The 55211-nt window shown below is 71.5% G+C and carries 56 protein-coding genes, 4 pseudogenes and 1 riboswitch (2 of these 61 cut by a window edge); of the genes and pseudogenes, 24 read left to right on the forward strand and 36 right to left on the reverse strand.

Going from position 1 to position 55211, the window contains the following annotated elements; genetic code table 11:
* Positions 1-437, reverse strand: partial view of a biotin synthase BioB gene (gene bioB, locus GTY58_RS36815; protein WP_010988488.1) — the start only. Its footprint begins 730 nt before the window's first position; 437 of the gene's 1167 nt are visible here — the first part of the coding sequence; the start codon lies at positions 435-437; the stop codon falls past the left edge of the window.
* Between the two features lie 160 nt (positions 438-597).
* On the opposite strand from bioB, the gene GTY58_RS36820 reads away from it, so the two are divergent.
* Complete coding sequence (locus tag GTY58_RS36820) at positions 598-1755, forward strand: 8-amino-7-oxononanoate synthase (RefSeq protein WP_010988489.1); 1158 nt, start codon at positions 598-600, stop codon at positions 1753-1755.
* A gap of 21 nt (positions 1756-1776) precedes the next feature.
* Here GTY58_RS36820 and GTY58_RS36825 read toward each other — a convergent pair.
* Together GTY58_RS36825 and GTY58_RS36830 are read right to left on the reverse strand one after the other, a co-directional pair.
* A pseudogene (locus tag GTY58_RS36825) lies at positions 1777-2002 on the reverse strand (DUF397 domain-containing protein).
* A 9-nt stretch (positions 2003-2011) separates the two neighbouring features.
* Positions 2012-2873: pseudogene (locus tag GTY58_RS36830) on the reverse strand (helix-turn-helix transcriptional regulator).
* Positions 2874-3120: 247 nt separating this feature from the next.
* Here GTY58_RS36830 and GTY58_RS36835 point away from each other — a divergent pair.
* Positions 3121-3579, forward strand: a complete 459-nt coding sequence (locus tag GTY58_RS36835) for an ATP-binding protein (protein WP_010988492.1) — start codon at positions 3121-3123, stop codon at positions 3577-3579.
* A 39-nt stretch (positions 3580-3618) separates the two neighbouring features.
* Here GTY58_RS36835 and GTY58_RS41090 read toward each other — a convergent pair.
* The 5 genes and pseudogenes from GTY58_RS41090 to GTY58_RS36855 all read right to left on the reverse strand — a co-directional run.
* A pseudogene (locus GTY58_RS41090) lies at positions 3619-3726 on the reverse strand (LysR family transcriptional regulator); the annotation flags it as partial.
* 111 nt (positions 3727-3837) lie between these two features.
* Complete coding sequence (locus tag GTY58_RS36840; RefSeq protein WP_037647032.1) at positions 3838-4359, reverse strand: DUF6328 family protein; 522 nt, start codon at positions 4357-4359, stop codon at positions 3838-3840.
* An 81-nt stretch (positions 4360-4440) separates the two neighbouring features.
* On the reverse strand, positions 4441-4914 hold the full coding sequence (locus GTY58_RS36845; protein WP_010988494.1) for a C40 family peptidase: 474 nt from the start codon (positions 4912-4914) through the stop codon (positions 4441-4443).
* Between the two features lie 3 nt (positions 4915-4917).
* Positions 4918-5114, reverse strand: a riboswitch (cyclic di-AMP (ydaO/yuaA leader).
* 335 nt (positions 5115-5449) lie between these two features.
* On the reverse strand, positions 5450-5758 hold the full coding sequence (locus GTY58_RS36850) for a hypothetical protein (protein WP_010988495.1): 309 nt from the start codon (positions 5756-5758) through the stop codon (positions 5450-5452).
* Between the two features lie 7 nt (positions 5759-5765).
* On the reverse strand, positions 5766-6401 hold the full coding sequence (locus GTY58_RS36855) for an ATP-dependent Clp protease proteolytic subunit (RefSeq protein WP_010988496.1): 636 nt from the start codon (positions 6399-6401) through the stop codon (positions 5766-5768).
* 234 nt (positions 6402-6635) lie between these two features.
* Here GTY58_RS36855 and GTY58_RS36860 point away from each other — a divergent pair, with 234 nt between their 5' ends.
* The 8 genes from GTY58_RS36860 (at position 6636) to GTY58_RS36895 (ending at position 14028) form a co-directional block, all read left to right on the forward strand.
* Positions 6636-6911 carry a type II toxin-antitoxin system Phd/YefM family antitoxin gene (locus GTY58_RS36860; RefSeq protein WP_010988497.1) on the forward strand — a complete coding sequence of 92 codons (276 nt, stop codon included), beginning with the start codon at positions 6636-6638 and terminating at the stop codon, positions 6909-6911.
* Positions 6912-7817: 906 nt separating this feature from the next.
* Positions 7818-8120: an urease subunit gamma gene (locus GTY58_RS36865; protein ID WP_010988499.1), complete on the forward strand. Its 303-nt coding sequence runs from the start codon at positions 7818-7820 to the stop codon at positions 8118-8120.
* Between the two features lie 17 nt (positions 8121-8137).
* Positions 8138-8449 carry an urease subunit beta gene (locus GTY58_RS36870; protein ID WP_010988500.1) on the forward strand — a complete coding sequence of 104 codons (312 nt, stop codon included), beginning with the start codon at positions 8138-8140 and terminating at the stop codon, positions 8447-8449.
* Positions 8442-10163, forward strand: coding sequence for an urease subunit alpha (locus GTY58_RS36875; protein WP_010988501.1), 1722 nt, complete (start codon positions 8442-8444; stop codon positions 10161-10163). Before GTY58_RS36870 ends, GTY58_RS36875 begins: the two co-directional genes overlap by 8 nt.
* On the forward strand, positions 10163-10837 hold the full coding sequence (locus GTY58_RS36880) for an urease accessory UreF family protein (protein WP_010988502.1): 675 nt from the start codon (positions 10163-10165) through the stop codon (positions 10835-10837). Before GTY58_RS36875 ends, GTY58_RS36880 begins: the two co-directional genes overlap by 1 nt.
* An 18-nt stretch (positions 10838-10855) precedes the next feature.
* Complete coding sequence (gene ureG / locus GTY58_RS36885; protein ID WP_010988503.1) at positions 10856-11539, forward strand: urease accessory protein UreG; 684 nt, start codon at positions 10856-10858, stop codon at positions 11537-11539.
* Positions 11536-12294, forward strand: coding sequence for an urease accessory protein UreD (locus tag GTY58_RS36890; protein ID WP_010988504.1), 759 nt, complete (start codon positions 11536-11538; stop codon positions 12292-12294). The genes ureG and GTY58_RS36890 overlap by 4 nt, the downstream gene beginning before the upstream one ends.
* 138 nt (positions 12295-12432) lie before the next feature.
* On the forward strand, positions 12433-14028 hold the full coding sequence (locus GTY58_RS36895) for an alpha/beta fold hydrolase (protein ID WP_010988505.1): 1596 nt from the start codon (positions 12433-12435) through the stop codon (positions 14026-14028).
* 70 nt (positions 14029-14098) lie between these two features.
* Here GTY58_RS36895 and GTY58_RS36900 read toward each other — a convergent pair whose 3' ends face one another.
* The 4 genes from GTY58_RS36900 to GTY58_RS36915 all read right to left on the reverse strand — a co-directional run bounded on the left by GTY58_RS36900 (position 14099) and on the right by GTY58_RS36915 (position 17597).
* A complete protein-coding gene (locus GTY58_RS36900; RefSeq protein ID WP_010988506.1) occupies positions 14099-14824 on the reverse strand; it encodes a lysophospholipid acyltransferase family protein in 726 nt (241 codons plus the stop codon).
* Between the two features lie 100 nt (positions 14825-14924).
* On the reverse strand, positions 14925-16151 hold the full coding sequence (gene rocD / locus GTY58_RS36905; RefSeq protein WP_010988507.1) for an ornithine--oxo-acid transaminase: 1227 nt from the start codon (positions 16149-16151) through the stop codon (positions 14925-14927).
* On the reverse strand, positions 16148-16969 hold the full coding sequence (ddaH, locus tag GTY58_RS36910) for a dimethylargininase (protein WP_037647037.1): 822 nt from the start codon (positions 16967-16969) through the stop codon (positions 16148-16150). Before ddaH ends, rocD begins: the two co-directional genes overlap by 4 nt.
* 124 nt (positions 16970-17093) lie before the next feature.
* Positions 17094-17597: an Lrp/AsnC family transcriptional regulator gene (locus tag GTY58_RS36915; RefSeq protein WP_010988509.1), complete on the reverse strand. Its 504-nt coding sequence runs from the start codon at positions 17595-17597 to the stop codon at positions 17094-17096.
* Between the two features lie 77 nt (positions 17598-17674).
* Between GTY58_RS36915 and GTY58_RS36920 the strand changes: the two genes are divergently transcribed.
* The 4 genes from GTY58_RS36920 to GTY58_RS36935 are packed head-to-tail and all read left to right on the forward strand — an operon-like array spanning position 17675 to position 21737.
* Positions 17675-18430, forward strand: a complete 756-nt coding sequence (locus GTY58_RS36920; RefSeq protein WP_010988510.1) for a LytTR family DNA-binding domain-containing protein — start codon at positions 17675-17677, stop codon at positions 18428-18430.
* 13 nt (positions 18431-18443) lie between these two features.
* Positions 18444-18803: a hypothetical protein gene (locus GTY58_RS36925; RefSeq protein WP_010988511.1), complete on the forward strand. Its 360-nt coding sequence runs from the start codon at positions 18444-18446 to the stop codon at positions 18801-18803.
* Between the two features lie 4 nt (positions 18804-18807).
* Positions 18808-20535: a cation acetate symporter gene (locus GTY58_RS36930; RefSeq protein WP_010988512.1), complete on the forward strand. Its 1728-nt coding sequence runs from the start codon at positions 18808-18810 to the stop codon at positions 20533-20535.
* Positions 20532-21737, forward strand: a complete 1206-nt coding sequence (locus GTY58_RS36935) for a histidine kinase (protein WP_010988513.1) — start codon at positions 20532-20534, stop codon at positions 21735-21737. Before GTY58_RS36930 ends, GTY58_RS36935 begins: the two co-directional genes overlap by 4 nt.
* Positions 21738-21758: 21 nt before the next feature.
* Here GTY58_RS36935 and GTY58_RS39910 read toward each other — a convergent pair whose 3' ends face one another.
* The 8 genes and pseudogenes from GTY58_RS39910 to GTY58_RS36970 form a co-directional block, all read right to left on the reverse strand.
* The gene (locus GTY58_RS39910) at positions 21759-21917 is read right to left on the reverse strand and encodes a hypothetical protein (RefSeq protein ID WP_037647039.1); all 159 of its coding nucleotides are present in this window, start codon (positions 21915-21917) and stop codon (positions 21759-21761) included.
* Positions 21918-21930: 13 nt separating this feature from the next.
* Positions 21931-22668 (reverse strand): septum formation family protein, encoded by a 738-nt coding sequence (locus tag GTY58_RS41745; protein WP_010988514.1) that lies wholly within the window; start codon positions 22666-22668, stop codon positions 21931-21933.
* A gap of 610 nt (positions 22669-23278) precedes the next feature.
* Positions 23279-24196 (reverse strand): annotated as a pseudogene (locus GTY58_RS41750) (serine/threonine-protein kinase); the annotation flags it as partial.
* Between the two features lie 13 nt (positions 24197-24209).
* Positions 24210-25670, reverse strand: a complete 1461-nt coding sequence (locus GTY58_RS41435; protein WP_010988516.1) for a PASTA domain-containing protein — start codon at positions 25668-25670, stop codon at positions 24210-24212.
* A 110-nt stretch (positions 25671-25780) separates the two neighbouring features.
* On the reverse strand, positions 25781-26734 hold the full coding sequence (locus tag GTY58_RS36955; protein WP_010988517.1) for a cytochrome c oxidase assembly protein: 954 nt from the start codon (positions 26732-26734) through the stop codon (positions 25781-25783).
* Between the two features lie 102 nt (positions 26735-26836).
* Entirely contained in the window at positions 26837-27862 is a 1026-nt protein-coding gene (locus GTY58_RS36960) for a 6-phosphofructokinase (protein WP_010988518.1), read from the reverse strand.
* A 189-nt stretch (positions 27863-28051) separates the two neighbouring features.
* Positions 28052-28780 carry a glutamine amidotransferase gene (locus GTY58_RS36965; RefSeq protein ID WP_010988519.1) on the reverse strand — a complete coding sequence of 243 codons (729 nt, stop codon included), beginning with the start codon at positions 28778-28780 and terminating at the stop codon, positions 28052-28054.
* Between the two features lie 22 nt (positions 28781-28802).
* A complete protein-coding gene (locus tag GTY58_RS36970) occupies positions 28803-30041 on the reverse strand; it encodes a MurT ligase domain-containing protein (protein ID WP_010988520.1) in 1239 nt (412 codons plus the stop codon).
* Between the two features lie 142 nt (positions 30042-30183).
* Between GTY58_RS36970 and def the strand changes: the two genes are divergently transcribed.
* The gene (gene def / locus GTY58_RS36975) at positions 30184-30744 is read left to right on the forward strand and encodes a peptide deformylase (protein WP_010988521.1); all 561 of its coding nucleotides are present in this window, start codon (positions 30184-30186) and stop codon (positions 30742-30744) included.
* A 127-nt stretch (positions 30745-30871) separates the two neighbouring features.
* Here def and GTY58_RS36980 read toward each other — a convergent pair whose 3' ends face one another.
* Positions 30872-31519, reverse strand: a complete 648-nt coding sequence (locus tag GTY58_RS36980) for a TetR family transcriptional regulator (protein WP_037647044.1) — start codon at positions 31517-31519, stop codon at positions 30872-30874.
* Between the two features lie 171 nt (positions 31520-31690).
* Here GTY58_RS36980 and GTY58_RS36985 point away from each other — a divergent pair, with 171 nt between their 5' ends.
* Complete coding sequence (locus tag GTY58_RS36985) at positions 31691-32920, forward strand: acyl-CoA dehydrogenase family protein (protein WP_010988523.1); 1230 nt, start codon at positions 31691-31693, stop codon at positions 32918-32920.
* Positions 32921-32956: 36 nt separating this feature from the next.
* On the opposite strand, the gene GTY58_RS36990 is transcribed toward GTY58_RS36985, so the two are convergent.
* The 3 genes from GTY58_RS36990 to GTY58_RS37000 are packed head-to-tail and all read right to left on the reverse strand — an operon-like array spanning position 32957 to position 35770.
* Entirely contained in the window at positions 32957-33484 is a 528-nt protein-coding gene (locus GTY58_RS36990) for a cupin domain-containing protein (RefSeq protein WP_010988524.1), read from the reverse strand.
* Between the two features lie 8 nt (positions 33485-33492).
* The gene (locus GTY58_RS36995) at positions 33493-34707 is read right to left on the reverse strand and encodes a cytochrome P450 (protein ID WP_010988525.1); all 1215 of its coding nucleotides are present in this window, start codon (positions 34705-34707) and stop codon (positions 33493-33495) included.
* Positions 34708-34711: 4 nt separating this feature from the next.
* Positions 34712-35770 (reverse strand): type III polyketide synthase, encoded by a 1059-nt coding sequence (locus GTY58_RS37000; protein ID WP_010988526.1) that lies wholly within the window; start codon positions 35768-35770, stop codon positions 34712-34714.
* Positions 35771-35970: 200 nt separating this feature from the next.
* On the opposite strand from GTY58_RS37000, the gene GTY58_RS37005 reads away from it, so the two are divergent.
* Positions 35971-36645, forward strand: a complete 675-nt coding sequence (locus tag GTY58_RS37005; protein ID WP_037647046.1) for a hypothetical protein — start codon at positions 35971-35973, stop codon at positions 36643-36645.
* 15 nt (positions 36646-36660) lie between these two features.
* Here the strand turns inward: GTY58_RS37005 and GTY58_RS37010 are convergent, their stop codons facing one another.
* The 5 genes from GTY58_RS37010 to GTY58_RS37030 form a co-directional block, all read right to left on the reverse strand.
* A complete protein-coding gene (locus GTY58_RS37010; protein WP_010988528.1) occupies positions 36661-36900 on the reverse strand; it encodes a DUF6213 family protein in 240 nt (79 codons plus the stop codon).
* A 25-nt stretch (positions 36901-36925) separates the two neighbouring features.
* A complete protein-coding gene (locus tag GTY58_RS37015) occupies positions 36926-38320 on the reverse strand; it encodes an NADP-dependent succinic semialdehyde dehydrogenase (RefSeq protein ID WP_010988529.1) in 1395 nt (464 codons plus the stop codon).
* A 73-nt stretch (positions 38321-38393) separates the two neighbouring features.
* Complete coding sequence (locus GTY58_RS37020; protein WP_010988530.1) at positions 38394-38858, reverse strand: NUDIX domain-containing protein; 465 nt, start codon at positions 38856-38858, stop codon at positions 38394-38396.
* Positions 38855-40393 carry an ATP-dependent DNA ligase gene (locus GTY58_RS37025; RefSeq protein WP_010988531.1) on the reverse strand — a complete coding sequence of 513 codons (1539 nt, stop codon included), beginning with the start codon at positions 40391-40393 and terminating at the stop codon, positions 38855-38857. The genes GTY58_RS37020 and GTY58_RS37025 overlap by 4 nt, the downstream gene beginning before the upstream one ends.
* 29 nt (positions 40394-40422) lie before the next feature.
* Positions 40423-41397, reverse strand: coding sequence for an NAD(P)/FAD-dependent oxidoreductase (locus GTY58_RS37030; protein ID WP_037647047.1), 975 nt, complete (start codon positions 41395-41397; stop codon positions 40423-40425).
* Positions 41398-41474: 77 nt separating this feature from the next.
* Here GTY58_RS37030 and GTY58_RS37035 point away from each other — a divergent pair, with 77 nt between their 5' ends.
* From GTY58_RS37035 to GTY58_RS37060, 6 genes are all read left to right on the forward strand, one after another.
* Positions 41475-42089, forward strand: coding sequence for an XRE family transcriptional regulator (locus tag GTY58_RS37035; protein WP_042494639.1), 615 nt, complete (start codon positions 41475-41477; stop codon positions 42087-42089).
* Between the two features lie 85 nt (positions 42090-42174).
* Complete coding sequence (locus tag GTY58_RS37040) at positions 42175-43152, forward strand: NADPH:quinone oxidoreductase family protein (RefSeq protein ID WP_037647048.1); 978 nt, start codon at positions 42175-42177, stop codon at positions 43150-43152.
* Positions 43149-44330: an acyl-CoA dehydrogenase family protein gene (locus tag GTY58_RS37045; protein ID WP_010988535.1), complete on the forward strand. Its 1182-nt coding sequence runs from the start codon at positions 43149-43151 to the stop codon at positions 44328-44330. The genes GTY58_RS37040 and GTY58_RS37045 overlap by 4 nt, the downstream gene beginning before the upstream one ends.
* Positions 44327-45439 (forward strand): acyl-CoA dehydrogenase family protein, encoded by a 1113-nt coding sequence (locus GTY58_RS37050; protein ID WP_037647049.1) that lies wholly within the window; start codon positions 44327-44329, stop codon positions 45437-45439. The genes GTY58_RS37045 and GTY58_RS37050 overlap by 4 nt, the downstream gene beginning before the upstream one ends.
* Before the next feature lie 174 nt (positions 45440-45613).
* Positions 45614-46474, forward strand: coding sequence for a phosphatidylinositol-specific phospholipase C/glycerophosphodiester phosphodiesterase family protein (locus tag GTY58_RS37055; RefSeq protein ID WP_010988537.1), 861 nt, complete (start codon positions 45614-45616; stop codon positions 46472-46474).
* 102 nt (positions 46475-46576) lie between these two features.
* Entirely contained in the window at positions 46577-46771 is a 195-nt protein-coding gene (locus GTY58_RS37060) for a hypothetical protein (RefSeq protein WP_010988538.1), read from the forward strand.
* A 39-nt stretch (positions 46772-46810) separates the two neighbouring features.
* Here GTY58_RS37060 and GTY58_RS37065 read toward each other — a convergent pair whose 3' ends face one another.
* From GTY58_RS37065 to iolC, 7 genes are all read right to left on the reverse strand, one after another.
* Positions 46811-48040, reverse strand: coding sequence for a phosphodiester glycosidase family protein (locus GTY58_RS37065; protein WP_010988539.1), 1230 nt, complete (start codon positions 48038-48040; stop codon positions 46811-46813).
* Positions 48041-48115: 75 nt separating this feature from the next.
* Positions 48116-48484 carry a DUF779 domain-containing protein gene (locus tag GTY58_RS37070; protein ID WP_010988540.1) on the reverse strand — a complete coding sequence of 123 codons (369 nt, stop codon included), beginning with the start codon at positions 48482-48484 and terminating at the stop codon, positions 48116-48118.
* Positions 48485-48543: 59 nt separating this feature from the next.
* Positions 48544-49311 (reverse strand): GntR family transcriptional regulator, encoded by a 768-nt coding sequence (locus GTY58_RS37075; RefSeq protein WP_010988541.1) that lies wholly within the window; start codon positions 49309-49311, stop codon positions 48544-48546.
* 73 nt (positions 49312-49384) lie between these two features.
* Entirely contained in the window at positions 49385-51259 is a 1875-nt protein-coding gene (iolD, locus tag GTY58_RS37080) for a 3D-(3,5/4)-trihydroxycyclohexane-1,2-dione acylhydrolase (decyclizing) (RefSeq protein ID WP_037647050.1), read from the reverse strand.
* A 22-nt stretch (positions 51260-51281) separates the two neighbouring features.
* Positions 51282-52187, reverse strand: a complete 906-nt coding sequence (gene iolB, locus GTY58_RS37085) for a 5-deoxy-glucuronate isomerase (RefSeq protein ID WP_010988543.1) — start codon at positions 52185-52187, stop codon at positions 51282-51284.
* Positions 52188-52216: 29 nt separating this feature from the next.
* Positions 52217-53095, reverse strand: a complete 879-nt coding sequence (locus tag GTY58_RS37090; protein ID WP_010988544.1) for a hypothetical protein — start codon at positions 53093-53095, stop codon at positions 52217-52219.
* A 25-nt stretch (positions 53096-53120) separates the two neighbouring features.
* Positions 53121-54077, reverse strand: a complete 957-nt coding sequence (iolC, locus tag GTY58_RS37095) for a 5-dehydro-2-deoxygluconokinase (RefSeq protein ID WP_010988545.1) — start codon at positions 54075-54077, stop codon at positions 53121-53123.
* Positions 54078-54384: 307 nt separating this feature from the next.
* Here iolC and GTY58_RS37100 point away from each other — a divergent pair, with 307 nt between their 5' ends.
* Positions 54385-55211: the 5' portion of a sugar ABC transporter substrate-binding protein gene (locus GTY58_RS37100; protein WP_010988546.1), read on the forward strand. It continues 193 nt past the right edge of the window; 827 of the gene's 1020 nt are visible here — the first part of the coding sequence; its start codon is at positions 54385-54387; the stop codon falls past the right edge of the window.

Raw genomic sequence — 55211 nt, forward strand, 5'->3', positions numbered from 1 at the left:
CCGAGGCAGGCGCACACCTCGACGCCCTCGTTCTGGTCCTTGATCGCCTTGATGGTGTCGGAGACCCGGTCCACGTCCCGGTCCGTCGGGCCGCGGCCGCTGGCCACCAGGCAGACCCGCTTGGCGCCGCCGGCCAGCCCGGCCGCCGCGGCCTGCGAGGCCTCGTCCGGCTTGAGCCAGGTGTACTTCAGGATCTCGGCCTTGGAGCCGAGCCGCTGGGAGCAGTAGGAGCAGTCCTCGGGGCACAGGCCCGACTTGAGGTTGACGAGATAGTTGAGTTTCACCCGTCGGCCGAACCAGTGCCTGCGCACCTTGCCGGCCGCGGCCACCACATCGAGCACGTCGTCGTCGGAGGTGGCAAGGACGGCGAGCGCCTCGGCTCGGCTCGGCAGCTCGCGCCGAAGCCCCTTTTCCACCAGCGTGTTCAGCAGGTCCATGAGAGCCGATCCTGTCCTATGCGACGGGCCCGGGCCAAGGAGAGTTTGCACAACAGAGACGGTTCAACGTGTGGGTATTGCCACATCCTGGGCGGCCGACGGTCCCGCTAGGGTCTGTGCACTGCCTACAAAACACCCGTCACTACGGTCCGGAGGACACATGGCGTTCGGCTGGATCGACGAGCAGGCGCACACGCGCCGCCGGGCCGGTCTCGTACGCACCCTGCGCCCGCGCCCCGCCGACTCGCCCCTCCTCGATCTCGCGAGCAACGACTACCTCGGCCTCGCCCGCCATCCCGAGATCACCGAGGGCGCGGCCGAGGCGGCCAGGACGTGGGGCGGCGGCGCCACCGGCTCCCGCCTCGTCACCGGCACCACGGAACTGCACGGCGAACTCGAACGCGAGCTGGCCGACTTCTGCGGCTTCGAGGCGGCCCTGGTCTTCTCCTCCGGGTACGCGGCCAATCTCGCCGCGGTCACCGCGCTCGCCCCGCACGGCTCCCTGATCGTCTCCGACGCGGGCAACCACGCCTGGCTCATCGACGGCTGCCGGCTGGCGCGGGGCACCACCCAGGTCGTCGCGCACGCCGATCCGGACGCCGTGCGCAAGGCGCTGGGGACGCACGAGGGCCAGGCCGTCGCCGTCTCGGACACGGTCTTCTCGGTGGACGGCGACGCGGCCCCGTTGGCGGACCTCGCCGAAGCCTGCCGGCAGTACGGTGCGGGGCTGGTGATCGACGACGCGCACGGGCTCGGCGTCCTCGGCGACGGCGGCCGGGGCGCCCCCTGGGCGGCGGGGCTCGCGGGCGCGCCGGACGTGGTCGTGACGGTCACGCTGTCCAAGTCGCTCGGCAGCCAGGGCGGCGCCGTGCTCGGTCCGGCCCGGGTGATCGACCACCTGATCAACGCGGCCCGTACGTTCATCTTCGACACCGGGCTGGCCCCGGCGGCGGCGGGCGCGGCCCTCGCGGCGCTGCGGCTGCTGCGCCGCGAACCGGAGCGTGCCGCACGGGCCCGTACGGTGGCGAAGGAACTGCACACCCGGCTGACGGCGGAGGGCCACGAAGCGGTACGGCCGGACGCCGCCGTCGTCTCCGTGCGGGCGCCCTCCCCCGAGCAGGCGGTGCGGTGGGCGGCGGACTGCCGGGCGGCGGGTCTCGCCGTCGGCTGTTTCCGCCCACCGTCCGTGCCCGACGGCATCTCCCGGCTGAGGCTGACCGCTCGCGCGGACCTCACCGACGGTCAGATCGACCGTGCCGTGCGGGTGATCGGCGAGACGCGGCCATACGTCGGCGTAACGGCCGTGCATCGCACCTAGTGCGGGACGAGCGGTCGGCTGTCAGTCCAGTCCGGCGACGAATCCCTCCCAGGCCTCGGGGGCGAACAGCAGGGCGGGGCCGCTCACGTTCTTCGAGTCGCGGACGGCGACCAGGCCGGCCCAGGGGCCGGGGCCCGGCCGGGCCGTCTCGACGCAGTTGTTCATTCCCCGTGCTGCGGCTGCTGCGCAGCCACCGCACACCTGGCAGAGAGGTACTTGAGGATACGCACCGAGGCAGTGCAGTCATGGTGCCTCCTTACGAGCCGTCACCTAATGCGGCGCATGTAATCCAACGTGTCCTTGGGTGAAAGGGCGTGGAACCGAAGGGTGTCGAAGGCCTCGCTGTAGGCCTGGAGGTCTTCTTTCCGCTCGAGATAGAGGCTACTCGTCAGGTGGTCGAGAACAACCACATCCAGATCAGATCTGCTCGGAAAGGAGAAGATAACGAAAGGCCCGGTGATTCCGATGTGGGCCCCCGCGGCGAACGGCAGTACCTGAAGCCGCACTTGAGGCAGCTTGGCCGCCTCCAGCAGCCGTTCCAGCTGCTGCGTCATGACCTCCGGGCCGCCGACCTCCCGGCGCAGCACCGCCTCGTCGAGGACCGCGGTCAGTTCCAGCGGCGGGTTCGAACGCAGGACGTCCTGCCGGGCCAGCCGCACCTCCACCAGAGTGTCCAGCTTGGCGTCCTCCGCGCTGCCGACCGCGGCCCGGGTCACCGCCCGGGCGTACTCGGGCGTCTGGAGCAGGCCCGGCACCACCGAGGTCTCCAGCGTGCGCATCGCGCTGGCCTGCGACTCCAGACTGATGAAGTCGCGGTACGTCGGCGGCAGCACCCCGCGATAGGCATGCCACCAGTTCTGCCGGACGCCGCCGTCGTCGGAGCCCGCCAACACCAGCAGCAGCTCGCGCAGTTCGGGATCCTCGACGCCGTATACGTCCAAAAGCAGCCGTACGTCGGGCGGTTTCACCCCGCTGGAGCCCGTCTCGATCCGGCTCACCTTGGACTGGTGCCAGCCGACGAGACCGGCCGCCTGGCCACTGGTGAGGCCCGCCCGGGCGCGTAGGGAGCGTAATTCGGCGCCGAGTTTGCGGCGGCGCACTGCTGGTCCGTACTGCATGGCCGACTCCTTTCGCCCGGGAAGCGGGCTCGCGGCGACGGTAGAGGATGGGCCGAATGCCCACCCAAATACGGTCGGTCGTCGGAGAGTTCACCGCTTCGGGCGACAGATATATGCATATCTTGGTGGATCGGCACCGAGGCCGCCCTGGTGATGGCAGTCTGGCGCGAAGCACCAGTCCGGGACCGTACTCGAACCCTCCGCTCCGTGTCGGGCCCCGGTCCCGTGGGAAAGGGACGACGTCGCCATGGCAGATCACCAGGAAGCATCCGTCACTCTGCCGAGCGATCCCGCCTCGGTCTCCGCCGCCCGAAAATACGTCGCGAGTGTGCTGGCCGAATGGGGCCTGCCGGGCGACGCGGAAGTCGCGGACACCGTGCGCCTGATCGTGTCCGAGCTCGCCACCAACGCGGTCCAGCACACCTTCGGGCAGTCACCCACGTTCACGGTTGACATCGCGCTCGACCGCGACGAACACCTGCACATCGGTGTCACCGACAGCCATCCACGCTTCCCGAAACGACTGCCCGCGGCCGTCCAGCAGGACAACGGCCGCGGAATGGTCATCATCCGCTGGCTGACCGCCGAGTGCGGCGGCAGGATGCGGGTCCGGCCCACCCGGGAGGGCGGCAAGACGGTACTGATCGAACTCCCGTGGGCGGTGTCCGCGCAGCCGGTGACGGCAGGGGGGCAGCAAGAACCCTGACCGCGCTGAACTGTGCCGCACGGCTGCTTGAACCGGCCACCGGGAGAGCGCGGGCGCGGTGCGGCCGAGGTGTTCGGCCGTCCGGGTGATCGAGCCGGCCCCGGCGACCGCCGTCAGCGCCACGGGTCGGGGCGGGTCGGGGCGCAGGCATGGTCGCCGTGCCGCGTGTGGACGTCTGTCACGGCGTACGGACGCTGCGGTCGCCGCGCACGGCGCCGCGTGCAGCCCGGGCCGTCGTGGCCGTCACCGGCGCCGTTCTCAGGGTTCTCGGCGTGGTTCTGCTTCCGGGCCGGCCGGCCGCGCGAGAGCCGAACGCTGCGCCATCAGCGGCAGTACGACCCACAGGGCCACGCACACGGCCAGCGTCCCCGCGCCGGCGGCGATGCCGGCACCCCGGCCCAGGGCCACGTCCACCACGAGCAGCACCGACCCGGTGAAGGCCAGCATCAGCACTCCGAGGCCGATCGAGGCCAGGCGGGAGGAGAGCCGCACGATGGTGGGCTTGGCGTTCTGCTGGAACAGCCCCCGGTGCACCGCGGCGGGCGCCGTGAACAGCGCCGCGGCCAGCATGGAGAGCAGCAGCGTGGTGACGTACGTGGCGCGCTGCACCGTGTCGAGGGCCGGGAAGCGGGGGGTGAAGGCCAGGGTCAGCAGGAAGGCGAACAGGATCTGGACGCCCGTCTGGGTGACCCGCAGTTCCTGGAGCAGCTCCGCGAAGTTGCGGTCGGCGCGTTCCAGGGATGTCTCGTCGCGCAACGCTCGGGCAGGTCGGTCGGCCATGGGTGAACGAGTAACCGTTTCGGCCCGTGTCACGCCCCGTCGGGGTGACGGCGCGGCCGCGCCGTCACCCCGACGGGTGGGTCAGCTGACCCGGCCGTACCACACGCTCTTCGTCCAGATCTTCTGGAGCTTCACCACTTCCCCGGTCTTCGGGGAGTGCCAGATCTTTCCCTTCCCGGCGTAGATGCCGACGTGGTACACGCTCCGGCCCGAGTGGAAGAACACCAGGTCCCCTGCCTTGCGGTGGGACGCGGAGACATGGTGGGTCTTGTTGTACTGCGCCGCAGCCGTACGGGGCAGGCTCTTGCCCGCCTTCTTGAACGCGTAGAGCGTGAGCCCGGAGCAGTCGAAGCGGCGCGGCCCCGCGGCGCCCCACTTGTAGGGGGAGCCCTTCTTGGACGCCGCGATCTGGAGTGCCTTCGTCGCTGGTGTCGCGGCCGCGGCGTCGGAGGCGACGCCCGGGACCGCGATGCTGCCGCCCACGGCAGCAAGGGTGAGAGCTGAGGCCGTACCGGCCCTGGTCAGCAGCGAGGGGACACGATTGAGCGCAGACATGCGCAACCCTTCGTCAGCCGCCTGTGAAGGATGACCTGTCGGATTCGGACTGGCGAAGTAGCCCGGCCGCGTACTGCGGCTTCACCCCAAGGACCTTCCGGATCTCTCCGGAGGCCCGCCTTGCTGGGTCCTCCACTCCTGCCGATCCACTCCTGTCGACCAGTCATCCGGGCGGCGGCAGGACTCGGCGTCCGCCCGGACCGCCCCGCCGCTGTGGCGGGGGCTTGCCGTCAGGAAGGGATCTTCACCCACAGGTGTCCGAAAATCCCAACGGAACGGGGAGTTTGTGTTGTTACTCACCACTCACCCGTTCGGGTGGACACCCCTTGTTTTCGAACGGTGTTGGGAGCACCGAGGAGGCCCGGACCTGCACTGGAATGCTCTATTCCGCTTTTGGCTTACGCGCGTTGCGCAACTTGTACGGGCCTGAAAAATTGGGGCTTCTACGCTGATCGGGGGTACGCCATTTGGTTCGTTTGGAACCCGGGCCGGACGCTCGTGGCGCGCGGTGGGCGCCGGCCCGGGTGTGGGTGCGTCAACTGTCGGATCGCGGCGGCACGGTGACCCGGGCCGCGCGCCGCTCGCCGTCGAGGACGCGCAGGGCCTGCGCGAGGGTCGGGGCGTGCAGCTCGCTCTCGCCGCGCTGGTGCATCAGCGTCAGCGCGTCGCGCAGCGCGGTCGCCTTGCCCACCAGTGCCTGGGCGGCGCGCAGTCCGCGGTAGGTGTCTCCCGGGCGCGCGGGGTTGATACGGCCGAGGAGGTCGACCACGTCGAGGTAACGGTCGATCAGCTCGGCCTCGGCGCGGGTCAGTGCGGGCAGCGGAGGCAGTTCGGGCGGCAGCATCGGCGGCTCACCTCGCGCCGGGCGCGGCGGCGGACGACTTGCGGCTCGGGACGACCCGGTCGACCAGGCCGTACGCCACGGCCGCCGGCGCGTCCAGGATCTTGTCCCGCTCGATGTCGGCGGCGACGCGCTCGGGGCTCTGCCCGGTGTGCCGTACGAGCAGTTCCTCCAACTGCTCGCGGGTACGCGCCAATTCCGCGGCCTGGATGACCAGATCGCTCGCCTGGCCCTGGACCGGCGCGGGCAGCGACGGCTGGTGGATCAGCACGCGTGCGCCGGGCAGCGCGAGCCGCTTGCCCGGTGTGCCACCGGCCAGCAGCACGGCGGCGGCCGATGCCGCCTGCCCCAGGCAGATGGTCTCCACGTCGCAGCTGACGAACTGCATCGTGTCGTAGACCGCGGTCATCGCGCTGAACGAGCCGCCGGGGGAGTTGATGTACAGCGAGATGTCCCGGTCCGGGGCCAGGTGTTCGAGGTGCATGAACTGGGCCATCACATCGTTCGCCGACGTGTCGTCGATCGGTGTCCCGAGAAACACGATCCGTTCGTCCAGCAGCTTCGAGTACGGATCCAGTGTCCGGAGCCCGGTACTGAGGCGCTCGGTGAACTCGGGCAGGGCGTAGCGGGCGGACGGTCGGTTCATGGCTTGCCCCTCCTCGGAATGACTCCTGTCGAAAATGTACAGGACGTACAGACTGTGGGGAGGTCTCTCGCTGACAGCGAAAATCCCCGTGGGGCAAGGGCTCCACGGGGATGCGCGGCGGCTCGGAGCTCAGGGAAGAGGGGCGGGGCGGCGGCCGAAGTGTCTCGGAAGGGGACACGTCAACGGGATCCTCCACTCCGGGAGGCCCCCTGAGCCCGGTCTAAGCTGGAGGACATGGCCTACGAGATTCCCGTGACGCAAGCCAGGGCTGAGCTCGCCGATCTGATCAACCGTGTGGTGTACGGCGGCGAGCGCGTCGTCGTGACGCGGCACGGGAAGCCCCTCGTCGCCCTGGTCTCCGCGGCCGATCTGGAGCGGCTCGACAAGCTGGACGCGGCGGAGGAGCAGGTGGTCAGCGCGGTGTCCAGCGTCCGCGAGGTCGCCGCCGCACCCCGCGAGCGACAGCGCTTCGGCATCGCGGCCGAGCATCGGGGCCCGAATGCCTCGTAGGGCGTAGAAGAGTGCCGTAGACGAAGGGCACCGGGCGCAGTGGCGAGGTGCTCGGACCGGGTGGCGGCCAGTGAGTGGCCGAGAGCCCCGACCGGCCGCGGCCCCGGCTGCGTCTGTGGAGCTCAAGTCCAGCCCGGGAACGGATTGCCGAGCGACATGATCAGCAGTGCAGTGCAGTGCAGTGCAGTGCGGCGCGGCGCGGCGCGCCGAGCCTGACGCCGGCCGGCCCGGGGCGCGGCACGAGCCCGGTGGCGGCCGTGCTCACCGTCGGCGCCGGCGGCCCTGCGTGCCCGTCTCGGCGGCTCACCGGTCCTGTCGGCGCCCAGGCTGACCGTGTGCGAGACCGGCCGTCGCAAGTTTCACCAGGTGGCGGGTGACGGATAGGACGCCTGCGGCCGAAGTGGTCGGCGGCTGGGGCTCCTCTGCGGTGACGATGACCGCGCCGTATACGGTCCGGTCCTCGACCACCTCTCGCGCCGTGCCCACATGGGGGTGGCGGTCGGTCTCGAACGCGCCCTCGTGCCGCTCCCGTTGCCGCCGCATGCGGCCGGTCGCGGCCGCCGGGCCCGGCATGCCGAGCGGGAGGCCGCCGGGCGGACACGGCAGGCGGGTGCGGGTGGCGGGGCGGCCGACGGCGACGGGGGCACCGTTCTCCCCGGTGCGGGACCCCGGGGCTGGAGGTCACCAAAAAGAGCGGGCGTTCGGGCCGTCATGAGTGGATCAAGGGCTGGTTAACGTAGTTGAAACTCCGGCGAACTAGCCTGCCGATCCATGCCACCAGGGGTTTTCGTATCCGGAGTGCGCATGATCGCGCAATCTGTCTGTATGTTACATCTATCCCCGCCGCGGTGGCTGCGGCAGCCGGACCCCGCACGGTCCGGAGCGAGGACTGTGAGGTGGGACGCCGTGCAACTGACCCCGCACGAGCAAGAGAGGCTGCTGATCCATGTGGCAGCCGACGTGGCCGAGAAGCGCCGGGCCCGCGGGCTCAAGCTCAACCACCCCGAGGCGGTCGCGCTCATCACGTCGCACATCCTCGAAGGCGCGCGTGACGGCCGTACGGTCGCCGAACTCATGTCCTCCGGGCGCAAGCTGCTCACCCGGGACGACGTCATGGAGGGCATCCCCGAGATGATCCACGACGTCCAGGTCGAGGCGACCTTCCCGGACGGCACCAAGCTCGTCACCGTCCACGACCCGATCGTCTGACGGGGGGAGAGCGCGCCATGATTCCCGGAGAGATCCTCTTCGCCGACGGACCCGTCGCCTACAACGAGGGCCGCGAGGTCACCCGGCTGACCGTCCTCAACGCCGCCGACCGGCCCGTCCAGGTCGGCTCCCACTACCACTTCGCCGAGGCCAACCCCGGTCTGGACTTCGACCGCGCCGCCGCCCGCGGCAAGCGGCTCAACGTCGCCGCCGGCACCGCCGTGCGCTTCGAACCCGGAATCCCCGTCGACGTCGAACTCGTTCCGCTCGCCGGCGCCCGCGTGGTGCCCGGGCTGCGCGGGGAGACCGGAGGTGCCCTCGATGCCTGAGATCTCGCGTCCCGCCTACGCCGACCTGTTCGGCCCGACCACCGGCGACCGCATCCGGCTCGCCGACACCGATCTGCTGATCGAGATCGAGGAGGATCGTTCCGGCGGTCCCGGACTCGCCGGTGACGAGGCCGTCTTCGGCGGCGGCAAGGTCATCCGCGAATCCATGGGCCAGGCGCGCGCCACGCGTGCGGACGGCACCCCGGACACGGTCATCACCGGTGTCGTCATCGTCGACCACTGGGGCATCGTCAAGGCCGACGTCGGCATGCGCGACGGCCGGATCACCGGCATCGGCAAAGCGGGCAACCCGGACACCATGGACGGTGTGCACCCCGACCTGGTCATCGGTCCGGAGACCGAGATCATCGCGGGCAACGGCCGGATCCTCACCGCGGGCGCCATCGACGCGCATGTGCACCTGATCTGCCCGCAGATCGCCGACGAGGCGCTCGGCTCCGGGATCACCACCCTCGTCGGCGGTGGCACCGGCCCCGCCGAGGGCTCCAAGGCCACCACCGTCACACCCGGCCCCTGGCACCTGGCGCGGATGCTGGAGGCGATGGAGGAGTACCCGCTCAACTTCGGGCTCCTCGGCAAGGGCAACACCGTCTCGCACGACGCGATGCTGTCGCAGATCCGCGGCGGAGCACTCGGTCTCAAGCTGCACGAGGACTGGGGATCCACGCCGGCCGTCATCGACGCCGCGCTGACCGTCGCCGACCGGACCGGCGTCCAGATCGCCATCCACACGGACACGCTGAACGAGGCCGGCTTCGTGGGCGACACGCTCGCCGCGATCGGCGGCCGCGGCATCCACGCCTACCACACCGAGGGTGCGGGCGGCGGGCACGCGCCGGACATCATGAGCGTGGTCTCCGAGCCGCACGTGCTGCCCAGCTCCACCAACCCGACCCGGCCGTTCACCGTCAACACCGCCGAGGAACACCTCGACATGCTGATGGTCTGCCACCACCTCAACCCGGCGGTCCCCGAGGACCTCGCCTTCGCCGAGTCCCGCATCCGGCCGTCGACGATCGGGGCGGAGGACATCCTGCACGACCTGGGCGCCATCTCGATCATCTCGTCCGACGCCCAGGCCATGGGACGCGTGGGCGAGGTCATCATGCGGACGTGGCAGACGGCCCATGTCATGAAGCGGCGGCGCGGCGCGCTCCCCGGTGACGGCCGCGCGGACAACCACCGCGTACGTCGCTATGTCGCCAAGTACACGATCAACCCGGCACTCGCGCAGGGCCTCGCCCGCGAGATCGGCTCCGTCGAGACGGGCAAACTCGCCGACCTGGTGCTGTGGGAGCCCGCGTTCTTCGGGGTCAAGCCGCACCTCGTCATCAAGGGCGGACAGATCGCGTACGCGCAGATGGGCGATGCCAACGCGTCCATCCCCACGCCGCAGCCGATTCTGCCCCGGCCGATGTTCGGGGCGATCGGGCGCGCGCCGGCCTCGAACTCGTTCAACTTCGTGGCGCCGCTCGCCATCGAGGACGGGCTGCCGGAGCGGCTCTCGCTCGGGAAGCGGTTCGTGGCGATCGAGTCGACGCGCGGTGTGACCAAGGCGGACATGCGGGAGAACGACGCACGGCCGCGGGTACGGATCGACCCCGACAGCTTCGCCGTGCACATCGACGGGGAGCTGGTCGAGGCCACTCCGGCCGCCGAACTGCCCATGGCCCAGCGCTACTTCCTCTTCTGATGTCCCGCGCAGCACTGCTCGTCCTGGCCGACGGCCGCTTCCCCGCCGGAGGGCACGCCCACTCCGGCGGCGCCGAGGCGGCCGTCAAGGCCGGGCGCATCACGGACGCGGCGAGTCTGGAGAACTTCTGCCGGGGGCGGTTGCACACGGCGGGGCTGGTCTCGGCCGCACTCGCCGCCGCGGCCGCCCTCGGGATCGATCCGGTGACGCTGGACTCGGCCGCGGATGCCCGTACGCCCTCGCCCGCCCTGCGGGTTGCCGCGCGCAGGCTCGGGCGGCAGCTGATGCGGGCCGCCCGGGCGACCTGGCCGTCCACCGAACTGGACGCGCTGGCAAGGGAGTTCCCCAAGGGAGCCCATCAACCCGTGGTACTCGGAATGGCCGCCCGCGCCGCCGGCCTCGCGCCCGACGACGCCGCGTACTGCTCGGTGTACGAGAGCGTCAGCGGTCCGGCGACCGCGACGGTACGCCTGCTGAGCCTCGACCCCTTCGACGCCACGGCCGTTCTGGCCCGGCTCGCGCCCGAGCTGGACCGCATCGCACACCAGGCGGCCGGAGCCGCTCGCCAGGCACTCGACGACGGCGTCGACATGCTGCCCGCGGCCTCCGCTCCGCTGCTGGAGATCAGCGCGGAGGCACACGCGGCCTGGCCGGTGCGCCTCTTCGCCTCATAGAAACCCTGGAGCCGCTCCATGCATCTCGACCACGCCCACACCCATGACGGCCCCTCCGCCGTGAGCGCGGACGCCCACCGGCCCGACGGCACCCGGCGTGCCCTGCGGATCGGCCTCGGCGGACCGGTCGGGTCCGGGAAGACCGCGACCGTTGCCGCGCTGTGCCGTGCCCTGCGCGACGCGTTCTCCCTCGCCGTCGTCACCAACGACATCTACACCCGCGAGGACGCCGAGTTCCTGCTGCGGGAGGCCGTGCTGCCGCCCGAGCGGATCACCGCCGTGGAGACCGGCGCCTGCCCGCACACCGCCATCCGCGACGACATCTCCGCCAACCTGGAAGCCGTGGAGGACCTGGAGGACGAAGTCGGGCCGCTCGATCTCGTCCTCGTCGAGTCCGGGGGCGACAACCTCACCGCCACCTTCTCCAAGGGGCTCGTCGACGCGCAGATCTTTGTCATCGACGTGGCCGGCGGGGACGACATTCCGCGCAAGGGCGGCCCCGGGGTCACCACCGCCGACCTGCTCGTCGTCAACAAGACCGACCTCGCGCCGTACGTCGGCTCCGATCTGGGGCGGATGGCCGCCGACGCCAAGGCGCAGCGCGCCGAACTGCCCGTCGTCTTCCAGTCGCTCCGCACCGAGCCCGGGGTCGCCCCCGTGGCCGACTGGGTGCGGGCGCGGCTCGCCGCGTGGGCGGCATGACCGCGGCAGGGGTGCGGGCGACCGCGCGGATCGGGGCCCGGGGCGACGGACGCGGCGGTACGTCGCTGCCCGTACTGGAGGGTGAGGGGCCGCTCGCGCTGCGGCGCACCCGGGCGAGCGGCTCCGAGGCGCGGGTCATGCTCGTCGGGGCGATGAGCGGCCCGCTGGGCGGCGACCACTTCACCGTCGAGGCGACGGTCGCCGCAGGTGCCCGGCTGCACGTCGGGTCGGCGGCCGCCACCATCGCGCTGCCCGGCCAGGCCAAGGGCGAGGCCCGTTACGACGTGCTGCTCGACGTCGCCGCAGGGGGCGAGCTGCGCTGGCTGCCCGAGCAGTTGATCTCGGCGGGCGGCAGCGAGCTGTATGTCTCCACGCGCATCGATCTCGAACCCGGCGCCCGGCTCGTCTTCCGCGAGGAACAGGTGCTCGGGCGCGTCGGCGAGGAACCCGGGCGCCTCACCAGCCGTCTCACCCTGCGCATCGGGGGGCGTGCGGTGCTCGACCAGGAGCTGGCCTGCGGACCGGGGGCGCCCGGCGGCTGGGACGGGCCCGCCGTGCTCGGAGGACATCGCGCTCTGGGACAACTCGTCGTCGTGCGGCCGGAGTTCGAGCGGGAGCCGGTGCGGGCCCGGCTGCTTGGGGAGTCCGCCGCGCTGACCCCGCTCGGCGGGGCCGCGGCGCTCGTGACCGCGCTCGCCCCGGACGCGCTTTTGCTGCGCCGCGTGCTGGACGAGGCACTGAGCAGCCTCGGCTGAACCGGCCCCTCTCCGCTCAACGGACAAGCGCGTACCGGTTATCGGATTGGCAAAGAAGCCACGTCACCCCTGTTCTCAGGGACCTCACAGCCGAAAGGATCCCCGTACCATTCGCAACGATGTACGGGGAGGCCCCACTTGAGGGGTATGAGACCGACGAGACGGGTCACGGCACTGGGTTCGGCCGGAGCGCTCGTGACGGCGACTCTGATAGCCGGTGCCATGGCGGCACCGTCGGCCACCGCCGACTCGCGTCACGGTCAGGACCGGGAGGCCCGCGGCGCCGCGATCGCCGCCGCGCGGGCCGCCAAGGCCGGGATCGACTGGCAGGACTGTCCGGCCGACTGGGGCTTCGCCAAGCCGATCCAGTGCGGCTGGGTCACCGTCCCGCTCGACTACGCCCGCCCGAACGGCAAGAAGATCAAGCTTGCCGTCGACCGCATCGGGAACACGGGTACCAAGGAGGAGCGCCAGGGCGCCCTCGTCTACAACCCGGGCGGCCCCGGCGGCTCCGGCATGCGCTTCCCGACCCGGGTCACCAACAAGAACCCGATCTGGACCAACGTCGCCAAGGCGTACGACTTCGTGGGCTTCGACCCGCGCGGTGTCGGCCACTCGGCGCCCATCTCCTGCATCGACCCGCAGGAGTTCGTGAAGGCGCCCAAGGCCGATCCGGTCCCGGGCTCCGAGGCGGACAAGCGTGCCCAGCGCAAGCTCGCCGCCGAGTACGCGGACGGCTGCGCCGAGCGCAGCGGCGACATGCTGCCGCAGATGACCACGCCCAACACCGCGCGCGACCTGGACGTCATCCGCGCCGCCCTCGGTGAGAAGAAGCTCAACTACCTGGGCGTCTCGTACGGCACCTACCTCGGTGCCGTCTACGGCACGCTCTTCCCGGGCCACGTCCGCCGCATGATCGTGGACAGCGTCGTCAACCCGTCGCGGGAGAAGATCTGGTACGAGGCCAACCTCGACCAGGACGTCGCCTTCGAGGGACGCTGGAAGGACTGGGAGGACTGGGTCGCCAAGAACGACGCGACCTTCCACCTCGGCGACACCCGTGCCAAGGTGCAGAAGCAGTGGCTGACGCTGCGCGCCACGGCCAAGAAGAGCCCCCTCGGCGGTGTGGTCGGTCCGGCCGAGCTGATCTCCTTCTTCCAGAGCGCTCCGTACTACGACTCCTCGTGGGTGCCGGTCGCGACGACGTTCAGCAAGTACGTCGCCGGTGACACGCAGGCGCTCGTGGACGCGGCCGCACCGGACCTGTCGGACACCGCGGGCAACATCGCCTCGGAGAACAGCAACGCGGTCTACACGGCCGTCGAGTGCACCGACGCCAAGTGGCCCACCAGCTGGAAGAAGTGGGACAAGGACAACACGCGGCTCAACAAGGACTACCCGTTCATGACGTGGGCCAACGCGTGGATGAACCTGCCCTGCGCCACCTGGCCGGCCAAGCAGCACACGCCGGTGAACGTGAAGACCCACAAGGGCCTGCCCGCCGTGCTGATCGTGCAGTCCGAGAATGACGCCGCCACCCCGTACGACGGCGCCGTCGAGCTGCACAAGCGCTTCAAGGGCTCCCGCCTGATCACCGAGAAGGACGCGGGCTCGCACGGTGTCACCGGTCTGCTCAACCCCTGCGTCAACGACCGGGTGAACACCTACCTGCTCACGGGCGGGACGGACGGCGCCGACGTGACGTGCGCCCCGCACGCCACGCCCAAGCCGTAGTCGTAGCCGCTAGGTGTGCGATGGAGGGGTGGCCGGGATTCCGGTCACCCCTTCGTCATGCCGACAGCCGTCAACTCAGCGGGATCCGGGGAAACTTGCGGGCCTTCGCCGCCTTCTCGGCGGCCTCCTCGGCCTTGACGACCGCCGCGTACCGGTCGACGTACTCCTGTTCGGAGAGCGTGAGGATGGCGTACATGATCTCGTCGGTGATGGCGCGCAGGACCGCCTTCTCGTTCTCCATACCGGCGTAGCGGGAGAACTCCAGGGGCTTGCCGAAGCGGATCACGACGGGGTGGATGTTCGGGATGACCTTGCCCGGCGGCTGGGCCTCGAAGGTGCCGATCATCGCGCAGGGAATCACCGGGACCCCGGCCCGCAGGGCCATCACCGCGACGCCCACCTTGCCCTTGTAGAGGCGGCCGTCGTGCGAGCGCGTGCCCTCCGGGTAGATGCCGAGCAGCTCGTCCTTGCGCAGCACGCCGAGGCCTTCGCGGATCGCGGCCTGGCCCGCGTCCTTGCCGGAGCGGTCCACCGGGATCTGTCCGGCGCTGCGGAAGAACGCGGCCGTGAGCCGGCCCTTGATGCCGGGGCCCGTGAAGTACTCGGCCTTCGCCAGGAAGGTGATGCGCCGTTTGAGGATCGCGGGCATCAGGAAGTGGTCCGAGAACGACAGATGGTTGCCCGCCACGATGGCCGGGCCCGACGACGGTACGTGTTCGAGACCCTCGATCCGAGGCCGGAACACCAGCTTCAACAGCGGTCCGAGAATCACGTATTTGAGCACGTAATAAAACACGCCGACGCTCCTTTGGTCCCCCTCGGGAGCGATCAGTGTAGGCGTGGCCGTCGCCGGGCGTAACCACCCGGTGTGACGCTGTGTCGTCACTTGGCTGGTATCAGGCCTCTTGCGTCAACACCTTCTCCAGGGTCCCCAGAGCCGACGCCAGTTCCTCGCCGGTGATCGTGAGCGGCGGGGCCAGCCGGATCGTCGAACCGTGGGTGTCCTTGACCAGGATCCCCTCGCGCATGAGGCGTTCGCTGATCTCGCGCCCGGTGCCGATCGCGGGGTCGATGTCGACGCCCGCCCACAGCCCGCGCGCCCGGAAGCCCACGACGCCCTTGCCGACGAGGGCGGCGAGTCCGTCCCGCAGCACCACACCCAGCTCGGCCGCCCCGCGCTGGAATTCACCGGTCTCCAGCAGCCCGACCACCGCCGAGCCGACCGCGGCGGCCAGCGGATTGCCGCCGAACGTCGAGCCGTGCTCCCCGGGCCGCAGTACCGCGAGGACGTCCCGGCGGGCGACCACCGCGGACACCGGCACGATGCCGCCGCCGAGCGCCTTGCCGAGCAGCAGCATGTCCGGGACGACACTCTCGTGCTCCACGGCCAGCGTGCGGCCGGTGCGCCCGAGGCCCGACTGGATCTCGTCCGCGATGAACAGACACCCGGTGCGGCGGGTGAGCTCGCGTACGCCGGCCAGATAGCCGTCGTCCGGGATGACGACGCCAGCCTCGCCCTGGATCGGCTCGATCAGCACGGCCGCCGTCGTCTCGTCCACGGCGGCCTCGAGCGCGGCCAGGTCGTTGTACGGGACGATCCGGAAGCCCGGCGTGAAGGGGCCGAACCCCGTACGGGCGGTGTCGTCCGTGGAGAAGCTGACGATCGTCGTCGTACGGCCGTGGAAGTTGTCGGCGGCCACGACGATCGTCGCCTGGTCCGGGGCGACGCCCTTCACCTCGTACGCCCATTTGCGGGCCACCTTGATGGCGCTCTCCACCGCCTCGGCGCCCGTGTTCATCGGCAGCACCATGTCCAGGCCCGTCAACTCGGCCAGGGACTCGGCGAATTGGGCCAGTCGGTCGTTGTGGAAGGCGCGGGAGGTCAGGGTCAGCTGGTCGAGCTGGCGGTGTGCGGCCTCGATCAGCACCGGGTGACGGTGGCCGAAGTTCAGGGCCGAGTAGCCCGCCAGCATGTCGAGATAGCGGCGGCCCTCGACGTCCTCCACCCAGGTGCCCTCGGCCCTGGCCACGACCACGGGCAGCGGGTGGTAGTTGTGCGCGAGGACCGGCGCCTCGGCACGGATCAGGTCGGCGGACGAACGCGTACGGGCGGGAGCGGTCATGAACGGATCTCCTGAGTGCAGCACTTGATGCCGCCGCCGGCCTTGAAGAACTCCGAGAGGTCGACGGGGACGGGGACGTATCCGTGGCGTACGAGCTGGTCGGCGAGGGCCGTCGCCCCCGGTGAGATGAAGACGTGACGGCCGTCGGAGACGGAGTTGAGGCCGAAGGCCAGCGCGTCCTCGCGGGTGGCGAGCACCGCGTTGGGGAAGAGCCGCTGGAGCACCTCGCGGCTGCCGGGCGAGAACGCCTCCGGGTAGTACACGATGTTCGCCTCGTGGCCGTCGTCGAGGACGAACAGCGCGGTGTCCAGGTGGTAGAAGTACGGGTCCACCAGCCGCAGGCTGATCACCGGGACGCCGAAGAACTCCTGCACCTCGCGGTGCGCCTCGACCGTCGTACGGAAGCCGGTGCCCGCCAGGACGTAGCGGCCCGCCGGGACGAGGTCGCCCTCGCCCTCGCACACCGACTCCGGGCGGTACACGTCGAAGCCCGCCGCCTTGAACCAGGAGTCGTACACGGTGGACTCGGGGCGGCGCTGGGGCGCGTGGAAGTACGAGCCGAAGACACGGCCCGCGAGGACGAGGGCGGAGTTCGCCGCGAACACCATGTCCGGGAGGTCCGCGACCGGCTGCACGGTGTCCACGGTGTGGCCGTGGGCGCGGTAGGCGTTGATCAGCGCCTGCCACTGGCCGCGGGCGAGATCGACGTCCACCGAGGTGTCGGGATGCATCCAGGGGTTGATGGCGTACTGCACGCCGAAGTGGCTCGGCTCGCAGACGAGAAAGCGCCGGGGGCGCGGCACACGGCTTTCGGCCACAGAGGGGTACCTCCGCTTCCTGCGGTGTCGACTGGGGGTTGACACCAAGGTAGGAACTAACGGAGGTGGTCGACAAGCGACAAAAGCTGCGTGTGTGCGCAGGAATGCTGCGTTGCTGGCCGAGTCAGCGCAGGTCTGATGCGTCCTGCGGTGCCGGCTGGCTCGCGCCCGCTTCGGGGCTTTCCGGGAGGAGGTGGGACAGCACCATGTAGCTGACCGTCTTCCGGATGAAGGGCTCCGCCCGGATCCGCTCCAGCACCTCCTCGAAGTGCTCCACGTCCGTCGCCCGCACGTGCAGCAGGGCATCCGCGCCGCCCGTCACCGTCATCGCCGCGGTGATCTCCGGATGGTTGCGCACGACCTCCGCGAGCCGCCGGGGCGGCGCCGCGCCCTCGCAGTACACCTCGACGTACGCCTCCGTGCGCCAACCCAGCGCCGACGGCTTCACCGTGGCCGTGAACCCCGTGATCACCCCGGTCTCGCGCAGTCGGTCCACCCGGCGCTTGACCGCCGTGGCCGACAGCCCGATCGCCGCGCCGATCTCGGCGAAACTGCTCCGGGCATGTGCCGTCAGAGCGGTGATGATCTTGCGGTCGAGGTCGTCGAACGTCGTCGGCTTGCTGTTCATGTCGGCACTGTATCCAGCGGCAACGTCCATGCCCCGGACATGTCCAGGCGTACGAAATGCTCTTACACTCCACGTTCATGCTGCGCGCGCTCGCCGTCGACGACGAACAACCCTCCCTCGAGGAACTCCTCTATCTGCTGAACGCCGACCCACGGGTCAGCAGTGCCGAGGGCGCGAGCGACGCCACCGAGGCGCTGCGCCGGATCAACCGGGCACTGGAGTCCGGGCCCGGCGGGCCCGAGGCGATCGACGTCGTCTTCCTCGACATCCACATGCCGGGTCTCGACGGACTCGACCTGGCCCGGCTGCTCACCGGGTTCGCCAAGCCACCGCTCGTCGTGTTCGTCACCGCCCACGAAGGCTTCGCCGTGCAGGCCTTCGACCTCAAGGCCGTGGACTACGTGCTGAAGCCCGTCCGCAGGGAGCGGCTCGCCGAGGCCGTCCGCCGGGCCGCCCAGCTGACGGACACCGCTCCGCTGATACCGGTGCACGAGCCCGACCCCGACCACATGTCCGTCGAACTCGGCGGAGTGACCCGGTTCGTCCCCGTCGAGGACATCACGCACGTCGAGGCGCACGGCGACTACGCCCGCCTGCACACCGCCCAGGGCAGCCACCTCGTCCGCATCCCGCTGTCCACCCTGGAGGAGCGCTGGCGCGCCCGCGGGTTCGTCCGCATCCACCGCCGCCACCTGGTCGCCCTGCGCCACATCGACGAACTCCGCCTGGACACGGGCACGGTGAGCGTCCTGGTCGACTCCGTCGAACTCCAGGTCAGCCGACGGCACGCCCGCGAACTGCGCGACCTGCTGATGCGCCGGACCACGAGCTGAGGAGCCCCTGCCCGTGCCCCAGGATCCGACGGAACGGCGCGTGGTCGTCACCGGACCGCCCCGGCGCGCCCGCCGGGCCTTTGACTACTACCGCCCGCGTACCGAGATCGACGAACAGACCACCCTCGGCCACACCTATGTCCGCTCCCTGATGCGCTCCCAACTGCGCGCCGGACTCGCCGTGTTCGCGGTCCTCGTGCTGCTCGTCGGCCCGCTGCCCCTGGTGTTCGCGGCGATCCCGGACGCCCGCCGCCTCACCTGGGCGGTGCTCGGCTTCTGCCTCTACGCGCCGCTGGTGCTGCTCGCCCGCTGGTACGTGCGGCGCGCCGAACGCAACGAGCGGGACTTCGTCCGTCTCGTCGAGGACCGCTGAGGCCGTGAACTCCAGCTACGCCGTTCCCGCGGTCGCCCTCGTCGTCCTGGCGACCGTCCTCGTCGGCGCGTTCGGCCTGCGCATCTCCCGGACCACCTCCGACTTCTACGTGGCCTCCCGCACGGTCGGCCCCCGGCTCAACGCGGCCGCGATCAGCGGCGAGTACCTGTCCGCCGCCTCGTTCCTGGGCATCGCCGGACTCGTCCTGGTCCAGGGCCCCGACATGCTCTGGTACCCCGTCGGGTACACGGCCGGCCATCTGGTGCTGCTGCTGTTCGTGGCCGCCCCGCTGCGCCGCTCCGGCGCGTACACCCTGCCCGACTTCGCGGAGGCGCGGCTCGCCTCGCAGGCCGTACGACGGCTCGCCGGGGCCTTCGTCGTCGGGGTCGGCTGGCTGTACCTCCTGCCCCAACTCCAGGGCGCCGGGCTCACCCTGGCCGTGCTGACCGGCGCGCCCGACTCGCTCGGCGGAGTCATCGTCGCGGTCGTCGTGGTCGCGACCGTCGCCGCGGGCGGCATGCGCAGCATCACCTTCGTCCAGGCCTTCCAGTACTGGCTCAAGCTCACCGCCCTCCTGGTCCCCGCGCTCTTCCTGGTCCTCGCCTGGCAGGGCGCGGGCGCACCGCGCACCGCCTTCGACGAACCGGCGGCCTTCCGCGAACAGCGGGTCGTGACGGTCGACGAGAGCCTCGACCTCAAGCTGTCCCGCCCGCTCGACGTCACGGCGAGCGGCACGGTCGACGGGCGGCGGTACAGGGGGAAGCGGGTGGCCCTCGCCCCCGGCGTGCACCGCGTCGAGGGCGGCACCCGGCTGACCTTCGCCGAGGGCGATCCCGTCCCGGCCGCCGACCGCGGCGGCAACGGCGGCATGTCGACCTCCCTGGCGGCCGGCCGCGAGGAACGTCCGCTGTACGCCACGTACGGACTGATCCTCGCCACCTTCCTCGGCACCATGGGACTCCCGCACGTCGTCGTCCGCTTCTACACCAGCCCGCACGGAGTGGCCGCCCGCCGTACCACCGTCGCCGTGCTCGGCCTGATCGGCGCCTTCTATCTGCTGCCGCCGGTCTATGGGGCGCTCGGCCGGCTGTACGCGCCCGAACTCGGCCTCGCCGGCGACGCCGACGCCGCCGTACTGCTGCTGCCCGACCGGCTGATCGGCGGGCTCGGCGGCGATCTGCTCGGCGCGCTGCTGGCGGGCGGCGCCTTCGCCGCGTTCCTGTCCACGGCCTCCGGGCTGACCATGGCGGTGGCCGGGGTGCTCACCCAGGACGTGCTGCCCTCGCGAGGCGTACGGCACTTCCGGCTCGGTACGGTGCTCGCGATGGCCGTTCCGCTGGCGGCGAGCGCGCTGGTGGGCGGGCTGCCGGTCGCCGACGCCGTGGGGCTCGCGTTCGCCGTGTCCGCCTCGTCCTTCTGCCCGTTGCTGGTGCTGGGCATCTGGTGGCGGCGGCTGACTCCGCCGGGTGCGGCGGCCGGGATGCTGGTCGGGGGCGGTTCGGCGCTGGTGGCGGTCGGCGCGACCATGGCGGGCTACCCGCGGGGCGGGGCGCTGCACGCGCTGCTGGCGTGGCCCGCGTTGTGGTCGGTGCCGCTCGGCTTTCTGACGATGACGCTGGTGTCCCTGGCGACACCGGGGCGGGTACCGGCGGGGACGGCGGCGATCCTGGCACGGTTCCATCTGCCGGAGGAACTGTCCGGCGGACCGGTGCGGGCGGAGGCCAAGGCGTGAGCGGATTTCTGGCGGGGCTGTGCGTGGCCGTCCTGCCCCTGCTCGCCGCCGGCTTCTGGCTCGGCCGGCGGACCGCGCGCCCCGAGAGCCTCGGCGGGCTCGGCACGCCCGTGGAGCACGCCACCTTCCAGACCCTGCACACCGCCTCGCTCGCCGCGCCGCCACTGCGCGCGGGTCTCACCGAGGAGACGGCCCGCAAGTCCACGCGGCGGCTGCGCACCCTGCTCGGCACGGACGCGCTGTGCCTCACCGACCCGGAGACGGTCCTCGCCTGGGACGGCGTGGGGGAGCACCACCGCACCGAGATCATGGAACGGCTCGCCGGGCCCCTGGAGTCCGGCCGCGGCGAGGCCTTCCGGCTGACCTGCGACATCCCGGACTGCCCCCTGCGCTGGGCCGTCGTCGCGCCCCTCACCGTCGACGAGCGGGTGCACGGCGCGCTCGTCGCCTGCGCGCCCCGCGAATCGGCCGTACTCGTCCGCGCGGCCGGCGAGGTCGCCCGCTGGGTCTCCGTCCAACTCGAGCTCGCGGACCTCGACCGGTCCCGTACACGGCTGATCGAGGCCGAGATCAGGGCGCTGCGCGCGCAGATCTCCCCGCACTTCATCTTCAACTCGCTCGCGGTGATCGCGTCGTTCGTCCGCACCGACCCCGAGCGGGCCCGCGAACTGCTCCTGGAATTCGCGGACTTCACCCGCTACTCGTTCCGCCGGCACGGCGACTTCACCACGCTCGCCGACGAACTCCACGCCATCGACCACTACTTGGCGCTCGTCAGGGCCCGCTTCGGCGACCGCCTCTCGGTCACCCTGCAGATCGCGCCCGAGGTGCTCCCGGTCGCCCTGCCGTTCCTCTGTCTCCAGCCCCTCGTGGAGAACGCCGTCAAGCACGGCCTGGAGGGCACCGCCGACAAGCGGCACATCAGTATCACCGCGCAGGACGCCGGCGCCGAGGCGTGGGTCGTCATCGAGGACGACGGCGCGGGCATGGACCCCGAGGTGCTGCGCCGCATCCTCGCCGGAGAGGTCAGCCCGTCGGGCGGCATCGGGCTCTCCAACGTCGACGACCGGCTGCGCCAGGTCTACGGGGACGACCACGGCCTCGTCATCGAGACCGCGGTCGGGGCGGGTATGAAGATCACCGCCCGGCTGCCGAAGTACCAGCCGGGCGTGCACTCGGCGGGCCGGCTGCCCCGGGAATGAACGGGGCAGCCGTGGTGGGCGTCAGGCGCTGCGCGACATCACCATGCCGAAAGTGATCAGACCCAGCACGACCCAGCCGAACCACAGCCAGCCGTTGCTGCCGAGCGCCACCGTGTAGGCCGTCACCACGACGAGCCCACCCATGGTGAGCACCCCCATGGTCTTCGTAGAACCGGGCATCGCAACACCCTCCTCATGGTTCGGTCCCCTCCATGGTGCCCCCGTTCTGCCGCTGGACGCTGCACACGACGAGATGTGTGCCGGAGTGCCACGCTCCCTTTGCGGCCCACGAAGCCGCTTCGTAGACCCCCGGGTCGTACCCGTACTGGGCCGGCGGCACGTCCCGCGCGCAGGCGGCGTCCGATTGAGCGGCCGCCTTCTTAAGGGTGGTGCCGGCGCTGAGCCGGGTGAAGCCGAGCACTTGCTGATCGTGCGGTCCGGCACAGGAGACCAGCTGGGCCCTGCGGAGGGAAGGGGCGTCCAGACAGTCCCGCTTCTGCATGTTCGCCGTGTCCACGAACCACATGCCGGGCGTGCGGTGACGGTCGAGCGGCCCGTACACCGCACCGTGCGCGCCCAGCACCAGACAGGCGGTGCGCCGCCCGGCCGCCTCGAATCCCGCCCGCGTCGGCACCACGGCGTAGCTGCGCACGTCGGCGAGCTTCTCCCGGATCTCCTGCGTGCGCTGCTCGCACGCGGCCGGACCGTGCTGCCGCGCCGCCTCGGCGGACGTCGCCGCGACGACCGCCATGACCTGGCCGTCCGGCACCTTCTCGGCGCAGGTCGGGTCCACGGCCAGCTTCGGCGTGCCCTGGAAGGCGGCGCCGGGCCAGTCGGCGACGACGCAGTCGCCGTCCTTGAGCGGCGCGGCGAGGGCCACGGCCGCTCCGTAAGGCTTCGCGTCGCCGCCGCCGGGCGGCAGATGCGCCACCGCGTACCAGACACCGCCCAGCGCGAGGACGAGGCCGAGGGTGAAGGCGATGACGGACTGAAGGACACGAGGGCGCTTGCGACGCCGCCGACCGGAACCGAAACCAGCGGCACCGAACGCCGCTCCGGCGGGCCGGCCGATGACATCCGAACCGTACGAGGAGGCACTGAGGCCTAGCCGTACGGGTCGCGGCCGGGCTCTGGCCGTACGGCGACGCGGTGGGGTCGTGGGCGTACGGGGTCGCGGCCGGGCTCTGGCCGTACGAGGGGGCGGTGGGGCTGCGGCCGTACGGCGAGGCGGTGGGGCCGGGTCCGGGTCGTGGCGCGCCCGGCTCCTGGCCGTACGAGGGGGTGGCGGGGTCGTGGGCGTACGGGGCGGCGTTCGGGTCCTGCCCGGACGGTCCGGCGGCCGGCCCCCGCACCGGCCCCGGCTCCGAGGGCGTGCCCCGCCCCGCCGTTCCCGCGGTCGCCCCCGGTGGCGGTGACCCCGGCGCGCTCCCCGCCCCGGACCCCGTGCCGCCCGGTCCGTACGCGCCCGACGTTCCGTTCCCGCCGGGACCGGCCCCCGGCCCGTGCCCCGGATACCCGGTCTCGGTGGTCCACCCGGCCTCCGCCCACGGCGGCTGCGACCCCAGGTCGAACTGGGTGCGCGGATGGGGCTGGGGCGTGACGATCGCCGACAGCGCGGCCTCCGTGTCCTCCGCCGTGATCCGCTGCCCGGGGTCCTTCGCGAGCATCGCGGCGAGCACCGGTTCCAGCGCCCCCGCCCGCACCGGCGGGCGCGGCTCCTCCAGCACCACGGCGGTGACCTCGGCGAGATGCGTGTCCCGCTCGAAGGGCCCGCACCCCTCGACCCCGAAGTACAGCGTGCACCCCAGCGAGAACAGGTCGGCGGTCGCGGTCGGCGGCCCGCCGGTCGCCCGCTCCGGCGCCAGATAGCCGGGCGTGCCGACCAGCGCCGACGTGAGGGTGTACCGGGTCTCGCCCGCGTCCGGTTGCACGGAGATGCCGTAGTCGGTGAGCAGCACGCGCGCGTACGCCGCCCCCGTGCGGTCCGGCGCCAGCAGGATGTTCGCCGGCTTCACGTCCCGGTGCATGATGCCGCGCTCGTGCCCCGCGGTGAGCGCGTCGAGCACGGCGAGCCCGATGCGGGCGCACTCGGCGGGCGCCAGCGGGCCGCGCCGGCGCACGAGGTCCCGCAGGTCGAGCGCGCCCGCCACGTACTCCATCACGATCCAGGGCAGGCCCTCGTGCTCCAGTACGTCGTGCACGGTCACCACATGCGGATGGCCGCGCAGCCCGGCGGCGTGCCGGGCCTCGGCCCGGGCACGTGCGACCCGGGCCGTGCGCTCCTGCCCGGCCTCCGCCGGACTGCGGAACACGATCTCCTTGAGCGCGACCTCGCAGGCCAGCCGCTGGTCATGGGCGAGCCAGACATGGCCCATGCCGCCGCTGCCGAGCCGGTTCAGCAGGAGGTACCGGCCGGCGATGACCCGGCCCACTCCCGACTGCGGTGATCCTGATGGCATCGGGTCTCCCCGGCTAGGCCGTGGTGGTGGAGGTCGCTTCGCCGGCCACGGGACCGGAGGCGACCGGATCGGAGGCGACCGGATCCGACGTGACCGGCTGGGCGGTCGCCGGGGCACTCGTCACCGGAGCGGACGTCACCGGAGCGGACGTCACGGGCGCGCTGGTGACCGGCCGGCTCGTGGGCGGCGAACTGCTCACGGCAGGCGGCGGGCTGCTCACGGCAGGCGGCGGCCTGGACGCGGACGCGCTGCTCGCCGGCGGCGGCTCGGAACTCTCGGAACTCCCGGAACTCCTCGAGGCGCCAGGAGGGCCACCGCTCGTCGCGGACGAGGGCGGAGACGAAGCGGGCGGCGGGGACGAGGTCGTAGCGCCACCGGAGGACGGAGGCGGCTGGCCGCTCCCCCCGGGCGTCGTCGAGCCCGATGCCGGGGGAGCGCTCGTACCACCCGTGCGCCCCTCGCCGGTTTCGCCGGTGGTCCCGTCGCCGCTCCCCCTGCCCGTCTTGCCGGCCGTCCCCCGCTCCACGGACAGCGTCACGTACTCCCCGAACTCCAGCTCGGTGCCCGGCGCCGGGTCGGAGCCGGTGACCCGGGCGTCGTCGGGTGGCGGTCCCTTTTCGCCGTACGCCGCTGCGAGGCCCTTGTCCGCCAGTCGCTGACTCGCGTCGCCGAACCCCATACCGGCCACTTCGGGCACCTTGTGCCGCTCGTGGGTGTCGAACGGGGAGTCGTGTGCGCCGGTGGTGCCGGCCGGCCGGGTGATCCCCCGGTCCGGGTTGTCGACGTCGACGAGCGCGAGTTGCTCGATGCGCCGCGGGGCGGGCTTGACGGCCACCAGAGAGGCACGGTCGTAGCCGTCCCACTTCTTGTTGCCGTTCTCGAACTTGACCGAAATCCTCGATGCGTCACCCGCGAAGGGCCGCAGCGGATTTCCGCAGGAACACTTCACCGCGGGAAGTCCCTGCTCATCCACCAATATCGCGATGCCCGCCTCGAGCAAGGAGTTGAAAGGGGCTGCCCTGCCCTTTTTGTAGTCGTGGTTCTGCACGAGAGTGTCGTGACGCAGCAGGACCGGTGTGAGCCTGTCGAGGTAGGCGGGAATCTCGTCCTGGGAAATCTTGAGCACCTGCGCCCAGACATGTGCCTTTCGGTCGTTCCTGGGATCGGTGAGGAATTTCTTGAGACGGTTGACGTCGCAGATCGTCGGCTTCCGTGTGCCCCCGTACAGGCCTGGCGTGTTGCCGGCCTGTAGGCCGCTGTGCGGCTGTTGGCGACGGACCGTGGAGTCGTGGCCGAGGCCACTTTCCTCATCGAAGAAAGGTGCGAGTGAAGGAACTCGCGCGGCGACGGCTTTCACCGTCAACAGCTGCGGGCCTCTGTCGCACCCGCTCAGGACCAGAGCGCAGACCAGCAGAATGCCAAGCCTGCGGACCACCGATTTTCCTGCCCTTTGCATGGGCATGCAAAATGTCATACCGCTCCCCCCAGCGGTTCCCCCATCACCCCGCAGTACGGAAGCAGGGCTTCGCCCACCATGCTACTGAATGGAAAAGCCTTTCACGCAAGGCGAGTTGCAAAGTTAATTCAGTTGCCGCGTGCGTTGAGTGAGGCCAGATAGGCGTTGTACGCCTCGAGTTCCTTGTCGCCGTCCCGGTCCGCGGCCCGGTCCGTGCGGCGGGCCTGGCGCTGCTCGGAGTTGTACCACTGGAAGAGCAGCGCGAGCAGGACGAGCACGGAGGGGATCTCGCTGAACGCCCAGGCGATGCCGCCGGCCGCGTTCTGGTCGGTGAGCGCGTCGACGGCGAGCGAGGCGGGGGGGTTCTTGTACGAGTTGACCATCGGCTCGGACGCCATCATCAACGCGATGCCGAAGAACGCGTGGAACGGCATGCCCGCGAACAGCTCCAGCATCCGCAGGAGATAGCCGGGGCGGTGCGGGCCCGGGTCGACACCCATGATCGGCCAGAAGAAGACCACGCCGACGGCGAGGAAGTGCACCATCATCCCGATGTGCCCGACCTTGGATCCCATCAGGAAGTCGAAGAGCGCCGAGAAGTACAGCGCGTACAGGCTCGCGATGAACAGCGGGATCGTGAACGCCGGATGGGTGACGATCCGCAGGTAGCGGCTGTGCAGCAGCATCAGGAGCAGCTCGCGCGGCCCCGTCCGGTCACGGCCGGCCGTCGGCAGCGCGCGCAGCGCCAGCGTGATCGGCGCGCCGAGCAGAATCAGGATCGGTGACAGCATGCTGATCACCATGTGCTGCACCATGTGCACGCTGAACATGACCATGCCGTAGTCGTTCAGCCTGGTGCACATCATCAGCATGACGGTCAGTACGCCGATGACGTACGCGACGGTCCGGCCCACCGGCCACTTGTCGCCGCGCCGCACCAGGCGCACCACACCCCAGCCGTACAGGCCGAGCCCCAGCAGGCAGGCGACGAGGAAGAACGGGTCCGCGGACCACTCGAGCCCCCGCCCCAGCGTGAACGGCGGCAGATCCGTGGTCATGCCGTGCCCGCCGCTGTGATCCATCCGTCGGCTCCTGATTCGTACGTTGTGCGCTGTCTGTCCGCACCAGAGTAGAACTGCCCCCGGCCGCAGCCGCGACCGGGGGCAGGTGTGCTCACGTGTGCCTTACAGGACGCACTCCGCCTCGGCGTACCGCTCCTCGGGGACCGTCTTCAGCGTCTCGACCGCCTCGGCGAGCGAGACCATCACGATGTCGGTGCCGCGCAGCGCGGTCATCTTGCCGAACTCGCCCCGGTGCACGGCCTCCACGGCATGCCAGCCGAAACGGGTCGCGAGGACGCGGTCGTACGCCGTCGGAGTGCCGCCGCGCTGGACATGTCCGAGGATCACCGGCCGGGCCTCCTTGCCGAGGCGCTCCTCCAGCTCCAGGGAGAGCTGGCGGGCGATGCCGGCGAAGCGCTCGTGGCCGTAGACGTCCTTCTTGCCCTCGTCGAAGTCCATCGAGCCCGCACGGGGCTTGGCGCCCTCGGCGGCCACCACGATCGCGAACCGCTTGCCCGCCTCGAAGCGCTCGCCGACCTTGGCGGCCAGTTCCTCGATGTCGAAGGGGCGTTCCGGTACGACGATGGCGTGGGCGCCCGCCGCCATGCCCGAGTGCAGCGCGATCCAGCCGGTGTGGCGGCCCATGACCTCCACGATGAGGACGCGCTGGTGGGACTCGGCGGTGGTCTTCAGCCGGTCGAGCGCCTCGGTCGCGACGCCCACGGCGGTGTCGAAACCGAAGGTCACGTCGGTGACCGCGATGTCGTTGTCGATGGTCTTCGGCACGCCGACGATCGGCAGGCCGGCGTCCGACAGGAGGCGGGCCGCCTTGAGCGTGCCCTCGCCGCCGATCGGGATGATCGCGTCGAGGCCGAGCTCCGCGACATGGCCCCTGGCCCGCTCCACGCCGTCACGCAGATGCGCCGGCTGGACCCGGGAGGAGCCGAGGATGGTGCCGCCGCGAGCCAGGATTCCGCTCACCGCGTCGAGGTCGAGCTTGAGGTAGTCGCACTCCAGGAGGCCCTTCCAGCCGTCCCGGAAGCCGATGACCTCGTCGCCGTGGTCGACGACGGCCCGGTGCACGACGGACCGGATGACGGCGTTCAGGCCGGGGCAGTCGCCACCGGACGTGAGGACACCAATGCGCATCGCCCGAAATACCTTCTCAACGTGGGCCGGGACCGGACCACGCTGTCCGGCTGGATCCCCGCCACCCTACCGGCGGTAGGGGGCGGGGCCGTACGGGGCGTCCGCCTGCTGGACGCCCCCGCACACGTGAGCGGAGGCCTGGTCAGACGGGCCTGTGCGGAACCGTTTCATGCGGCGCTGACATGGGCCTTACGCGGGCTGCTGCGCCGCGGCGATGCGCTCGCCCCGCAGCGCCTCGTACCACCGGTCGTCGATCGGCGGCAGCGCGTTCACATCGAGGGCCAGCTTCAGCAGCAGGTCCGCGATCAGCGGGTTGCGGGCGAGCACGGGACCGTGCATGTACGTACCGAAGACCGTGTCGTTGTACGCGCCCTCCGTGCCGTCACCCGTGCCGTTGCCCTTGCCGAGCCGCACCTGGGCCAAGGGGCGGGCGGAGGGGCCGAGGTGCGTGACGCCCTGGTGGTTCTCGAAGCCGGTCAGCTGGGGCAGGCCGAGGCGCGGGTCGATGTCCCCGAGGACGTCGCCGACGCACCGCTCGCCCTCGCCGCGCGTGGACACCACGTCGAGCAGGCCGAGGCCCGGCTCGCGCTGGCCGAGGTCGTTGATGAACTCGTGGCCGAGGATCTGGTAGCCGGCGCACACCGAGAAGACGATCGCGCCGTTGCCCACCGCGCGGTGCAGACCGCCGTCACGGCGCAGCCGCTCGGCCGCGAGCCGCTGCGGACGGTCCTCGCCGCCGCCGATCAGGTAGATGTCGCCGGAGGTGGGGATCGGCTGGTCGCTGCGCACGTCGAGGCGGGCCACGTCGAGGCCGCGCTGGCGGGCCCGGCGCTCCACGACGAGCGCGTTGCCCTGGTCGCCGTAGGTGCTCAGCAGGTCCGGGTAGATCCACACCAGCCGCAGTTGGTTGTCTGTCATCGGTCGTCCTCGTCCTCTGGGGTCAGTTGCCGACACGGCGCCGCAGGTCCTGGAAGGCGGTGTAGTTCGCGATGACCTCGATGCGGCCCGGCGGGGCCTGCTGGACGCACTGGTCGAGGTTCTCGCAGACCTGGAAGGACTGGTTGGCGACCTCCAGACGCACGGCCAGGTCCAGCTTGCGGTCTCCGATGACGAAGATCGGGTGGCCGGTCAGCCGTGTGTAGTCGACGTCCCACAGCCAGGAGGTGTCGGTGCCGTCGGCGCCGCGCGCGTTCACCGACAGGATCACCGGGGTCGGCGGCGGGTCGATCAGCGAGAACGTCTCCAGCCAGCCCGCCGGGTTCTTGGCGAGCAGCAGGCGCAGGTCGCGCTGCATGAACTGGACGACGTCATAGCGCCCGGCCACCGCCTGGACCGCGTACATGCGCTCCAGGGCGACCTGCGGGGGCACGCCGAAGACGGCGGCGACGGCGGCCGAGGAGGCGGCGTTCGCCTTGTTGGCGCGGCCCGGCAGCTGGAGGTGGATCGGCCAGGCGGAGCCGTGCGGGTCGAGGACGTGGTCGCCGGACAGCGCCCAGCTGGGCGTCGGCCGGCGGAAACCGCACTCGCCGCAGAACCAGTCGTCGCCGGGGCGCTGCATCACACCGCCGCAGGACGGGCAGGACCAGGCGTCGTCCTTCCACATCTGGCCGGCTGCGACCCAGATCACATTGGCGGAGGACGACGCGGCCCACACGACCAGCGGGTCGTCCGCGTTGGCGATGACGACGGCCTTGGAACCGGCCAGGCCCTCACGCCAGTGCTCGGCGAGCATCCGGGTCTCGGCGGCGCGGTCGAGCTGGTCACGCGAGAGGTTGAGCAGCGCGATGCACTTCGGGTCCGTGTCCCGGGCCACACCGGCGAGGTACTTCTCGTCGACCTCGATCACCGCGTACTTGGCGTCCGAGCCGCCCGCGAGCGCCGAGGTGATGCCGGCCGGCATGTTGGCGCCGAGCGCGTTGGACACGACCGGGCCCGCGGCGCGCAGCGCCTCCGCGATCAGCCGGGTCGTGGTGGTCTTGCCGTTGGTGGCCGACACCAGGATCACGTCCAGGTGCTGGGCGAGCCGGGCGAGGAGGTCGGGGTCGAGCTTGAGTGCCACCCGGCCGCCGATCACCGATCCGCTCCCGCGTCCCGCGGCCCTCGATGCCGCCGCGACCGCCTTGCCCGCCGTCACGGCCAGCTTGGCCCGCGGCGTCAGCGGGTCCGAGTTGCCTGCCATCAGTTCTCGATCCTCCTTGCGTACAGCGCCGCGCCCTGTCCCGGCAACGTGTGGGCCTCAGCCTATCGAGATCCACTCACCGGCCCGAATCGCGGCACCACCCCGGTGCCCGCGCGACATTGAGGACCGTACCCTTGCCGCCATGCGACACGGCTCCATCCCGGGCACCCGAGGGCACGTCAGACCCCTCGCTCTGCTCGGCGACCCCGTCCTGCACGCACCGTGCGAGGAGGTGACCGACCACGGCCCCGAACTGGCCCGCCTCGTCGAGGACATGTTCGCCACGATGTACGCGGCGAACGGGGTGGGCCTCGCCGCGAACCAGATCGGCGTGCCGCTACGGGTCTTCGTCTACGACTGTCCCGACGACGAGGATGTCCGTCATGTCGGACATGTGGTGAATCCGCGTCTGATCGAGGCGGACGGTGTGGTGTTGCGGGGGCCGGAGGGCTGTCTGTCGCTGCCTGGCCTGGAGGCGGGCACCGAGCGGTACGACCGTGCCGTCGTCGAGGGCTTCACGACGGACGGCGAGCCGGTGCGGGTGCTCGGGACGGGGTGGTTCGCCCGGTGCCTGCAACACGAGTGCGATCACCTCGACGGCGGGGTGTATGTGGACCGGGTCTCCGGCTGGCGACACCGAAGGGTGATGCGACAGGCGGCACGGGCCCCGTGGAATCGCCAAAGAGCCCCGGAGCCCCGCTAGGGGTGCGAGACCAACCATGGACGACCGGAACCCGGGATCGGCCAGGGGCGACCAGAACCCGGGACCAGCCACGGACCACCGGGAAACCCGGGACCAGCCACGACGCCCCGAACCCGGGAGGCGGCTCTCAGAACCCAGGGCCGCCGATCTTGTCGCCCGCCGCGGCGAGCCGTCCCCACAGCAGGTCGGCCAGACTCCGCACCAACTCGGCCCGCGAGCACGGCCGTTCGCCCAGCCACCAGTCGCCCGCCGCATGCATCATGCCGACGATCCCGTGCCCCCACACCCGCGCGAGCTGCTGGCTGCCGGGCCCGAGGTCGAGCCGTTCCTCGATGACCTGTGCCAGTTCCTCGCCCATGCGCCGCAGCACGGGAACGGAGTTCTTGCCCGTGTCGAAGCCCTGGTCGCTCTGCGAGCCGCCCTCCGACGGGTGCATCAGGAACCGGTACACCTGCGGCCGTGCCTCGATCGCGGCGAGGTAGGTGTCGAGTGTGGACTCGACGCGCTCCCTGCGTTCCGCGGGTGCGTCGAGCGCGGCCCGCAGCGAGTCGAGCAGGGCGTCGGTGTGGCGCTTGGCGAGGGCGGCGTACAGGCCGCTCTTGTCGCCGAAGTGGCGGTAGAGGATCGGCTTGGTGATGCCGGCCTCCGCGGCGATGGCGTTCATCGAGGCCCCGGGGCCGTCGCGGAGCACCACTCTGTCGGCGGCCTCCAGCAGCTCGCGCCGACGGCGATCGGCGGACCGCTGTTGATCGGTCCGCTGCTGCGTGGTGTCCATGAGCCTCTCCCCACCCGTGCTGTTTTCGGTGACGCCTGCGCAAACTAACACCCACAGGCCTGCTCGTATCGAACGGGCTGCCGAAGGAGGCCCGGGAGTTGACTTTCCCTACTGGTCAGTAACAGACTCTGGTTACCGCAAGTAACACCTTAATGCAGCGCTGGAGGGGACATGGCCGAGTTCACCATGGAGCTCAACGACGAACAGAAGGAGGTCAGGGACTGGCTGCACGGCTTCGCCGCCGATGTGATCCGCCCCGCGGCCGCCGAATGGGACGAGCGTGAAGAGACGCCGTGGCCGGTCATCCAGGAGGCCGCGAAGGTCGGCATCTACTCCCTGGACTTCTACGCCCAGCAGTACTTCGACCCCACCGGCCTCGGCATACCCATGGCGATGGAGGAGCTGTTCTGGGGCGACGCGGGCATCGCCCTGTCCATCGTCGGCACCGGCCTCGCCGCCGTGGGCGTCCTCGCCAACGGCACCGAGGAGCAGATCGGCACCTGGATCCCCCAGATGTACGGCGATGCCAACGATGTCAAGGTCGCGGCGTTCTGCTCCTCCGAGCCCGACGCCGGCTCCGACGTGTCTTCGATGCGCACCCGTGCCGTGTACGACGAGGCCAAGGACGAGTGGGTCCTCAACGGCACGAAGACCTGGGCGACCAACGGCGGCATCGCCAATGTCCACGTCGTGGTCGCGGTCGTCGACTCGGAGCTGGGCTCCAAGGGCCACGCCTCCTTCATCGTCCCGCCGAACACGCCGGGCCTGTCCCAGGGGCAGAAGTTCAAGAAGCACGGCATCCGCGCCTCGCACACCGCCGAGGTCGTCCTGGAGAACGCGCGGATTCCCGGTTCCTGCCTGCTCGGCGGCAAGGAGAAGCTGGACGAGCGTCTGGCCCGGGCCCGCGAGCGGGCCAGGGCGGGGGGCGGCGAGCGCGTGAAGAACGCCGCGATGGCCACGTTCGAGGCGTCCCGCCCGGCGGTCGGCGCCATGGCGGTGGGCACGGCCCGGGCCGCGTACGAGGAGGCCCTGGAGTACGCGAAGACGCGCGAGCAGTTCGGCCGGCCGATCATCGACAACCAGGGTGTCGCCTTCCAGCTGGCCGACATGCGTACGTCCATCGACGCGGCGCGGCTGCTGGTGTGGCGGGCCTCCTGGATGGCGGTCAACGGCAAGCCGTTCACCGCGGCCGAGGGGTCCATGTCGAAGCTGTTCGCCAGCGAGACCGCGAAGAAGGTGACCGCCCAGGCGGTCCAGATCCTCGGTGGCAACGGTTTCACCCGGGAGTACCCGGTGGAGCGGATGCACCGGGATGCCGCGATTTATACAATCTTCGAGGGGACGAGCGAGATCCAGCGGCTGGTGATCGCCCGCACCCTGTCGGGGATGCCGATCCGTTAGTACGCCGCCTGGCGGGGCGCCGCGGTCGGCGGTATCTCAGTGGTGCTTCAGCCTCAGCGGTGTGAGCTGCTGGATGTCGTATCTCGCCCGCAGTTCCTCGATCGCCGCGTGGTCCGGCGGGCCGCCGCTGCCCAGGATCTCCAGGAGTTCGTCGAAGTACCGTTCGTGGTCCGGTGGCGGGGACGCCTGGAAGAACATCTTCGCCGGGGTGTCGGTGGGGTTCGCGAAGGCGTGCGGGCAGCCGGGCGGTACGACGATGACCGTGCCGGGAGTGGCCCGTACCACCCGGGTGCCCGAACGGGACTCCCAGTGCTTCCAGTTGTCGGGCGTGCGGACCCGCGGCTCGAAGGCGAGCACGTCCAGCTCGCCTTCGAGCACGTAGAACAGCTCCTCGCTGCGGGTGTGCACATGCGCGCCCACGTCGAAGCCGGGCGGTACGACCACCTCGAAGCTCGACGCCATCCGTGAGTGCGTGCCGGTCACCTTGAACGTCACGTGCTGGGCGGGCGTCCGGACGACGCGGCCGTGCCCCGGCGGCACGAGGAGTCCTTCGGTGGCCGTCATGAGCCCGCTCACCAGGTCACGGGCAGGGCTTCGGGCCCGCGGATCAACGCACCCTTCTTGAAGGGCACCAGGCCCGGCGGGACCGCGAGCCGCAGCCCCGGCACCCGGTCGAGCAGCGCCTCGACCAGCAGCTCGGACTCCAGCCGGGCCAGCATCCCGCCCACGCAGTAATGCGGTCCGAAGCCGAACGACACATGCGGGTTCGGGCTGCGCGTGAGGTCGATCCGTTCGGGATCCGGGAAGACGTCCGGGTCGCGGTTGGCGGCCAGGTACGACACGTACACCGTGTCGCCCTCCCGGATGCGTACGCCCCGGATCTCGATGTCCTCCGTCGCGATCCGCGAGAGGCCGACCGCGTTGCGGTGCGGGATGTAGCGCAGCAGCTCGTCGATGCCCTGCGGACGGATCTTCGGCTCGGCGCGCAGCCGTTCCGCGAGGTCGGGGCGGGTCAGCAGGATGTAGAACAGCTGCCCGCTGTTGTTGGTGACCGCCTCGCCGCCGATCTGGATGAGCACGGCGAGCCCGACGGCCTCGTCGAGGGTGATCTCGCCGCTGCCCACGGCGGCGCCGAGCAGCGAAGTGACATCCTCGCCCGTGCTGCCGCGCCGCTCGCCGATGAGCCGCTCGAAATGCGCGCCCATGTCGTTCCTGGCCTTCTCGCTGACCTCGGCGCCGTGCGCGGAGGACAGGATCAGCTGGGTCCAGGTGTGCATGCTGTGCCGGTCGGCGGCCGGCACGCCCATCAGCTCGCAGACGACCGCGATCGGGAAGGGGCTCAGGACCGTCTCGACGAGGTCGGCGGGCGGCCCGCCCCGGAGCAGCTCGTCGATCAGCTCGTCGAGCATCCGGCGGGACTTCTCCCGCACCCGCTCCACCCCGCGCGCCGTGAAGGCGGCCGCCACCGAGCGGCGCAGCCGGGTGTGGTCGGGCGGGTCGAGGAACCCGACCGCGCCCGCCGTGGGAATGAAGTGCGGGGCGAGCCGGGTGACCTGCCGCCCCATGACCGCCGCGCGGCTGAACCGGGGGTCGTTGGCGACCATGCGTACGTCGTCGTAGCGGGTCACCAGCCACGCCCAGCCCTCGCCGTTGGGCAGCTGGATCCGGCTGACCGGACCCTCGCTCATCAGCTGGGACAGCACCGGGTCGAACTCCACGCCCGTCAGGTTGAGCGCGGGCCAGTGGCGGACGGGCGGCAGGGCCTCGGTGATCGTTTTCTCGGTCATCTCTCTACGCCTCGTCGGTGCGGTGCCAGCGGCCCAGCGACATCTCGGCGGTGATGCCGGGCCCGAAGCCGGCGAGCATGCCGCGCGCCGCGTGCTCGGCGCCGCCCTCGTCGAAGAGCCGGCGCAGCGCGTCCAGGACGACGGCGCTCGCGATGTTGCCGTACTCGGTGAGCGTGGCCCGGCTGAACCGGAAGGCCTCCGGCGGCACTCGCAGGAACTTGCTCAGGTCGTCCAGGATGCGCGGACCGCCCGCGTGGATGATGTAGAAGTCCAGGTCGGAGGCGTCCCAGCCGTGCTGGCTCGCCAGCTCCTGGAGTGCCGGAGCGAGCGGCTCCATCGTGCCAGGCACCCGCTTGTCCAGCAGGAAGTGGAAGCCGGTGGCGCGGACGTCGTAACTGATCCACTCGTCGGTCTTGGGGATCAGGTACGACGCGTTGCGCTCCAGCGTGATGCCGGTGCCGCCCTTGCCGCGGACGGCCGCGGCGGCGATGCCGTCGCCGAACAGCCCGTTCGACAGGAGTGAGCCGACGCCCAGGTCGGTGGGCTGGTAGCACAGGGAGCAGAACTCGCAGGCCACGATGAGCGCGTTGGCCTGGGGGTAGGCCGTGCAGAAGTCGTGTGCCCGGTTGATCGCCGAGCCGCCCGCGGCACAGCCCAGCTGGGCTATGGGTATCTGCCGGGTGTCGGAGCTGAAGTCCATCGAGTTGATCAGGTAGGCCGTCAGCGAGGGCATCATGAACCCCGTGCACGACACGTAGATGATCACGTCGATGTCGGTGGTGAGCAGCTCGGCCTCGTCCAGCGCCCGCTGCACCACCGCGGGGACACGGGCCTTGGCCTCGGCCTCGTAGACGTGGTTGCGCTCCTCGAAGCCAGGATGCTTCAGCGTCTCCTCGATCGGCTGCACGATGTGCCGGGTGTGGACCCCCGTGTTCTCGATCAGCCGCAGCGCGAGCGGGAGTTGGGGGTGATCGGGGTGTCGGGAGCGCGCCAGTTCGAGCGTCTCCTCCATTGTGATCACGTGTTCCGGGACAGAGACCGCGGGTTTGCACAGCGTCGCCATGGAGGACCTTCTTTCGCCTTCCGGAGGACTCTTCGTCCCCCGGGGGAAGTGGGGCTCACCCACGATCACCCGGGGGAGCGTGGATATCCCGTCGGACTACTCCGTTCCAGCGAGTGACAGTGCGTGACCCCCGCCCGTGACCAGCACATGAGACGCTGGTGGGAGGGCAACAGAGCAGCGAAGCCGAAGGAGTGGCGGCGATGGCGCGGACAGCAAGGGAACTGCTGGAGACGACCACCGGAAGACTCGCCCCCGACCCCCATGCCAACCGGCTGCTGCCGCTGATCGCCCGGGGTGCCGCCCGGCGCACCACACTCGCGGCGCTCGCCCTCGAACAGCGCCATGTGATCGCGGCGGACCGCCAGGCGTTCCTGCATCTGGCACAGCGGTCGGTGAACGAACCGGAGTGCGCCGCGTTCTTCGACATTCTCACGGAGAGTGAGGATCTGGCCGGGGACCGGCTCGCGGCGTACGCCGCCGCCTGCGGGGTGGACGAGGCGTGGACCGCCGCGTACGAGCCCCTCGCGGACTGCCAGACCTATCCGGCGTACGTCGCCTGGCTCGCGCTGAACGGCTCGCCGGCCGACGTGGTGCTCGCGCTGAGCGCCAACTTCGCCACGTGGGGCGGCTACTGCGCGACGATCGCCGAAGCCCTGCGCCGCCACTACGGCTTCGACGACGCGGCCTGCGGCTTCTTCGACCTCTTCGCCGAGCCCGCGCCGGAGCTGGAACAGAAGGCGCAGGCCGCCGTGCAGGCAGGCCTGGACTACGGGCTGGTCGACGAGGACGAGGCCCAGCGCTACGGGCGGCTGCTCCAGGGCTACGAGGCGAGGTTCTGGCACGCCCTGTGGGAGCTGGACCAGCGCACGGCCTGAGGGGCCGCCCGTACGTCAGCCGGCCGTCGTCCCGCTGCTGTGGGCGATGCAGGCCACGTCGATGCGGTCGGCGAGCTTGGCGAGTTCGATGGTGAGCGTCGCCACCGTGTCCTCGTCCAGCCCGTCCTGACCGGCCTCCACCAGATGCAGCCACCGGCCGCCCACCGTGCGCAGCAGCTTGCTGACGTCGGCGGCCGAGACCTGCAACGTGCCGCGGTCGTCGACGATCAGAGGCAGGGTCACTTCGCGGTTCACAGAGGGGATCGTAGCCGCGGAACGCTCACGCTCCGTGCCATACGGTGGTGATGTTGCAGAACTCGCGGATTCCGTGTCCGGACAGCTCACGACCGTAACCCGACCGCTTGACCCCGCCGAAGGGGAACGCGGGATGGGATGCCGTCATCCCGTTGACGAACACGCCACCGGCCTCCAGGTCGCGTACGAACCGGTCGACCTCGGCGTCCTCGCGCGTCCAGACGTTGGAACTCAGTCCGAACGGCGTGTCGTTGGCGATGGCCACCGCCTCGTCGAGATCGGCCGCCCGGTAGAGCGTGGCGACCGGGCCGAACGCCTCCTCGAGGTGGATGCGCATCTCGGGGGTGATGTCGGTGAGGACGGTCGGCGCGTAGTAGTAGCCGCGCTCCGTGTACCCCTCGGGGCGCTCGCCGCCGCACAGCACCGTCGCGCCGTTCTCGACCGCGTCGTCGACCAGCTCCTCCAGATCGGTGCGGCCCTGCTCGGTGGAGAGCGGCCCGACCTCCGTGTCCTCGTCCAGCGGGTCGCCGACCTTCAGCGCCGCCATGCCCGCCGTGAAGCGCTCGGCGAAGGCGTCGAACACGTCCGTGTGCACGATGAACCGCTTCGCGGCGATGCACGACTGCCCGTTGTTCTGGACCCGCGCGGTCACCGCGGTCTTCGCGGCCCGGTCGATGTCGGCGGACGGCATCACGACGAACGGGTCGCTGCCGCCGAGCTCCAGGACCGTCTTCTTGACCTGGTCCCCGGCGACCGAGGCCACGGCCCGGCCGGCCGGTTCGCTGCCGGTCAGCGTGGCCGCCCGGACGCGCGGGTCGCGCAGGATGCCCTCGACGGCGCCGGAGCCGATGAGCAGCGTCTGGAAGCAGCCGTCGGGGAAGCCGGCCCGGCGGAACAGGTCCTCCAGGTAGAGGGCGGTCTGCGGGACGTTCGAGGAGTGCTTGAGCAGGCCCACGTTGCCCGCCATCAGCGCGGGCGCGGCGAACCGGACCACCTGCCACAGGGGGAAGTTCCACGGCATCACGGCCAGCACCGGGCCCAGCGGCCGATAGCGGACCAGGGCGCGCGAGGCCCCGGAGTCCTTCACATCGGAATCGGCCGGTTCCTCGTCCGCGAGCAGCTCCTCGGCGTGGTCGGCATACCAGTGCATCGCCTTCGCGCACTTCGCGGCCTCGGCGCGGGCCTGCTTGACCGGCTTGCCCATCTCGGTCGTCATCACCCGGGCGATGTCCCGCTGGTCCTCGTCGAGCAGGTCCGCCGCCCTGTGCAGCAGCCGCGCCCGCTCGGCGAACGTGGTCGTGCGATGGGTCCGGAACGCGCTCTGTGCCGCCGCGAGCCTGCGCTCGATCGCCTCGGCGTCCAGGGCTTCGTACGTCTTGAGCGTCTCGCCGGTCGCCGGGTTCACCGTCGCGATGGGCATGGCCGACCTCCTGATGCGGGCTGTCCTTCGACCCTCCCGCGCGGCGCGGGGCGGCGCAACGCGAAGGGTGCTCTCAGCCCGAGTGCTCCGCCAGCCGGTCGAGAAACCCCGTCTGCCCCTTCACGATCACGGCGCGCGCCCGGTCCAGGCCGAACCACTCCACCCGGTCCAGCTCGGGGAACTCCTGACTTCGGCCCGACTTCGGCGGCCACTCCATCGTGAAGGTGCCGGGCACCACGGTCGCCGGGTCGAGGTCCGCCTCGATCGCCCACGCGGTGACGATCTTGCCGTTCGCCTGCCGGACCTCGCCGAGCGGCACGGCCTGCCCGTCGGGCGGCGCGAGCCCCAGCTCCTCCTGGAACTCCCGGCGCGCGGCGTCCCAGGCCGGCTCGTCGGGCTCGTACTCGCCCTTCGGGACGGACCACGCCCCGGCGTCACGGCGGGCGAAGAACGGGCCGCCCATATGGCCGAGCAACACCTCGATACCGTCGTCGGTGTGCCGGAACAACAGCAGCCCCGCGCTGCGCTTCCCGCTCACCGGGTCACCTCCGGGTGCGCGGCGAGCAAGGTCTCGACCGTGTCGGCCTCGGCCGGGGTCTTGTCCTCGCGGTACCGGACGACGCGGGCGAAGCGGAGGGTGACGCCGGCCGGGTAGCGGGTGGACTTCTGGAGACCGTCGTACGCGATCTCGACGACGAGTTCCGGCCGTACGGTCACCACGGAGCCGTTCTCCTCGACGGCCAGCTCCGTCAGCCGCTCGGTCTGCCAGGTCAGCATCGCGTCGGTCATGCCCTTGAACGTCTTGCCGAGCATCGCGAAGGACCCGTCCGCGGCGCGCGCCCCGAGGTGCAGGTTGGACAGCTTGCCGGTGCGCCGCCCGTGGCCCCACTCGGCCGCGAGCACCACCAGGTCGAGGGTGTGCACGGGCTTGACCTTCAGCCAGGAGGCGCCGCGCCGGCCCGCGCTGTAGGGGGCGTCGAGGGCTTTGACCACGACGCCCTCGTGGCCGCGCGCGAGCGTGTCGGCGAGGAACGTCTCGGCGGCGGCGCCATCGTCGGGACCGGACACGAGCGCGCGCCGCACGCGCAGCGGCTCGGGCACCAGCCGGGCCAGCTCCGCGTGCCGCTCGGTGAACGGCAGGTCGAGCAGATCCCGTCCGTCGACGGACAGCGCGTCGAAGAACACGGGGGAGACGGGCACCGACGCGGCGGCCGCGGCCACGTCCACGCGCGAGCCCACGCGCCCGGCGATCTCCTGGAAGGAGCGCGGCCGCCCGTTCCCGTCCAGCGCGATGACCTCACCGTCCAGAATGAACCGGTCGCCCTTCAACTCCAGGGCGGCGGCGGTGAGTTCGGGCAACCGGTCGGTGATGTCGTCGAGGGTGCGGGTGTAGATCCGTACGTGGTCGCCGTCGCGGTGGAGCTGGACGCGGATGCCGTCGAGCTTCTCCTCGACGGCACACGCGCCCAGCTTGCCGACGGCCTCGGCCACGGATCCCGCCGTGTGCGCCAGCATCGGCAGCACCGGGCGGCCGACGGTGAGCCGGAAGCCGTCCAGGGCCCCCGGGCCCTCCGCGAGCAGCGCCCGCGCCACCGTCTGGAGCGATCCGGCGAGCATCACCGCCCGTCGTACGTCGGCGGGGGGCGCGCCGGTCGCCTCGGCCAGCCCCTCGACCGCGACCGCGTCCAGCGCGCCCTGCCGCACCTCGCCGGTGAGCAGCCCGCGCAGGAAGGCCTGCTCGACGTCGGTGGCCGCCGCCATCAGCTCGCCCATCAGGCGCCCGCGCCCGGCCTGCGAGCCGGTGCCCGTGACGGCGCCGACCGCTGTCAGCCGGGCGTCCACGTCCCGCACGGTGAGCGACGGCTCCGACGCGGGCGTGACCGGCCGGCCGAGGAGCTTCCAGCCGATGCCGAGCCGCCCCTGCGGAAGGCGTCCGGCCAGATACGGGATCACGATCGGCACGTCGTCCGCGTCGGCGTCCCGGAACAGCTCGGCGAGCAGCGCGATCTTCCGGGACCGCGCCGAGGTGGCGGCGACCTCCCGGGACACATGGGCGAGGCGGCTCAGCAGCATGCAGCCATGGTGCAACGGAGGCGGCCGGTCTACACCCGCTCAGCCGCGTTCTCGGCCTCGCCCGAAGCGGCGGGACCCGCGGCGGCGTCGAGGTCCGCGAAGAGCAGGTCTCCGTTGATCACGGCGCCCGCCCGGTAGCCGCCGCTCGCCGCGTTCACCAGCTGCTCCGCGAATCCGATCGCGTTTCCCGCCGCCCACACGCCGGGCACGGTCGTCAGGCCCGTCTCGTCGACCACCGGATACGTGCCGAACGGTGTCTCCCGCAGCTCGGCGCCCAGCCGGTCGAACAGGTCGGTGCGCGGGACGGCGCGGGGCGCGACGAACAGCACCGAGCGGTCCCGCGTCGTGCCGTCCGCGAGCCGCACCCCGGTGAGCCGGTCCTCGTCCACCTCCAGGCCCGCGACCTCGCCGGACACCAGGGTGACCCCGGCCGCGGCGAGCCGGCGCCGGTCGTCGTGCGTGAGCTCGTCCTCGCCGACCGTGTGCAGGAAGAGGGTCACGTCCTTGGACCACTGGCTGACCATCAGCGCCTGGTGCACGCTCATCGGCGTACTGGCCAGCACGCCGAAGGCCTCGTCGCGGACCTCCCAGCCGTGGCAGTACGGGCAGTGCAGCACGTCCCGCCCGAAGCGCTCGGCGACGCCCGGCACCGGCGGCAGCTCGTCGACCAGGCCGGTGGCGAGGACCAGCCGGCGCGCGTGCACCGTACGCCCGCCCGCGAGCGTCACCTCGAACGCGCCGACGCCGCCTCGGACCACGTCCACCACGCGGCCTTGGACCAGCTCGACGCCGTACCGCCCGATCTCCCGCCGCCCCTCGGCGAGGAACTCGGCGGGCGGCATGCCGTCCCGGGTCAGAAAGCCCTGCAGATGCGCGGCGGGCGCGTTGCGCGGCTCGCCGGCGTCGACGACGAGCGTGTGACGCCGGGCCCGGCCGAGGACCAGCGCCGCGGACAGCCCCGCCGCGCCGCCGCCGACGACAACCACTTCGTACCTCTCGGTCATGGTGACCACCTCCACGGAGAAGGTCGCCCGACCATGACGGTATTGACAAATGGCTTTGCCGATTCTGCAATATGGGCATGAGCGAGGAAGAGCAGAGCGAGGAAGAGCAGAGCGAAGAAGTGCAGACGGACGCGGTTCTGGCCGAAGTCGGGCCGCGGCTGCGGCGGATCCGGAAGGAACGGGGTGCCACGCTCGCGGGGCTGTCCGAGGCGACCGGCATCTCCGTGAGCACGCTCTCGCGCCTGGAGTCCGGGCTGCGCAAGCCCAGCCTGGAGCTGCTGCTGCCCATCGCCCGCGCTCACCAGGTGCCCCTCGACGAGCTGGTCGGGGCGCCGCCGGTGAGCGACCCGCGCGTGCGGGCCAAACCGATCGTGCGGCACGGCCGCACCCACTGGCCGCTCACCCGGCAGCCCGGCGGTCTACAGGCGTTCAAGGTGCTCGAACCCCAGCGCAAGCTCGAACCGGATCTGCGGACACACGAGGGCTACGAGTGGCTCTATGTGCTCTCCGGGCGGCTGCGCCTGGTCCTCGGCGAGCACGACGTGGTGCTCGGACCGGGGGAGGCCGCCGAGTTCGACACGCGGGTGCCGCACTGGTTCGGGTCCACGGGTGAGGGCCCGGCGGAGTTTCTGAGTCTGTTCGGGCCGCAGGGGGAGCGGATGCACGTACGGGCCCGTCCCACCCGTTCGTGACGCACGCGACTGTTCCCTGATGGGCAAGCGACCGCTTAGTATGCGATCGACCCCGGTCAGACGAGCAGTCCCGTGGAGGCCCCGCATGCAGGCATGGCAAGTGCACCAGAACGGCGAGCCGAGCGAGGTGATGCGCCTCGAGGATGTGGAGCGGCCGGTGCCCGGCGAGGGCCAGGTGCTCCTCAAGGTGCGGGCGGCGAACATCAACTTCCCGGACGCCCTGCTGTGCCGCGGGCAGTACCAGGTCAGGCCGCCGCTGCCGTTCACGCCCGGGGTGGAGATCTGTGGCGAGACCGAGGACGGACGGCGCGTCCTCGCGAACCCCGTGCTGCCGTTCGGCGGTTTCGCCGAGTACGCCGTCGCCGATGCCGCGGCCCTGCTGCCCGCGCCCGACGCGCTGGACGACGCCGAGGCCGCCGCCCTGCACATCGGCTACCAGACCGGCTGGTTCGGTCTGCACCGCCGGGCGCACCTGGAGGCGGGGGAGACCCTGCTCGTGCACGCTGCCGCGGGAGGGGTCGGCAGCGCGGCGGTGCAGCTCGGCAAGGCCGCGGGCGCCACGGTGATCGGCGTCGTCGGCGGGGCCGACAAGGCCGCCGTGGCCCGCGAGCTGGGCTGCGACGTCGTCGTGGACCGACGGACCGAGGATGTCATCGGCGCCGTGAAGGAAGCGACCGGCGGCCGCGGCGCGGACGTGATCTACGACCCCGTCGGCGGGGCGGCGTACACGCAGTCCACCAAGGTCGTCGCTTTCGAGGGGCGCATCGTGGTGGTCGGCTTCGCGAGCGGCACCATCCCGAGCCCCGCCCTGAACCACGCCCTGGTGAAGAACTACGCGATCCTCGGCCTGCACTGGGGCCTCTACAACACCAAGAATCCCAAGCTGGTCCAGCACTGCCACGAGCAGCTCACCGAACTGGCGACGCGCGGTGCGATCAAGCCGCTGGTCAGTGAGCGGGTGCCGCTCGGCGGCGCCGCCGCCGCCGTGCAGCGGGTCGCCGACGGCGTCACGACGGGCCGTGTCGCCGTGGTCCCCTCGCTCGAGAACGGAGCAACCGCATGACCGACGCTGCCGAACTGCGCCGCCTCACCCAGGAGTTGCTGGCCGCACATCCGCCGGAGACCACGGACCGGCTCGACTTCCTCAAGGACCGTTTCGACGCCGGACTCGCCTGGGTGCACTACCCGGAGGGACTCGGCGGGCTCGGGGTGCCGCGCACGCTCCAGGCCGTCGTGGACGCCGAACTGGAGGCCGCGGGCGCCCCCGACAACGACCCCCGGCGTATCGGCATCGGCCTCGGCATGGCCGCGCCGACGATCCTCGGCTACGGCACCGAGGAGCAGAAGCGGCGCTATCTGCGCCCGCTGTGGGCCGGCGAGGAGGTCTGGTGCCAGCTCTTCAGCGAGCCGGGCGCCGGGTCCGACCTGGCCGCGCTGGGCACGCGCGCCGTCCGTGAAGGCGACGAGTGGGTGGTCAACGGGCAGAAGGTGTGGACGTCCAGCGCCCACGTCGCCCGCTGGGCCATCCTCATCGCCCGCACCGACCCGGACGTGCCCAAGCACCGGGGCATCACCTACTTCATCTGCGACATGACCGACCCGGGCGTCGAGGTCCGGCCGCTGCGCCAGATCACCGGCGAGGCCGAGTTCAACGAGGTGTTCCTCACCGACGTCCGCATCCCCGACTCCCGCCGGCTCGGCGACGTCGGTGACGGCTGGCGGGTCGCGCAGACCACGCTGAACAACGAACGCGTCGCCATCGGCGGCATGCGGCTGCCCCGCGAAGGCGGCATGATCGGCCCGGTCGCCGGGACCTGGCGCGAGCGCCCCGAACTGCGCACCCACGATCTGCACCAGCGGCTGCTGAAGCTGTGGGTCGAGGCCGAGGTCGCCCGTCTCACCGGCGAGCGGCTGCGCCAGCAGCTCGTGGCGGGCCAGCCCGGCCCCGAGGGCGCCGGCATGAAGCTGTCGTTCGCCCGCCTCAACCAGGAGATCAGCGGGCTGGAGGTCGAACTCCTCGGCGAGGAAGGCCTGTTGTACGACGACTGGACGATGCGCCGACCCGAACTGGTCGACTTCACCGGCCGCGACGCGGGCTACCGCTACCTCCGCTCGAAGGGCAACAGCATCGAGGGCGGGACCAGCGAGGTCCTGCTCAACATCGTCGCCGAACGCGTCCTGGGCCTGCCGTCCGAGCCGCGCACCGACAAGGACGTCGCATGGAAGGACCTCGCCCGATGACCACGCGGAGCACGCAGCCGGATCTGCTGTACTCGGAGGAGGAAGAGGCACTGCGCGCCGTCGTCCGCGACCTCCTCCGCGATCACTGCGGGGCGGCGGACGTCATCGCCCGCACGGAGTCGGACGCCCCGCACGACCGCGCCCTGTGGAAGGCCCTGGCGGACGGCATGGGACTCGCGGGTCTCCTGGTGCCCGAGGCGCAGGGCGGCCAGGGTGCCTCGCACCGTGAAGCCGCCGTGGTCCTCGAGGAGTTGGGCCGCGCGGTCGCCCCCGTGCCCTACCTCACCAGTGCCGTCGTCGCCACCGAGGCACTGCTGGCCGGTGAGGGCGACGAGGCCGCGAAGCTGCTGGCCGCGCTCGCGTCGGGGCGGACGGTGGGCGCGCTCGCCGTCGCGCTGTCCGTCGCGCCGGGCGGAGCCTACCGGGCCGTACGCCATGAAGACGGCGCGCTGCATGGCGAGTTGACCGGCATCGCGGACGCGGCGGCCGCCGATGTGCTGCTGGTGCCCGCAGAGGACGGCGGGCTGTACGCGGTGAACGCCGACGACACGGCCACCGTCACGATCACTCCGCAGGTCTCCTTCGACCTCACCAGGCCGGTCGCCACGGTCACCTTCGAGGGAGCGCCGGCGCGTCGCGTGGGCGCCGCCGAGCCCGCCGTACGCCGGGCCCTGCGCGCCGGTGCCGGACTGCTCGCCTCCGAGCAACTCGGCGTGGCCGACTGGTGCTTGACGGAAACGGTGCGCTACTTGAAGGAGCGCAAGCAGTTCAACCGGCCCGTCGGCGGCTTCCAGGCGCTCAAGCACCGGCTCGCGCAGCTGTGGCTGGAAGTCGTCAGCCTGCGGGCGGCGGCGCGGAACGCGGCCGACGCGCTCGCCACCGGCAGCGCGGACAGCGACGTGGCGGTCGCCGTCGCCCAGGCGTACGCGGCCCCGGTCGCCGTCCGCACCGCGGAGGAGGCCCTCCAGCTGCACGGCGGCCTCGGCATGACCTGGGAACACCCGGTCCACCTCTACCTCAAGCGGGCGAAGGCGGACTCGATCGCGTACGGCACGGCGGGCGGTCACCGCGAGGCGCTGGCCGAACTGGTCGACCTCCGGGCCCCCTGACGCACACCCGGAAGAAGCCCGCCCCACCTGGGGCGGGCCTTTCGGTGTGCCCCGCCGCGACGAAGTGAACGCACGGCGGCGGTCCGGCCAACTCCGCGCACGGCCCTGCCCCTTGGGCTCGCGGGCGCCGCATACTCGCCGGTGTCCCGTACGGCACTTCCAGGGAGGCAGAGCATGGCCCTCACCACCCGTCGCAGAGCCCTCACCACCCTCGGCGCCGCCCTCGCCGGCTCCGTCGCGCTGCCCGCGCACGCACGAGCGAGCGAGCGGGGGCACGGCCCGCGCCCGCTGCGGCGCGCCCACGCGCACAACGACTACGAGCACCCGCGGCCCCTGTTCGACGCCCTCGGCCATCGTTTCGGCAGCGTCGAGGCCGACATCTACCTCGTCGGCGACCAGCTCCTCGTGGCCCACGACCCGGCGGACCTCGACCCGGCCCGCACCCTCGAATCCCTCTACCTCGATCCGCTGGCCGCCCGCGTCAGGGCCAACCACGGCTCCGTGTACCGGGGGTGGCGCACGCCCCTGCAACTTCTCATCGACATCAAGACCGAGGGCTCGTCCACCTACCTCGAACTCGACCGCCATCTACGGCGCTACCGCAACCTGTTCACCACGTACGCGCACGGCCGCGTGCACCCCGGCCCGGTCACGGCCGTGATCTCCGGCGACCGCGCGGCCCGTACGCCGATGGAGGCGCAGAGCGTGCGCCGCGCCTTCTACGACGGTCGCCTCACCGATCTCGGCAGCTCAGCCCCGGCCTCCCTCATCCCGCTGATCAGCGACAACTGGACGCTCAACTTCAGCTGGCTCGGGGCGGGCCCGTTCCCGGGCGCCGAGCGGCAGAAGCTGCGGGGCATCGTCGCGGCGGCGCACGCACGCCGGCAGAAGGTGCGGTTGTGGGCCACGCCCGATCGGGCGGGCCCGGACCGGGACGCGCTGTGGGCCGAGCTGCTCGCCGCGGACGTCGACTACGTCAACACGGACGACCTCGCGGGCCTGGAGGCGTTCCTCGACGCCCACGAGCGGCCGTAGACACCACACGTTCGGGGGACACGTCAGCCGCCCGGACGAACCCTCCGCTACGCGACACTTGCGGCCTAAAGCCGCGGTATCGACGTGGCGGAGGAGGTTCCGATGGCCATTTCCATCTCTGTGGTGCTGCTGCTTCTGATCCTTGTGGTGGTCTTCGTGCGCAACGGGGCACTGAAGTTGTCGCACTGCCTGATCTGCGTGTTGCTCGGGTTCTTCCTGGCCGGCTCCAGCATGGCCCCGACCATCCACAACGGCCTGCTGGCGACGGCGGACATCGTCAGCAGCCTGCACCCCTAGCCTGCGGGAGGCCAGGGATGCGGGCCGGACGGTGCCCGGTCACGTCCGGGTGAACACCCCGATGCCGTTCGGGACCGGCCGTTCGGCGCCGCCGCTCGGGTGGTTGCGTACGGTCACGGAGGTCGCCCCGGGAGCGCGGGCGACCAGCGTGGTCGAGCCGCCGCCGTCGAGGCTGAAGGCCTCGGTGGCACCCAAGCCGCGCATGACCGAGGCGACTTCGGCGATGGTCAGGCCGCTGCGGTAGGCGGCGGCGCCGTCGATCGCGAGGAGCAGCAGACGGCGGCCGGCGTCCTTGATGCCCACCGCGGTGCGTACGGCCGAGGTGACGGTGTCGAGGCCCGGCAGCGGCTTCCCCTGCCTCAGCACCGGGTATCCGCCGATCGCGAAGCTGTACGCGACCTGCGACCCGGCCGCCACCAGACGGTGCTCCACCGACACCTCCTCGCCCGTGGACAGCTTCCGCAACTGCTGCGCGCCTGCCTCGCGGCCGACCAGCACCGTGGTGCCGGCGGCGATCGGTCCGCTGCCGGGGGAGTCGGCGAAGGACACCACCTGGCCGTCCCTGACCGTCACTTCGTAGGTGTCCGTACTGCACGGCGCCGCCCGGTCGGTGTCCGTGCCGCACACGGCCCGGGCGCGCGAGACACTGCCCCAGTCCGCGGTGTACGCGCCGACCGAACCCTCCGGCAGCGCGTACTGGTTGAGCCCGCGGAGCGGCAGCTCTCCCGCCGCGGTGTCCACGGATCCTTCGAGGGCCAGGCGGTCGAGCCGGGCCCGGCGGTCGTCGCCGACGCCGAGCACGTCCTCGGTGGTCGTACCGGGCGGCAGCGCCGGCCCGAAGCGCTGGCCGTTCGGCACGGCTGCCTTGAGTGTGTGCCCGTCCGCGATCGCCGGACCGTCGGTCGAACCGGTCGCCTCGACCCCCGGGTGCTGGGTCTCGGTGATGTTGAAGAAGTCGCCGTTGATGCCCGCGAGCGCGCCCTGCGAGTCGGCGAGCCGTGAGACCGGGGCGCGGGCCGCGACGGCGCCCGGGTGCAGGAGGCCGACCCGCACCCGCGGATCGGCGAGATCGACGCTCAGGAGATGGGCGTGCGTCACTCCTCGGTCCGCCGGGATGTCGAACTGCGTGTACTCGACGCCCGGCGCGAGCGGGACGCTCCTCGGCGCGCCGCCGGCCGGCGCCGCTCCCGCCAGGGCCGCACCGGCCAGCGCGCTCCAGGCCGTGAGTACCGTCAGTACCGTTCTGAGCCGTCCGCCGCGACGCGTCACAGTCCCCCCTGATGTCTCGTCAACTGTCCCAGGAATCAGGGGAAGTGCACCAGATGTCGGTGGCCGGCGCGGTACCTAGGCGTCGACGACGCGGGAACGGATCAGAAAACGCACTCCTTCGGGTGCTTCGAGGGAGAAGCCGCTGCCTCGGCCGGGTACGACATCGACGATCAGCCGGGTGTGGCTCCACACCTCGTACTGGTTCCTCGACATCCAGAAGCCCACCGCCTCGTCGACGCCCTCGACCTCCAGCTCCGCGAGCAGCACGTCGGAGCCGCCGGTGCGGAACTCGCCGTCCGGATAGCACATGGGCGCGCTGCCGTCGCAGCAGCCGCCTGACTGATGGAACATCAGCGGTCCGTGGGCCGCCCGCAGCCGCCGCACCAGCTCGGCGGCGGCAGGGGTGAGCTCCACGCGCGGGACCATCTCCACGGTCGGATCCATGCCCTCAGCCGACCAGCCGCCACGTTGCGAGAAGGTTGCACGCGCGGGGCGGGGCGCCTTCAGGGCCGTACGAGGAGCTGGAACTCGAAGGCGTACCGTGACGCGCGGTAGATGTGGGTGCCGTATTCGACGGCGCGGCCGGTGTCGTCGTAGGCGGTGCGCCGCATGGTGAGCAGGGCGGCGCCCTCGTGCTCGTCCAGCCGCTCGGCCTCCTGGGCGGTCGCGCCGCGGGCGCTCACGGACTGGCGGGCGCTGTGCAGGGTGATGCCGACGGCGCGCATCATCCGGTACAGGCCGGTCGCCTCCAGCCGGGCGGTGCCGAGGTCCAGCAGGCCGGCCGGCACGTGGTTGGACAGGAACGCCACCGGCTGGCCGTGGGCGAGGCGCAGCCGTTCGATGTGGTGCACATCGCCGCCCTCGGCGAGGCCCAGGGCGGCCGCGACCTCGGCGGACGCCGGCTGGACCTCGTTGCGCAGCACCCGCGTCGCGGGGTTCTGGCCGGCGGCCTCCAGGTCGTCGTACAGGCTGCTGAGCTCCAGCGGGCGCTTGACCTGACTGTGCACCACCTGGGTGCCGATGCCCCGGCGGCGCACGAGCAGCCCCTTGTCGACCAGCGACTGGATGGCCTGGCGCACGGTGGGCCGGGACAGACCGAGCCGCCCGGCGAACTCGATCTCGTTGCCGAGGAGGCTGCCCGGGCCCAGCGCGCCGTGCTCGATCGCATGCTCCAGCTGCTGGGCGAGCTGGTAGTAGAGCGGCACCGGACTGTTGCGGTCGAGTGCGAAGTCGAGGCGTACGGGGGTGGCGGGGTTCCTGTGACGGGACATCAGGAGTGGCTGGGGAAGTTCAGGTTGATGGTCCTCATGGCGGGTCCTTTCGTGAGCCGGGAGGCAGGAGGAGTCAGAGGTGTCGGCGGCGTTCGGCGGTGTGCCCGTCGTAGGTCGCGCGGGCGTCCACCGCGGCCTCGCGGGAGGCCACCTCGGCGACGGGCACGTCCCACCACGCCTGTGCCGGGGGAGCGGTGGGCGCCGGGTCAGTTTCGACGTACACGCAGGTCGGCCGGTCCGAGGCGCGGGCCTCGGCGAGGGCGTCGCGCAGTTCCCGTACGGTCTTGGCCCGGATGACGTCCATGCCGAGGCTGGCCGCGTTGGCGGCGAGGTCCACCGGCAGCGGCGCGCCGGAGAAGGTGCCGTCCGCGGCCCGGTAGCGGTAGGCGGTGCCGAAGCGCTCGCCGCCCACGCTCTCGGACAGGCCGCCGATGGAGGCGTAGCCGTGGTTCTGGATCAGGACCAGGTTGACGGGCAGCGACTCCTGGACGGCGGTGACGATCTCGGTCGGCATCATCAGATACGTCCCGTCACCGACCAGCGACCACACGGGCGTGCCGGGGGCGGCCTGCTGGACACCGATACCGGCCGGGATCTCGTAGCCCATGCAGGAGTAGCCGTACTCCAGGTGGTACTGGCGCGGCGAGCGGGCTCGCCACAGTTTGTGCAGGTCGCCGGGGAGAGAGCCGGCCGCGTTGATGACCACGTCCGCGTCGCCCACGACGGAGTCAAGGGCGCCGAGCACCTGGGTCTGGGTCGGCACGGCGTTCTCGTCGTCGGCGCGGAAGGCGTCGGCCACGACCCGCTCCCAACGCTCCTTGCCCGAGCGGTACTCGGCCTCGTACGCCGCGTCCACACGATGGCCCGCCAACGCCTCGGCGAGCGCCTCCAGGCCCGCCCGCGCGTCGGCGACCAGGGGCCGGGCGGCGAGCTTGTGGGCGTCGAAGGCGGTGATGTTGAGGTTGACGAACCGCACTCCGGGGTTGCGGAACAGGGTGGCGGAGGCCGTGGTGAAGTCGGTGTAGCGGGTGCCGACACCGATGACCAGGTCGGCGGTGCGCGCGAGGTCGTCGCTGACCGCGGTGCCGGTGTGGCCGATGCCGCCGAGGTCGGCGGGGTGGTCGTGGCGCAGCGAGCCCTTGCCCGCCTGGGTGGAGGCGACGGGGATGCCGGTGGCGTCCACCAGCTCGCGCAGCGCCGTCTCCGCCTCGCTGTGGTGGACGCCGCCGCCCGCGACGATCAGCGGCCGCTCGGCGCCGCGGATCGCCCGGGCCGCCTCGGCCAGTTCGACCGGGTCGGGCGCGGGGCGGCGTACGCGCCAGACGCGCTCGGCGAAGAACTCCTCGGGCCAGTCGTACGCCTCGGCCTGCACGTCCTGCGGCAGGGCGAGGGTGACCGCGCCGGTCTCGGCCGGGTCGGCGAGGACCCGCATGGCGGCGAGCGCGGACGGGACGAGCGTCTCCGGGCGGGTGATCCGGTCGAAGTAGCGGGAGACCGGGCGCAGGGTGTCGTTCACCGACAGGTCTGCCTCCACCGGGTGTTCCAGCTGCTGGAGCAGCGGGTCCGCGGCGCGCGTCGCGAAGTAGTCGCCGGGCAGGAGCAGCACCGGGAGACGGTTGATCGTGGCCAGGGCGGCGCCGGTGACCAGGTTGGTGGCGCCGGGGCCGATGGACGTGGTGACGGCCTGGGCGGAGAGGCGGCCCAGCTGGCGGGCGTAGCCGACCGCCGCGTGCACCATCGCCTGCTCGTTGCGGCCCTGGTGGAACGGCATGGCCTGCTCGCCGGCTTCGAGGAGCGCCTGGCCGATGCCCGCCACGTTGCCGTGGCCGAAGATGCCCCAGGTGCCGGCGATCAGGCGGTGCCGTACGCCGTCGCGCTCGGTGTACTGCGCGGACAGGAAACGCACCAGCGCCTGGGCGACGGTCAGGCGGCGGGTGGACTGGTCCATGGGGACCTGGCTCATCGGGACCTCACTGGGACGGGGCGGTGTAGCGGGGGAGTCGGGGGTCCACGGGCTGATCCGGCCAGGTGGCGCGGATCCAGGCGTGGTCGGGGTGGTCGCGGATCAGCCAGTCGCGCTCGGCGCCGGGACCCGCCATCACGTTGAGGTAGTACATGTCGTGGCCGGGCGCCGCCATCGACGGGCCGTGCCAGCCGTCCGGGATGAGGACGGTGTCGCCGCTGCGCACCTCGGCCAGGACGTCGGTGCCCCGGCCGTGGCCGGAGGGCGAGACCCGCTGGTAGCCCAGGCCGGGCGTGCCGTCGTGGGCGGCGATCTCGAAGTAGTAGATCTCCTCCAGCTCGGACTCCTCACCGGGGCGGTGCTCGTCGTGCTTGTGGGGCGGGAACGAGGACCAGTTGCCTCCCGGCGTGATGATCTCGACGGCGATCAGCTGGTCGCACGCGAAACCCTGTCCGGCATCGCCCCCGGCGGGGACCGCCGCGGCGAAGTTGTTGACCTGGCGGGAGCAGGTGCCGGTGCCGCGCAGCTCGACCGGGACGGCGGCGGCGGGCCCGTAGCGGGCGGGCAGCCGCTCGGTGCAGCGGGCGCCGGTCAGCGCGAAGCGGCCGCCGCCGCGCGAGGCGAGGGAGACCTGGGCGTCGCGCGGCACATAGGCGAAGTCGCTGACCCCGCTGAAGACGCTCTCGCGCCCGGCCAGGCGGAAGGTCTCGCCGCCGACGGCCACCGTGCAGGACCCCGCCAGCGGCAGCACGATCCACTCGCTGTCGCCGGTGTCGAAGGAGTGCCATCCGCCGGCGGGCAGTTCCAGCACGCGCAGACTGGAGTGGCCCCAGCCGGCCGACTCGGGGGAGATGTCCACCGTGTAGGGGCCGTTCGCCGCCTTGCCCGCGGGGAGGTGGTGCGTGGTCGTCATGATGCCTTTCCTGGACCGGGTCGGTGATGTCAGAGCAGGCCGACCGCGGTGTCCACCGCCGTCGCCACGCCGCCGTCGGCGGGATACAGGAGTGAGCGGCCCACGACCATGCCCTGGACGGTGGGCAGCCGCAGCGCCTTGCGCCATCTCTCGTACGCGCCCTCCTGGTCCTCGCCGACCTCGCCGCCGAGCAGCACGGCGGGCAGGGTGGAGGCCTCGAGGACCTCGCCCATGTCGTCGGGATCCTCGGTGACCGGCAGCTTGAGCCAGGTGTACGCCGAGGTGCCGGCGAGGCCCGAGGCGATGGCGATGGAGCGGGTGACGGCCTCGGCGCCGAGGTCGTTGCGGACCGTGCCGTCCACCCGGCGCGAGATGAACGGCTCGACGAACACGGGGAGTCGGCGCGCGGCCATGTCGTCGATCGCGCGGGCCGTGGACTCCAGGGTCGCCGAAGACCCCTGGTCGGCGTAGTCGATGCGCAGCAGCAGCTTGCCCGCGTCGAAGCGGAGCCGCTCGATGTCCTCGGCGCGGTGCCCGGTGAAGCGGTCGTCCATCTCGAAGGACGCGCCGGCCAGGCCGCCGCGGTTCATCGACCCCATGACGACCTTGTTCTCCAGCACACCCAGGAGCAGCAGGTCCTCCAGGATGTCGGCGGTGGCCAGTACCCCGTCCACACCCGGCCGGGACAGCGCGACACACAGGCGCTCGAGCAGATCGGCGCGATGCGCCATGGCCAGCCCTCGGCCGCCCACGCCGAGCGCGCCGCGCGCCGGATGATCGGCCGCGACGATCAGGAGGCGGCCGCTCTCGCCGATCAGCGGCCGGCGCGTGCGGCGGCCGGCCGCTTCGGCGATGGCCTCCGGATGCCGGGCCCGCACCGTGGCGAGGTCGGGGATGCTGATGGTCAAGACAGGCTCCGTTCGGGGTGGCGGGTCATCCGCGCGCGACGAGGTCCTCGACCTCATCGAGGGTGGGCATCGCGGAGGAGCAGGCGAGGCGGGAGGCGACGAGGGCGCCGGCCGCGTTGGCGTAGCGCATGGTCCGCTCCAGCTCCCAGCCCGCCAGCAGCCCGTGGCAGAGCGAGCCGCCGAACGCGTCGCCCGCGCCGAGGCCGTTGACGACCTCCACCGGGACGGGCGGCACCTCGGCGGTGGTGCCGTCGCGGTGCACGGCGAGGACACCCTTGGGGCCCTGTTTGACGACGGCCAGTTCCACGCCCGCCTCGATCAACGCCTCGGCGCAGGCCCGGGGTTCGCGTACGCCGGTGGCGATCTCGCACTCGTCGAGGTTGCCGACGGCCACGGTCGCGTGGCGCAGCGCCTCGGCGTAGTACGGGCGGGCCGCCCGTGGGTCCTGCCAGAACATCGGGCGCCAGTCGAGGTCGAAGACCGTGGTGCCCCCCTTGGTGCGGGCCTTGAGGGCGGCGAGCGTGGCGGAGCGGCTGGGCTCCTCGCTCAGCCCGGTGCCGGTGATCCAGAAGATTCGGGCGGCGCGGAGGGCGAAGAAGTCGAGCTCCTCGGTGCGGATCTCCAGGTCCGGTGCCTTGGGCTGCCGGTAGAAGTACAGCGGGAAGTCGTCCGGCGGGAAGATCTCGCAGAAGGTGACCGGCGTCGGATAGGCGTCGACGGGGGTGACGAACCGGTCGTCGACGCCGAACTCCTCGAGCGCCTGGTGCAGATAGGTGCCGAACGGGTCGTTGCCGGTCCGGGTGATCACCGCGGTGGAGCGGCCGAGGCGTGCGGCGGCCACGGCGACATTGGCGGCGGAACCGCCGAGGAATTTCCCGAAGGACTCGACCTGCGGCAGTGGAACGCCCGGCTGTAGGGGGTAGAGGTCGACGCCGATGCGCCCCATAGTGATCAGGTCGAAAGTTTCAACGGAGTCTGGCATGCACGTCGCTCCTCATCGGGGGATGCGGGCACCCCGGGACCTGATGGCCTGGTGCGGTGTCTCCCAGGTGTAGGGCGCCCATCGGTCTTGTGTCAATAGTTTGTACGGACATTCGGACCTGCTAGTGAAATGATGTCTTAACAAAGTATTGACAGGTGGGTGCAACAGGGACTTGTATCGCGTCCCAACGAAGCAGCCGCGTCATCGGCACATGATCTGGGCTTCCCGTCCAGGCCCCCGGCTCGGGTCCTGTGCCCGGAGCACTCCGCTCCCTTTCCCTCTGGTCGCACAGTGAGGTGCTGGAAAGATGGACCGCACGTTTTACCCCCGCTCCCGCAGGATCGCCCCGCTCGTCGCGGCGGCAGCCGCCTCCGCGCTGCTCGTCGCGGGCTGCTCCAGCGGCTCCGGCGGCAAGAAGGCCGAGGAGGGCGGGAGCGGCGCCTCCGCCGGCAAGGCCAACACGCCCCGTATGACGGTCGCGTTGGTCACCCACCAGGCGCCCGGCGACACGTTCTGGGACATCGTCCGCAAGGGCGCCCAGGCGGCCGCCGCCAAGGACAACATCAAGCTGGTCTACTCGGCCGACCCGAACGCGGGCAACCAGGCCAACCTGGTCCAGAACGCGATCGACCAGAAGGTCGACGGCATCGCGATCACCCTGGCCAAGCCGGACGCCATGAAGAGCGTCGCGGCAAAGGCGGAGAAGTCCGGCATACCCGTGGTCGGGCTCAACTCGGGGTTGAGTGACTGGAAGTCGCTGGGCCTGATGGAGTTCTTCGGGCAGGACGAGGGTGTGGCGGGCGAGGCCTTCGGCAAGAAGCTGAACGAGGTCGGCGCCAAGAAGGCCGTCTGTGTGGTCCAGGAGCAGGGCAACGTCGGGCTCACCCAGCGCTGCGCCGGCGTGAAGAAGACGTTCAAGGGCACGACGGTGAACCTGTATGTCAACGGCACCGACATGCCGTCGGTGAAGTCGACGATCACCGCCAAGCTCAAGCAGGACAGTTCCATCGACTACGTGGTCGCGCTCGGTGCCCCGTACGCCCTGACCGCGGTGCAGTCGGTGAGCGACGCGGGCAGCAAGGCCAAGATCGCCACCTTCGACCTCAACAAGGAACTGACCAGCGCCATCAAGAA

Origin of the sequence: Streptomyces sp. SID5469 (genome assembly GCF_009862865.1) — a bacterium.
GTDB classification, from domain to species: domain Bacteria; phylum Actinomycetota; class Actinomycetes; order Streptomycetales; family Streptomycetaceae; genus Streptomyces; species Streptomyces avermitilis.

Bases quoted from the DNA above. Each gene is read 5' to 3' on its own strand.
- GTY58_RS36820 (WP_010988489.1), top strand. From the start codon at position 598: ATGGCGTTCGGCTGGATCGACGAGCAGGCGCACACGCGCCGCCGGGCC.
- GTY58_RS36835 (WP_010988492.1), top strand. From the start codon at position 3,121: ATGGCAGATCACCAGGAAGCATCCGTCACTCTGCCGAGCGATCCCGCC.
- GTY58_RS36840 (WP_037647032.1), bottom strand. From the start codon at position 4,359: ATGGCCGACCGACCTGCCCGAGCGTTGCGCGACGAGACATCCCTGGAA.
- GTY58_RS36845 (WP_010988494.1), bottom strand. From the start codon at position 4,914: ATGTCTGCGCTCAATCGTGTCCCCTCGCTGCTGACCAGGGCCGGTACG.
- GTY58_RS36850 (WP_010988495.1), bottom strand. From the start codon at position 5,758: ATGCTGCCGCCCGAACTGCCTCCGCTGCCCGCACTGACCCGCGCCGAG.
- GTY58_RS36855 (WP_010988496.1), bottom strand. From the start codon at position 6,401: ATGAACCGACCGTCCGCCCGCTACGCCCTGCCCGAGTTCACCGAGCGC.
- GTY58_RS36860 (WP_010988497.1), top strand. From the start codon at position 6,636: ATGGCCTACGAGATTCCCGTGACGCAAGCCAGGGCTGAGCTCGCCGAT.
- GTY58_RS36870 (WP_010988500.1), top strand. From the start codon at position 8,138: ATGATTCCCGGAGAGATCCTCTTCGCCGACGGACCCGTCGCCTACAAC.
- GTY58_RS36875 (WP_010988501.1), top strand. From the start codon at position 8,442: ATGCCTGAGATCTCGCGTCCCGCCTACGCCGACCTGTTCGGCCCGACC.
- GTY58_RS36880 (WP_010988502.1), top strand. From the start codon at position 10,163: ATGTCCCGCGCAGCACTGCTCGTCCTGGCCGACGGCCGCTTCCCCGCC.
- ureG (WP_010988503.1), top strand. From the start codon at position 10,856: ATGCATCTCGACCACGCCCACACCCATGACGGCCCCTCCGCCGTGAGC.
- GTY58_RS36890 (WP_010988504.1), top strand. From the start codon at position 11,536: ATGACCGCGGCAGGGGTGCGGGCGACCGCGCGGATCGGGGCCCGGGGC.
- rocD (WP_010988507.1), bottom strand. From the start codon at position 16,151: ATGACCGCTCCCGCCCGTACGCGTTCGTCCGCCGACCTGATCCGTGCC.
- GTY58_RS36915 (WP_010988509.1), bottom strand. From the start codon at position 17,597: ATGAACAGCAAGCCGACGACGTTCGACGACCTCGACCGCAAGATCATC.
- GTY58_RS36920 (WP_010988510.1), top strand. From the start codon at position 17,675: ATGCTGCGCGCGCTCGCCGTCGACGACGAACAACCCTCCCTCGAGGAA.
- GTY58_RS39910 (WP_037647039.1), bottom strand. From the start codon at position 21,917: ATGCCCGGTTCTACGAAGACCATGGGGGTGCTCACCATGGGTGGGCTC.
- GTY58_RS41435 (WP_010988516.1), bottom strand. From the start codon at position 25,670: ATGACATTTTGCATGCCCATGCAAAGGGCAGGAAAATCGGTGGTCCGC.
- GTY58_RS36955 (WP_010988517.1), bottom strand. From the start codon at position 26,734: ATGGATCACAGCGGCGGGCACGGCATGACCACGGATCTGCCGCCGTTC.
- GTY58_RS36960 (WP_010988518.1), bottom strand. From the start codon at position 27,862: ATGCGCATTGGTGTCCTCACGTCCGGTGGCGACTGCCCCGGCCTGAAC.
- GTY58_RS36965 (WP_010988519.1), bottom strand. From the start codon at position 28,780: ATGACAGACAACCAACTGCGGCTGGTGTGGATCTACCCGGACCTGCTG.
- GTY58_RS36970 (WP_010988520.1), bottom strand. From the start codon at position 30,041: ATGGCAGGCAACTCGGACCCGCTGACGCCGCGGGCCAAGCTGGCCGTG.
- def (WP_010988521.1), top strand. From the start codon at position 30,184: ATGCGACACGGCTCCATCCCGGGCACCCGAGGGCACGTCAGACCCCTC.
- GTY58_RS36980 (WP_037647044.1), bottom strand. From the start codon at position 31,519: ATGGACACCACGCAGCAGCGGACCGATCAACAGCGGTCCGCCGATCGC.
- GTY58_RS36985 (WP_010988523.1), top strand. From the start codon at position 31,691: ATGGCCGAGTTCACCATGGAGCTCAACGACGAACAGAAGGAGGTCAGG.
- GTY58_RS36990 (WP_010988524.1), bottom strand. From the start codon at position 33,484: ATGACGGCCACCGAAGGACTCCTCGTGCCGCCGGGGCACGGCCGCGTC.
- GTY58_RS36995 (WP_010988525.1), bottom strand. From the start codon at position 34,707: ATGACCGAGAAAACGATCACCGAGGCCCTGCCGCCCGTCCGCCACTGG.
- GTY58_RS37000 (WP_010988526.1), bottom strand. From the start codon at position 35,770: ATGGCGACGCTGTGCAAACCCGCGGTCTCTGTCCCGGAACACGTGATC.
- GTY58_RS37005 (WP_037647046.1), top strand. From the start codon at position 35,971: ATGGCGCGGACAGCAAGGGAACTGCTGGAGACGACCACCGGAAGACTC.
- GTY58_RS37015 (WP_010988529.1), bottom strand. From the start codon at position 38,320: ATGCCCATCGCGACGGTGAACCCGGCGACCGGCGAGACGCTCAAGACG.
- GTY58_RS37025 (WP_010988531.1), bottom strand. From the start codon at position 40,393: ATGCTGCTGAGCCGCCTCGCCCATGTGTCCCGGGAGGTCGCCGCCACC.
- GTY58_RS37030 (WP_037647047.1), bottom strand. From the start codon at position 41,397: ATGACCGAGAGGTACGAAGTGGTTGTCGTCGGCGGCGGCGCGGCGGGG.
- GTY58_RS37035 (WP_042494639.1), top strand. From the start codon at position 41,475: ATGAGCGAGGAAGAGCAGAGCGAGGAAGAGCAGAGCGAAGAAGTGCAG.
- GTY58_RS37040 (WP_037647048.1), top strand. From the start codon at position 42,175: ATGCAGGCATGGCAAGTGCACCAGAACGGCGAGCCGAGCGAGGTGATG.
- GTY58_RS37045 (WP_010988535.1), top strand. From the start codon at position 43,149: ATGACCGACGCTGCCGAACTGCGCCGCCTCACCCAGGAGTTGCTGGCC.
- GTY58_RS37050 (WP_037647049.1), top strand. From the start codon at position 44,327: ATGACCACGCGGAGCACGCAGCCGGATCTGCTGTACTCGGAGGAGGAA.
- GTY58_RS37055 (WP_010988537.1), top strand. From the start codon at position 45,614: ATGGCCCTCACCACCCGTCGCAGAGCCCTCACCACCCTCGGCGCCGCC.
- GTY58_RS37060 (WP_010988538.1), top strand. From the start codon at position 46,577: ATGGCCATTTCCATCTCTGTGGTGCTGCTGCTTCTGATCCTTGTGGTG.
- GTY58_RS37070 (WP_010988540.1), bottom strand. From the start codon at position 48,484: ATGGATCCGACCGTGGAGATGGTCCCGCGCGTGGAGCTCACCCCTGCC.
- GTY58_RS37075 (WP_010988541.1), bottom strand. From the start codon at position 49,311: ATGTCCCGTCACAGGAACCCCGCCACCCCCGTACGCCTCGACTTCGCA.
- iolD (WP_037647050.1), bottom strand. From the start codon at position 51,259: ATGGACCAGTCCACCCGCCGCCTGACCGTCGCCCAGGCGCTGGTGCGT.
- iolB (WP_010988543.1), bottom strand. From the start codon at position 52,187: ATGACGACCACGCACCACCTCCCCGCGGGCAAGGCGGCGAACGGCCCC.
- iolC (WP_010988545.1), bottom strand. From the start codon at position 54,077: ATGCCAGACTCCGTTGAAACTTTCGACCTGATCACTATGGGGCGCATC.